Genomic DNA, 57,671 nt, shown 5'->3' on the forward strand with positions numbered 1-57,671 from the left:
ATGACCCGTACGGGATTCGAACCCGTGTTACCGCCGTGAAAGGGCGGTGTCTTAACCGCTTGACCAACGGGCCAATACATGGTGAGCCATGAAGGACTCGAACCTTCGACCCTCTGATTAAAAGTCAGATGCTCTACCAACTGAGCTAATGGCTCTCGGTTTGTGAAAAGTAAATCTGAAGAAGTTGTATTGCGTCAAACCAATCGCTTTAAAAAAGCTGGAACATCGCATCCTAACAAGTTTCAGAGACCTTTGCAACAACGAGATTTATAATATCATAGAATAATTACATATGGCAATACGTTTTTCGACATTTTTTTAAAAAAAGTGTCGGATGTCAAATCTGCTTTCAAAGCCTCCACTTCTGCAACCGCCTTCATTTTACACGTCTTTTCGGATGATCTCTGCCTATTCAAGCACATAGACACGTTTCAGGCCGCTCAAAAATGGCTATACATGAAACAAGTGACATTGTCATTGAAAAAGGAGGAAGCAGTATGAGTTCATTCAAATTAGGAGATAAAATGCCCAACTTTTCACTTCCAACAATACAGGGCGATCACATTGATTTCGACAAACATTTAGAGGAGCATCAAAGCTGGCACCTGATCGTTTTCTTTAGAGGATCTTGGTGTCCGGTATGTGTAGAAGAATTAAAAGAGCTCGAACAGCAGCAGTCCTATTTTCAGGACAAGGATATTCACTTGATGGCGATTTCAACCGATAACCCTGATGACTTGAAGGCATTTGCGGATAAAGAGGGACTGTCCTTCCCGATCATGTATGACCATGACCTCACGTCATTAAAAGCATATGAAGTCCACTATCACGGGGAAGATGCCCCATATGAAGACCACGGGGTGCACGGTGAACCCGCCTATTTCTTATTAAATGAAAAAGGGCAAGTGCTCTATCAGCAAAGACAAACAAGTCCGTTTGGTAGACCGCATGCCAACGAATTACGCAAAATCATTCAGTACATCCGCAAAAACTTAAAAGGCCAATATAAAAGCCTGAAGTAAGGAAAAAGCCCTCGTGATGAGGGCTTTTTTATGAATGTTTTTTGTTAAATAGCCAGTCAGCGGAGAAAAAAACAAGGAGTCCCGCCATTAAAATGACAAAAGTAACCGGTGGCCTGTCACCTTGGAAATACGCGTACAACGCATGCCCTCCTAATGCCAGAAGATAAAAGACAAATGCCGGCACAGCCGCTTTATGTGCATTCGCTTGTTCTCTTTTCGTCATTTTTTTAAAAAACATTGTGTCTATCCCCTTTATGATGCTTTTTTCATCGTCACCCTGCGAAGTGCCCGTGAACGGATATATTCCAATGGTCCAATTCTCCTAACCTTTAGGCAAACTGCTGAAATCGCGATTTGCAGAAGTGAAATCAATAGCCATGCCAATACAATAAGGGGCGCATTGATTTGACCGCCAAGACCCAATCCCCAGCTATAAAAAAGAATGGAGCAGATGACATTTTGCAGGATGTAGCAGCTAAGCGCCATTTTCCCTACATATTCAAACCAATTCCACATGAACCATGACTCCGTGCGTGCGAGGAGCTTCGCAATGACAGCTATATAGAAAATAGAGAGGAATGGTGAAAAGATGTAGCGCACCACAAATTCCACTAGATCGTTCGGAACGAAGACTAGTGCATTCAGCGGCAGACCAACCCACAGTCCAATTCGGAACAATATTTTCCGGAGAGATTGTCCGCGTTCATTTGCATAAAATACACCGGCTCTCATCATCCGCACACCTAATAAAAATAGAAATGTGTTCATTGGAATGATAAAGATCGCTTCTTCTCGGTACATGAAAAAGTATTGTAACCGTTCTTGAACCTGCGAGATCCATGTCTCTGGCAGCTGCTCTTCTAATGCCGGTTCACCGCCTTGATCATCGGCCGCTGACTCCATTTCAGAGGGGGAGTACACCATCAAACATGACATAACGAGTAGATGAATCACACCTGAGAACATCATGCCCTTTTTGATACGCCTGCTGCCTCCCCGTACAATGTAAGCCACAAGCAGCCCAGTAACGGCATAACTCATGAGCACATCATATTCCATCACGAGCGCAAAATGGACAAAGCCTTCGATGAATAAAAATAAAAGAATCCATAAATAAGTGCCCGGCCAAGGCGTGTTTTTCCTTTTTGCCTGCTGGTATTTCAGCTCCAATCCAACACCAAACATGATCGTGAGCAGCGAGAGCATTTTTCCATAAACGAACATGGAGACAAGGCTTTCGAGAAAACTGCCATTTTCATATTCATCCGCAATCTGATCTGTCGCAAAGGTATCTCCTGCATACGCAAAAAACCAGACGTTCGTTCCCAATGTGCCAAGTATAGCAAAACCTCGTAAAATATCTAATAATCGTATTCTTTCTTTCACTAGAACGCTCCTTCCCTCTATACAGTTATCATATTTTGGTAATGATCGGAAGTCCGTTCTACTGAAATTAAGGAATATTTAAACAAAAAAACACCAGTAAAATGCGAGATTTTACTGGTGTCTCATCAATCTATTCTTATGGACGGTACACGCTGCGGACAACGTTCGTTTGTGAACGATCTGGTCCGACTGAGAAAATAGAAAGTGGAATACCTGTTAATTGTGAAATACGCTCTAAATAATGGCGAGCATTTGCAGGCAGTTCACTTAAGTTCTTCACACCTGTAATATCCTCTGTCCATCCAGGCATTTCTTCGTAGACAGGCTCACATTTCGCTAATTCGTTTAGGCTTGCTGGGAATTCCTCTGTGATTTCTCCGTTCAATTTATAAGCAACACAGATTTTCAACTGTTCAATCCCTGTTAGTACATCAATTGAGTTAAGAGATAAATCTGTAATTCCGCTCACACGGCGTGCATGACGGACAACAACGCTGTCAAACCAGCCGACACGGCGCGGGCGTCCAGTTGTCGTACCGTATTCACGGCCAACCTCACGAATTTGATCGCCAATTTCATCATGGAGTTCTGTCGGGAATGGGCCATCTCCAACACGTGTTGTGTACGCTTTTGACACGCCGACCACATGTTGAATTTTCGTTGGTCCTACACCAGAACCAATCGTCACTCCTCCAGCTACTGGGTTAGATGACGTCACAAATGGGTATGTCCCTTGATCGATATCAAGCATGACCCCTTGTGCTCCTTCAAATAGCACGCGGCGGCCTTCATCTAGTGCATCATTCAGAACAACAGATGTGTCTACGACATATTTTTTCACTTGCTGGCCATATTCATAATACTCGTCTAAAATATCTTCAATCTTGAAGCCTTCTGTGTCGTACATTTTCTCTAAAAGACGATTTTTCTCTTCTAGATTACGCGCAAGCTTCTCTTCAAACACTTCACGATCTAATAGATCTGCGACACGGATACCGACGCGAGCTGCTTTGTCCATATAAGCTGGTCCGATTCCTTTTTTCGTCGTGCCGATCTTGTTAGCCCCTTTCCGCTCCTCTTCTACCTCGTCCAATTTTAAATGGTAAGGCAGAATAACATGGGCTCTATTGCTGATTCTGAGGTTATCTGTACTCACATTCCGTTCGTGAAGATACGCAAGCTCAGTGACCAACGCTTTAGGATCAACCACCATTCCATTACCGATGACACAAGTTTTCTCTTTATAAAAAATACCGGATGGAATGAGGTGTAGCTTATAAGTCACTCCATCAAATTTGATCGTGTGACCTGCATTGTTTCCCCCTTGATAACGGGCAATCACCTCTGCATTTTCTGAAAGGAAATCGGTAATTTTCCCTTTCCCTTCGTCACCCCACTGCGTACCTACTACGACTACTGAAGACATATCGTGCACCTCCGTTAACCTTTCAAAACGTTATCTCTTTCAAACACATTTATTTTATCAATGCACAACGAAAAAGTCAACGCGAAATCCGAACATTAATATCTCGAAATCAAATTTTGTTCGCTTTAAATATAAAGAAAAGCGCTTTAATCACTTCTTTAGTGCTTGGAAATGGAGATTTTGAGAAAAAACAACGAATTCCCTATTCTTAATGATATTCAAGCAATTGAATCATCGAACTTGCCATGAAGTCAGGTGAGTACGGTCTTCCTGTCCTCAGCCACCACTCAGCAGTTCCTACATATGCAGAAATGACAAATTGCTTCTGCATATCGAGAGGAACATGCGCCGTATCAGACTTTGAACCAGCAACTCCTTCTAGGCCCAAAGTAAAGCTTTCATCAAAAAAGGCATTGGCGGTCTGATGAATATTAAGCGCTCGTCCTCTTTTTAAGAGAATTTGATACTCCTCTTCATATTCCTGTAAATGTTGATAGAAACGGTAAATATACACATAAGCTTCGTGACCGACTTGCCCATCTTCCTTCTGTACAGGAGCAAAAATAGCGGCTTTCATGATATCGAACATCTCATCCATGACCTGCTGGGCTAAGTCGAACTTATCTTCATAATGCTGATAAAAAGTCGTACGATGAATGCCTGCCGTTTTCGTCAAATCCTGTACAGAAATCTTTGCCCATTCCCTCTCTCTTAGTAACTGAAAGAATGCTTTCCTTAATTGCTGCTTTGATTCAGTTGCCCGCTTATCCCCTCTATAGCAGTCTGCCACGAGCCACTCTCCCCTTCCCATTTTCTTCAACAGATTTCGCTTTTCTGTTGGTTGAATCCTTTCCGTGGATGAATTAACTTTAATCTAACACAATGAAAAAAAGGAATCATCTGACAACCCATAAGGAGTGATGATCGTGGAAACAACAACACCAAATGCTGTGCAAAAAGCGTTAATAAGAGGGAAAAATAAGCAGGATCCGTATCACCCGTTCGATTGGTATGCCAACATGCGTCAAACATCACCTGTTCATTTTGATGAAGCCAGCCAAACATGGAGTGTTTTCACCTATGAAGAAGCAAAACGTGTGACAATCGATAATGATACTTTTTCTAGTCAGCCTCCTAAAGACCGGCGGAAGCATTCCCTGATGAAAACAATGGTGATGATGGACCCACCCAATCACACTCGCATCCGCTCCATTGTAAGCAAAGCCTTTACACCTCGAGTCATAAAATCGTGGGAACCGCGTATTCAACAATTGATGGAAGAACTCATGGCAGAATTAGAAGGAAAACAAGAGATTGACCTTGTTCAAGATATCTCGTATCCACTCCCAGTCATCGTGATCGCAGAGCTTTTAGGTGTGCCGTCAGAGCATAAACAATCCTTTAAAGAATGGTCAGATATTCTCGTCAGTATGCCTAAAAGTGAAAATGAGGAGGATGTCGCTGAATGGCAGAAAATTCGGGACAAAGGAGAAGCTGACATGATGGCGTTTTTTTGCAGACATTATTGAAAGAAAACGTCAAAACCTCGGTGATGATTTGATTTCTCTCCTCATTCAAGCGGAGGAGATTGGAGACAAGCTGTCAGCGGATGAATTAATTCCATTCTGTAATCTTCTTCTTTTAGCTGGGAATGAAACAACCACCAATTTGATCTCCAATTTGATCTTTAGCTTGTTAGAACAGCCAGGTACGTATGAAGCGCTCGCTCAATCTCCTGAACTTATTCCTCGTGCGGTGGAGGAAGCTGTCCGTTTTCGTGCACCAGCTCCTACGATCGTCCGCTATGTCACAGTAGACACAGAGCTCGGAGGAAAAATGTTGAAAAAGGGAGACAATGTCATTGTGTTTCTTGCGTCTGCCAACAGGGATGAACGTCAATTTTCAAACGCACATGAATTTGATATACACCGCCACCCTAACCCTCATATTGGTTTCGGACACGGCATCCATTTCTGTCTCGGCGCACCCCTTGCCCGTCTTGAAGCATGTACTGCCATAAAGACCTTAATGGAACGATATAAGGAGCTGGAGCTTCTCTCTTACGTTCCAATGACAAGCAGCAGTATGTATGGATTGAAAGAGCTGAAACTGCGTGTGACACCTCATTCATAACAGAAAAGACTCCCGCGCATGGGAGTCTTTTTTAAACGGGGGTGATTCCATCTGTATTCATCAGCACAACCCGGTACCCATCTGGGTCTTCAATGGTTGCTCCTCCCCGGTCCCAGTATGGATTCGTTGAGGTGACATGCCGTCCGCCAAATGAAATCAATCTCTCTTTCATTTGCTGAAATTCCTCTTCATCCGGAATATAGAAAACAAGCAGCTGTTCTGGATGCGGGACGGGCAGGCTTTCTTCTTCTTCATGTTTGGTGATTTCTAAATGAACATGCTGGTGAGGCAGCCCGAGCATCACACCATCGTACCCTTCATGCTGATCAAATGAGCCTATTCGTTTAAGCCCTAAGCCTTCTTCATAAAAGGAAACAACCTCTTTCATGTTGACGGTTGGGCGTGCGATACGTAATTGAGCGGCTTCAAACTGTTGAAATTTCATCAGTCTTCACTCCTTTTCTCCTTTTAGTATACGCTTTCTCTTTTTCTCTCTCCTCCTCATATTGACTGTTTTTTCAATCATTCTTTCGATGTAGATCAATCAAAAAAAGCCCAGCTTCTTGAGCTGGGCTTTAAGCACCGGGCGGAACACCCGCATCATCAAATCTTCTTTCCAGGTTGACGAATTTGTTATATTCTTTGACGAACGCCAGTGATACTGTACCAACTGGACCGTTACGCTGTTTGGCAATAATGATTTCGATAATGTTCTTATTCTCTGATTCTTTGTCATAGTAATCATCACGATAAAGGAATGCCACGATATCGGCATCCTGCTCAATACTTCCTGATTCACGAATATCAGACATCATCGGACGTTTGTCCTGACGCTGCTCAACCCCACGTGAAAGCTGAGACAAGGCAATAACCGGAACTTCAAGCTCCCTTGCCAGCGATTTTAATGCCCTAGAGATTTCAGAAACCTCCTGCTGACGGTTATCACTTGATCGTCCGCTCCCTTGAATGAGCTGCAAGTAGTCAATCAGAATCATGCCAAGACCATTTTCTTGCTTCAAGCGGCGGCATTTCGAGCGAATTTCACTTACTCTGATTCCAGGTGTATCATCAATGAAAATCCCGCTGTTTGACAGCGAGCCCATCGCCATTGTCAGCTTGCCCCAGTCCTCTTCTGTCAGATTACCGGTTCTTAGGTTCTGTGCATTGATATTCCCCTCTGCACACAGCATACGCATGACGAGCTGCTCCGCACCCATCTCTAAACTAAAGATGGCGACACTTTCGTCCGTTTTGGTCGCGACATTTTGGGCAATGTTCAATGCGAAGGCGGTTTTCCCTACTGATGGACGAGCCGCTACAATGATTAAATCATTTCGCTGGAATCCAGCTGTCATCCGGTCAAGCTCAGAGAAACCCGTTGGAATCCCTGTGATATCGCCTTTGCGGTTATGAAGCTGTTCAATATTATCGTATGTTTGAACAAGAACGTCCTTAATGTTTTGAAAGGCTCCTGAGTTTTTACGCTGCGCCACTTCCATAATGGTCTTTTCAGCATCACTCAACAGGTCTTCTACTTCATCCTCACGCGTGTACCCATCCTGTGCAATGGTTGTCGCCGTACGGATCAGACGTCTTAAAATGGATTTCTCTTCTACAATTTTTGCATAGTATTCAATGTTTGCGGCAGTTGGGACCGAGTTCGCAATATCGGTTAAATACGAAATCCCGCCTACCTCTTCTAGTAAATCTGTATTGGCAAGCTCAGATGTCACCGTGACAAGATCGACCGGTTCTCCTCTATCGCCAAGTATAAGCATCGCATTGTAAATCTTTTGATGCGACATTCTATAGAAATCCTCTGGAATTAATACCTCAGAAGCGAGCGTTAGCGCAGATGGTTCTAAAAAAACAGCACCTAATACGGCCTGCTCGGCTTCTATATTTTGCGGCGGCAGCCGGTCATCGAGAAGTTCCGTCATGCCAAGCACCGTCCTTTCATAAAAAAATACGCTACTCATCATTTTAACATTTTCATCAATAAAAAAGTGAAAAACATCGACTATAGTCAAAATTACCATGAGGATGTTTCGTTGAACAGCGAAACAGCGCACTTCAATAGAAAAGACTCTGTAACATAAATTGTTATAGAGTCCTTTATTAACGGTATCTGGCTTTGTACCTGTCGTCGTCCACGTTTTGTTAATCTATTGTTCTCTTAATCCCATAATTCTCTTTTTGTCCAATGTCTTGTAAAGAGCCATTTTGATAACCAATAGATAGCACCAAATCGGGAATAGAATCAAACCCGTTTTTCGCTAGGTCAAATAGTTGTGCACCATAATGTGAAGCAGCAATGCGTGCATTTTCAGCTGTGTATGGATTTTTCAGGAGTTCTTCTTTGTATAGATCAAAAATATTCGTTCCTTTATCCGTTACAAATTGACCGTTTACAATGCTTAAATCTTTTAAATTGTAGCCTGTCACCGTTTTGATTTGATTAACAAGGTGGAACTTTGCCAGAGAATCCGGTGTGAATTGAGTAGAATCATCATTTCTGCTTTTCATGATATGGAAAAATAGTTCTCTTGTATTGTTGGTTGTATTTAATAGGTCTTCTATCTGTTTCATCAAAGATTCGTCTTTTGAACCACTTACCACTAATTTAAAATTGTTCGGGTCAATGATAAAAGTGAGATTTGTGTTTTTAGGAATGGTTATACCGTTTTTAGAGAATAAATCTTGTAATTGTTCGTTCACTTTTTGACGATTGAGTATTTTCTTTTCTACACTTTCTTGCGTAGGATCGTACCGTTTTTCATTACGGAAGGCGGCATCATTAGAATTATAATGCCCTCCTGTTCCACTATTAGCCCATCCAATTTCAATAGAGTAAGCCGCCTCTCTTTCCGGTTTGGTTAAATCATTTCTATAATAAGGGGAATGTGGATTTCGATACTTATCAAATATATGACCATGAGGGTCTTGGAATCGTTTATTTTGTTCATTAATTTTTTCGTATTTTTCATCTAATATTTTCATTCGTCTATCAGCTTCTGTCATCACCTCATTTGTACTTTTAATAGCTGAATGGCTATTGAAGTCCGGAAGGTTCTGCTTATTTAGAATGGCTGTCGTGTTAGATGTATTTATCTTCACTTTGATACTCCGTAATTCACCTTTTGTCCAATGTCATATAAGGAGCCGTTTTGGTAACCAATAGATAACACCAAATCTGGAATAGAATCAAACCCGTTTTTCGCTAGATCAAATAGCTGTGCTCCGTAATGTGAAGCGGCAATGCGCGCATTTTCTGCTGTGTATGGATTTTTCAGGAGTTCTTCTTTGTATAGATCAAAAATATTCGCTCCGTTATCCGTTACAAATTGACCATTTACAATGCTTAAATCCTTTAAATTGTAGCCTGTCACCGTTTTGATTTGATTAACAAGGTGGAACTTTGCTAGTGAATCCGGTGTGAATTGAGTAGAATCATCATTTCTGCTTTTCATAATATGAAAAAATAGTTCTCTTGTATTGTTGGTTGTATTTAATAGATCTTCTATTTGTTTCATCAGCGATTCGTCTTTTGAACCACTTACCACTAATTTAAAATTGTTCGGGTCAATGGTAAAGGTTAAATTCGTGTTTTTAGGAATGGTTATACCGTTTTTAGAGAATAAATCTTGTAATTGTTCGTTCACTTTTTGACGATTGAGTATTTTCTTTTCTACACTTTCTTGTGTAGGATCGTACCGTTTTTCATTACGGAAGATGGCGTCATTAAAGTCATATTGACCTCCTTTTCCAGAATTAGCCCAGCCAATCTCCATAGTATAAGCAGCTTCTCTCTCTACTTTAGTTAGATCACTCCTGAAATAAGGAGAGCGTGGATTTCGATACTTATCGTGTATATGACTATGAGGATTTTTGAAACGTTTATTTTGTTCATTTATTTTTTGGTATTTTTCATCTAGTATTTTCATCCGTCTATCAGCTTCGGTCATCACCTCATTTGTACTTTTAATAGCTGATTGACCTTTATCGTCTATTCGGTTCTGATTGTTTGAAGGTATCGTATATGACGTATTAATATTCATTTTGATTCTCCTTTTTTAAAAAAATTAGTGATTATTAAATATATCGGCAATTAAGTTAAAATTTGTTAGTTTTGATCCGATATAGTAATTATTACAAGGAGGGTTAAAATATGACAAATACTATCTTCAAACGTTTTTTATTACCTGCATTATTATTAGTGCTTGTTACTAGTTTTTTTGCACCTCATTCAGCAGAAGCGGCTATTACAGGGAATAACAGTCCTAACACAGCAAGTTTAATGGGATATTGGAAAAACAGTCGTCCAGATACAACAATCTTACCTGAAGGGGAAAATGAAGCGTATTATCAGTTCACGATCAATAAGGGTGAAAGGGTTTATGTGAGAAGTTCATATGATAAGCAATATACGGGGATGAAAATCGAAGTGTATAATTCAAAGAGTTCTAAGCCAGGATCAAGAGTCATTAATCCTGATTCAATAACGCCCTTTATTTTTGCAAATACTGGTGACGTTACTTCAACTTCAGAAACTTATTTTGTGAAAGTGACCCGTGGTACATATACAGGGAATATGTACTTTACTGTTTCCATTCAAGATCGTATCAAATCTGGGAATGGGACATTCAATTTTATCGGGACTGCTACCAACTTGGGGAATTCCTCTTTGAATCTAGCAGGAGTTGATTCTTCTGTCATTACAATGGATTTAACGACCAATTCTTCTATTCCTAATAATGCTATCGTAAAATCAATTACGACAACTAGTACCCAAACACCAAACCAAGGAAATGTCACACACAAACTGATGGCTGATGAAAACAAGATTTGGAACCAATCACTTTTTTCATCTGCAACAAGTGGTTCTTACCGTATTTCTCTGGATGATCAATTAAAAGTCGCGCAAAAATGGAGCTTTAAGTACAACGCAAAGGCTACAGCGAGATCTACTATGAGCAATGTCAAAGCCGATATTCGTTACGAATATGATGTCACAGATGGCTTCTAATTGAATGGTGTTTGCAGAAAAAAAGTAAGGGGACATCCCTTACTTTTTTAATTGCCGCATTTTTGATGCTATATGATCTTTTGCCACTCTTAAAACAGCACCGTCCTTCCATAAGAAATTATTGGGGTTTTTGCTTGAGGGCGTGTTGAAAGAGGAGTACGGTGATCATATCGGTGGCCCGCTGGTATAAATCCCATTGTTCATAGGCCGCAAATGACATCCGTATTTCATGTAATGACTGTTTCATTTCATGATATTCTTCCACTGTAAACGTTTTTGTCAGTTTGAGCTGATTTTCATGCAGTTTTAGCCTCAGCTTTCCTAATGAAGTTTTCATTCTGCCTACATTCCCTTCGATCTTGTCTTCCTTAGAAAATTGTATATGAATTTACGTATAATATTGAATAAGTTGTGAGATATGATCACCAGCTTTTCGAAAAATTCTCCTCTTTTTTCCTAAAAATACAAGAAGGTCTATAGACTTATTTTTCCTCAAAATGATTTCAAGAAGAAAAACCTATATATATTCCTGAATCAAACAGAAGAAAATGGTAAATATCCCGAGACGGTCAAGGTCTTTTGGCATTTCTCCTCTTTTTAAATGACTCAGTCCGGCATTCCCTATTTCCATTCATTTGGTAGTTATTTAGTCCTTTATTTTCATAATATTTAGATTAAATGATCAACTACACGACTTAATGAACATTTGACTTCATAATTGATAACCATTATCATTTGATTTGCTTGCGTGATAATTGAGAATCATTTTCATTTCAATTCTATTACTACACTCATCCTATATCCGCAAGCCTGCTTTTATCATCGTATGAGAGTCATTTTGAGGAAGGGGATTTTTACACATGTCCAAACGCCCTGAAGGAATGGGTACTGAGGATTCACTTTTCGGAGAAAGCCGGCCTTTTTTTATACCGGGGACGGAGCAACTGGATATCACAGCACACCCATACAGACTTTTTATATTTAAACCGAATACTACTCCTCCAGCGGCTGGTTTTCCAGTCATGTACGTGCTTGATGGGAATTCACTTTTTGGCACAATGGTCGAAGCACTTCGTTTACAGTCGAGAAGACCGGAAAAAACAGGTGTCGTACCTGCCATCATTGTCGGAATTGGCTATCAGACAGAAGCGCCCTATCATCCGCTCAGGCATTATGATCTCACTTTAACCGGCCCTGACGCTTCCATTGGTGGCAAAAGACAGGACTTCTCCAACCATACATATGGCGGCGCCTCTGCGTTCTTTTCTTTTTTAGAAAAGATTGTAAAGCCTTATATCGAGCAGCGCTTTCCGATCAACCAGAGTCGTCAAACACTGTTTGGGCATTCTCTTGGTGGTCTTTTTGTATTAAACACACTATTTGAGCACCCTGATGCTTATCAGACATATATTGCAGGCAGTCCTTCTATCCACTGGAACAAAAAATTATTTCTAGAAAAAGAATACCAATTCACTAGCCATATACGTCAGCTGTCTATGGATGCCAGGCTGCTTGTAGGTGTAGGTGAATTAGAAAAACATCATCCATGTCAAATGAATGATCATGCACATGCACTAGCAAATCGGATGCTGTCTTTATCTTCATATGGCTTGCATACGGCCTATCACGAGTTCCCTGAAGAAGGACATACGTCCGTTTTACCAGTGCTGATGAATTACGCTTTTCGTTTTGCACTCTATCATGATGATCCTTTCACAACCACAGACATGAAGGAAAGGCAGTGAACACATGAAACACAGTAGTCTATCTCAAAAAATTGCCCTGATCACAGGCGCAGGACAAGGTATTGGACAAGCAGTCGCAAAAAGACTAGCCGAGGAAGGTGCGATTATTGCAGCAGTTGACGCAAATGAAGATCAGCTGCAAAGCACCGTCAGGCAAATGAATGATGAAGGCATACGTGCCTTTGCCTATCCAGGGGACATCACCGATCAAGCTTCTGTTCAGCACATTGTTGATCAAATTGAAAAGCAGCTTGGACCCATTTATTTACTGGTCAATGTAGCAGGCATTCTTCGAATCAGTTCTATTGACCAGCTTAGTGCAGATGACTGGCAACAAACTTTCGCAGTCAACACACACGGTGTCTTTTACGTATCTCAAGCTGTCTCCAAATACATGGTGAAAAGATCAGAAGGGGTCATTGTGACCGTCAGCTCTAACGCAGGTGCCATCCCTAGAGTGAATATGGCTGCCTATGCCGCCTCGAAAGCAGCAGCTACTTCCTTTACAAAAACACTTGGATTAGAGCTGGCAGCCTACGGAATCAGATGCAACATCGTCTCTCCTGGCTCTACCGCAACACCTATGCAATGGGCTTTATGGGCTGATGAACAAGGAGAAGATCAGGTGATTAAAGGCTCATTAGAGACGTATAAAACCGGTATTCCTTTACAAAAAATCGCTGATCCTCAAAACATCGCTGATGCAGTCATTTTCTTTGCATCTGAGCAATCCAGTCATATTACGATGCAGACTCTCACGATTGATGGTGGCGCAACACTCGGAATCTAGCATTTCATTCAAAAGGAGGCCTTTTCATGAAACATTCATTATTGTCGTCAAAAGAAAAAGTACAGTTGCTTAAAGACTATCAGCCAGGCGCTTTTTTCCTTGCTTCCCCTAAACGCACGATACTTGCCGAAGGGATATTCAAGCATATTGAAACCAATCAACTAAATGAACTATCCACAAAGGTAGCGCACGTATTTGACGCTGCCAAACAAGCTGGTATTCAAGCACCGATTGTTGCTGGTGCTGTCCCGTTTGATCCAGTGCAGCCCGTTCGTTTAAATGTGCCAGTCCATGTACAGTTTAGTGATCCACTCGAATTTCAACAAGCTGATGAGGAACCAGAAGCTGCATCTCCATCTTATGAGGTGACACCTGTCCCTGCTCCAGATGTCTACATGGAAGGTGTGAACGAAGGGTTAGCTAAAATTGAGAGCGGAGAGCTTAGCAAAATCGTACTCTCTCGATCCCTCCATCTCAAATCAAATCAAGAAATTCATACGAAAGCAATACTCGAACGACTGGCTCGCCATAATACGACTGGCTATACGTTTGCTACAAATGTAGCTGACCCGGCATCTTCCGAAAAGCGAACACTTCTTGGGGCAAGTCCTGAGCTGCTTCTTTCAAAAACTGGTTCATCTGTGATTTCCAATCCACTCGCTGGTTCTCGGCCCCGCAGTTCAGATCCAGTAGAAGACAAGCGCCGTCACGATGAACTCCTTACTTCAGCGAAGGATTTACACGAGCATGCAGTGGTTGTCGAAGCTGTCACTAAAGCGCTTGCTCCTTACTGTCATACACTAGATGTGCCTGCATCACCCTCCGTCATACAAACAGAAACGATGTGGCATTTATCTACTGTCGTAAAAGGTGAATTAGCAGATCCAAATGTGTCCTCAATTGATATAGCGCTGAGCCTTCATCCAACACCTGCAGTATGCGGAACACCTACAGCAGATGCACGTGAAGCCATCCAAGCAATCGAACCCTTCGATCGAGGATTTTTCACAGGAATGATCGGCTGGGCAGATGAAAATGGTGATGGTGATTGGATTGTCACCATTCGTTGTGCAGAAGCTGAGGGTCACTCCCTTCGCCTTTTTGCTGGTGCAGGAGTGGTCAAAGGGTCAAAGGCAGAAGAAGAGCTAGCTGAAACATCTGCAAAATTCAACACAATGCTTCATGCGATGGGCATCCATCAGCTATAAAAATTCTTAGGAGATGACAAAAACATGTTTGTTCAACCACCTACATGGCCAGAAGAATTTGCAAAACGCTACCGTGAAAACGGCTGTTGGCGTGGGGAAACCTTTGGCGGTATGCTTCGTGCACGTGCCGCATCGTTAGGAAATAAAACAGCGATTACATACGCTGATACGCACATGAGCTACCAAGAACTCGATGAGCGCGTCAGCAGTCTTGCTGCCGGTTTTCATCAGCTTGGCATTCAAAAAGGAAGTCGAGTTGTCGTGCAGCTTCCGAACATTCCTGCTTTTTTTGAGGTCATTTTCGCTTTATTTCGAATCGGTGCTTTACCCGTCTTCTCTCTGCCGTCTCATAGAAGCAGTGAAATCACTTATTTTATTGAGTTTGCCGAAGCAGACGCATATGTCATACCGGATATCGATGGCGGCTTTGATTATCGAACACTCGCACGTCAAGTGAAAGAAAAGCTTCCCTCATTACCTCATGTCATTGTTGCAGGGGAAGCTGAGGAATTCCTTGGCTTAGATGATCTGCGCAAGGACCCAGCACTTGATCCGCACATTCATGTAGAGGCAAGCGATATTGCATTTCTTCAGTTATCTGGAGGCAGCACAGGCCTTTCTAAGCTGATCCCTCGCACGCATGATGACTATATTTATAGTCTTTGGAAAAGCAATGAGGTGTGCGAGCTCACGCAAGAAAGTGTGTATCTAGCTGCACTTCCAGTTGCACACAACTATCCATTAAGCTCGCCTGGAGTCCTTGGGACGTTATACGCAGGCGGAAGAGTCGTTCTTGCACCTGGATCAAGCCCTGATGTAATCTTTCCACTCATTGAAAAAGAACGGGCGACCATTACCGCTGTCGTTCCACCTATCGCATTGATTTGGCTAGAGGCCGCTCCTCATCGATCAGATGACTTATCGAGTCTTGAAGTCTTACAAGTCGGCGGTGCTAAATTCAGTGCTGAGGCAGCAAAACGAGTGATGCCTGCCCTTGGATGTAAGTTACAGCAAGTTTTTGGCATGGCAGAAGGTCTGGTCAACTATACCAGATTAGATGATCCTGAACATGTCATTATTCATACACAAGGACGCCCGATGTCTGAATATGATGAGGTACTAGTGGTTGATGATGAGGACAAGCCCGTCTCGCATGAAGTGGCTGGACATCTTTTAACAAGAGGACCTTATACGATTCGCGGCTACTATAAAGCCGATGAACAAAACAAAAAAGCATTTACACCCGATGGCTTTTACAGAACAGGTGACATCGTGCGATTAACCAAAGAAGGAAATGTTGTTGTAGAAGGCAGAGACAAGGATCAAATCAATCGTGGCGGTGAAAAGGTTGCCGCTGAAGAAGTTGAAAACCATTTACTTGCGCATGCTGACATTCATGATGCCGCCATGGTATCCATGCCGGATCCATTTCTTGGCGAACGCTCATGTGCCTTTGTTATCGCGAAAGGAAACAACAAACCAGCACCGCACGTCTTAAAATCATTTCTAAGAGAACGCGGGCTCGCAGCCTATAAAATTCCTGACCGCATTGAATGGATCGATGCGTTCCCACAAACAGGTGTAGGCAAAGTCAGTAAAAAAGCATTAAGAGAATTAGCTGCAACCCATACTGCCAACGTATAAAAATGAGGAGTGAAAACCATGGCAATCCCTACTATTCCTGCGTATCCAATGCCAGGCACACAAGATTTACCAGAAAATAAAGTGAACTGGATACCAGATCCGAAACGTGCTGTTCTGCTGATACATGACATGCAGCAATATTTTTTAAATGCATTTCAACAAGATACATCACCGATTACAGAATTAGTTCAGCATATTGAACAATTACGTGATACATGCAATGAACTTGGCATTCCAGTCGTCTATACAGCACAGCCTGGTGACCAAGACCCGAAAGATCGTGCCCTATTAACAGATTTTTGGGGACCTGGACTTGGTGATGATGAAGCATTGACAAAAATCATTGATCAGCTTGCTCCATCTGAGGAAGATACAATGCTGACAAAATGGCGATATAGTGCATTCAAGAAATCTAATTTTTTGGAAATTCTTCAAGAAGGCGGACGTGATCAACTGATCATTACTGGCGTATATGCACATATTGGCTGTATGCTGACAGCCGCAGAAGCATTTATGCTCGATATTGAAACCTTTTTTGTCGCCGATGCCGTCGCTGACTTTTCACTTAAGCATCACAAAATGGCGATGACCTATGCAGCTGAACGCTGTGCAGTCACCACAACCACAAATCAAATCATTCGTCGTTTAACAGGACAGGAAGCAGAAAGTGATGAGCTATCCTTTGAGGCCATTCTTCAGCAAGTAGCTGAGTATCTCCAAATGGAGCCGAATGAAATACCGCTTGACGAGAATCTCGTCTACCTTGGACTTGATTCTATTAGAATGATGAGCCTAGCAGAAAAGTGGAGACAACAAGGAGCGACAGTCAATTTCGTTGAGCTTGCAGCAAATCCAACACTCGCTCATTGGCGGACTCTTCTTTTCCCAGACAAACAGCCATCTATTCCAAATATCGATTACTTGTAAAGGAGGTATAGACCCTTGTCGATCCAGCCAGTCGATTTATTCCCACTAACCGGTGCCCAATCAGGCATTTGGTATGCGCAGCAGCTTGATCCATCTAATCCTATTTTCAATACAGCTGAGTATATAGATATTAAAGGTCCTATTGACCCCATACACTTTGAAGCATCCATTAGAAAAACTGTCTTAGAAGCAGATTCTTTGTATATGCGCTTCGTTGAGGATACTGACGGTCCAAAGCAATGGTTCTCATCTAAGAAAGAGATTCCATTCCAATTAATCAATTTACAAAATGAAAAACAGCCGCTTGATGCGGCTAAAGCATGGATGAAGGCAGATCTTTCAACGCCAGTCTCTTTAGAGAAAGATGTATTATTCCGTGAAGTACTTTTTCAACTTGCTGACGATCGATTTATCTGGTATCAGCGCATTCATCACATTGCCATTGATGGATTCGCCTTTTCGCTCATTGCGCGTCGTGTTGCTGAGGTCTATTCAGCCCTATCGAAAGGGACACCTGTGCCTCCTCAAACATTTGGAGTCTTACATGACGTAGTTCAAGAGGAGATCACTTATCAACAGTCCAATCGATATGAAGATGATCGAGCGTTTTGGAAAAATCGCTTTGCTGATCAACCTGAAATTGTCAGCCTTGCTGAGCTTGCCCCAAGAACGTCGGATCATTTTATCCGAAAAACAGCTAGCTACGATGCTGCAAAGGTAAGCAAAATGAAAAAAAATGCTCTAGCCTTCGGTGGTACGTGGCATGAAATGATTCTTGCGGCATCCGCACTCTATATGCACCGTATGACTGGTGCACATGATATTGTTTTAGGATTACCTGTGATGATGCGCCTTGGATCGTGCGCCTTACAAACTCCCGGAATGGTCATGAACCTAGTACCGCTTCGTTTAACATGTAAACCAGAAATGACGCTCTCAGCACTTGTTCGCCAAGTATCTGATGAGCTAAAAGCCATTCGTCCTCATCAACGATATCGTCACGAGGACATGCGGAGAGACTTTAAACTTATCGGAAGAAATCAGCGATTATTCGGCCCACAGATCAATATCATGCCATTTGATTATGATCTCCAGTTCGATCAGAGCATTGGTCAAGCACATAATCTTTCAGCAGGACCCGTGGATGATATATCGATCAACATATACGATCGCGCGGATGGGAACGGATTTCAAATCGACTTTGATGCAAACCCTGCCGTTTACAAAGAGCAAGCAGTTGACGCTCATCAGCAGCGTTTTCTTCAATTGCTGGAGGAAATAACTGGACTAGAGCAAGATCAGACGATCAGTCAATTCAACCTTCTTTTGTCTGAAGAAAAAGAGACCATTCTCAAGCACTGGAATGATACAAAACGAGAATTACCAAAGGAATCTTTACGGGAACTGTTTGAAAAACAGGTGAGCAAAACGCCACAAGCAAAAGCACTACAGTTTGAAGGAATCACTTTGACTTACGAAGAGCTAAATCAGCGGGCAAATCAATTAGCTCATTATTTGAAAAAACACGGCATTGGGCCAGAACAATTTGTCGCCATTGCTCTGCCTCGATCCATCGATATGGTCGTAAGTCTATTAGCCGTCGTCAAAACGGGAGCTGCATATCTGCCATTAGACCCTGATTACCCTAACGATCGAGTCGCCTATATGCTAGAAGATGCCAAACCGGCATGCTTGCTCACAGTCAAAGAGACAGCAGACGGTTTGGACCATCCGCACATCGTTCAACTGGATGATGTAGCTGTTCATCAGGAGATAGCAGGCAGTCCAAATCTCAATCCGACATGGAGCGAGGGCTCTCCACATCACCCGGCTTATATCCTCTACACGTCAGGATCGACAGGCAAACCAAAGGGTGTTGTTGTAACAAAGCGAAATGTGATCAACTTTATATTGTCCATGCAAGATTCATTTTTATTAGATCAAGAAGACCAGCTTTTAGCGGTAACGACCATTGCCTTTGATATTTCCGGGCTAGAAATGTTCCTCCCGCTTTTACATGGGGCTGCTATTTTATTGGCAAAAAAAGAAACCATACAAGAACCAGCAAAGCTTTCAGACATGATTCGTTCTCATCATGTCACCATCATGCAGGCAACACCAACGTTGTGGCATGCATTGGCAGATGAATATCCTGACGTGATTACAGGTATGCGAGTTCTTGTTGGAGGAGAAGCACTCCCTGCCTCCCTTTTGCATACCTTGCAATCTCTTCAATGCGACATTACCAATTTGTACGGACCTACAGAAACGACGATCTGGTCTACGATGGAAAATGTCACAGCACATCGAGAGAATAGCGGGCCGGCAATTGGTAAACCCATTTGGAATACGAGCGTTTATATTTTAGATGAAGGACTAAACCCAGTCCCAGCAGGGTCAATCGGTGAACTTTATATTGCTGGTGAAGGAGTATCCAGAGGATATCTTGGACGATATGATTTAACGGCTGAACGTTTTGTCGCTGATCCATTCGGCACAAGCGGCACGAGAATGTATCGTACTGGTGATTTAGCCAGATGGCGTGAAGATGGTTCGATTGATTATATCAGCCGTGCCGATCATCAAATTAAAATCCGCGGCTTCCGTATTGAACTAGGTGAAATCGAAACCGTGATGATGCAGCACCAAGCCATTAAGCATACATCTGTTATCGTTCGTGAGGATCAACCTGGACAGCAGCTGCTTTGCGCATATGTTGTGCTGACAGACGGCTCGTCTCTGCACCCTTCAGAACTCAGGCAGTTTGTGGCTTCATTACTTCCTGATTACATGGTACCTTCTGCTGTTGTCGTTTTGCCAGAACTTCCACTTACGCCAAACGGCAAAATCGATCGCAAAGCATTACCAATACCAAATATGTCTTTAGTTAGTTCTGAGCGGACACCTAGAACACCACAAGAAGACATGTTATGTAGTTTATTTGCAGAAACCCTTGGCCTATCTCAAATTGGCATAGATGATAGTTTCTTTGACTTAGGAGGACATTCCTTACTCGCCGCTCGCCTGCTTAGACGTATACGCGATACACTTGGCGCAGACCTAAGCATGAGTACCATTTTTGAATCGCCTCGGGTTGCTGAGCTTGCGCAGCACATTGACAAAGCGAAGGACATTCGGCCGCCGCTTCAGGTTGAAGACAAGCCAGATGAAATTCCATTATCCTTTGCCCAAAAACGGCTCTGGTTCCTTCATTGCCTTGAAGGGCCAAGTCCAACTTACAATATTCCACTTGTCATTCAACTGACAGGAACACTAGATCAAACAGCTCTAATTGGTGCACTGGCAGATATCACTGAAAAACATGAAACCCTTAGAACCATTTTTCCAGATAAGAACGGCATGCCAAGACAGGTCATTTTACATCCGAAAAGTGTCCAGCCTGAACTCCATGTCACAGCTTCAACCGATCAACAAATTGAGAGTCAGTTAAACGAAGCCATTCGCTATAGCTTTAGAATTGAAGAAGAACCTGCACTGCGAGCAGAGTTATTCACGCTTGATGCAAACCGATCCGTGCTGCTTCTATTGCTACATCATATCGCTGGTGATGGCTGGTCACTTGCACCATTGACGCGAGACTTAGCTGCTGCTTATGAAGCCCGTATACAAGGAAAATCCATCTCCTTGCCAGCAGAACCTGTTCAATATGCTGACTATGCTATTTGGCAGCAGAAGCTGTTGGGCAGTGAAGAAGAGACGGATAGTCTATTTGCCAAGCAGCTCAGCTATTGGAAAGGTGCCTTACATGACTTGCCTGAAGAACTTGAGCTGCCTTATGACTTCCCGCGTCCACAGGAAGGAAGCTTCAACGGTGCGACGATAGACTTTACGATTGAACCCGCTTTACATCAGAATCTCCTTGAGCTTGCCAAGCAGCATCAAGTGAGTTTGTTCATGGTGCTTCAAGCATCACTTGCAGCATTAATGACACGCCTTGGAGCGGGGACAGATATCCCAATCGGCAGTCCGATTGCTGGACGGAATGACGATGCACTTGACGACATTGTGGGCTTGTTTGTGAACACATTAGTATTACGTACAAATACAGATGGTAATCCAACCTTTAGTGAGCTATTGAAGCGAGTGCGAGACGTTGACTTAGCAGCCTATGAGCATCAGGATCTGCCATTTGAACGGCTAGTCGAAATCCTAAATCCAACCCGAACCAGATCACGAAATCCATTGTTCCAAGTCATGCTTGCCTTCCAAAATACACCGAAGGCAGAAATGAAGCTGACACAGCTTGACTCAGATCTTTACGTGAAACCAGTAGGGTCAGCTAAATTTGATCTGACCATCGAATTGACAGAACAAAGAACTGAAACTGGATCAGCAGCAGGATTAACAGGTTTGTTTGAATTCAGTACAGATGTATTTAAAGAAAGCACCATTCGAGCAATCGCCGACAGAATGAAGCGCTTTTTAACTGAAGTGACTGTGCGCCCACACGTGCCAATTGGCCAAGTGAACATTTTATCAGATAAAGAACGGCAAACATTTCTCCCTGATAAAAAGACATTCGCTCAGTTAGATCAAGCACATAGTCTCCCAGCCTTATTTGAAAAAACGGCGCAGCAATATCCTGATCGAGTGGCTGTAACGTATGGCAATAAGCAGCTTACCTATGGTGAGTTAAACAACAAAGCCAATCGTCTTGCTCATTTATTAATACAAAGAGGCGTTGGACCAGAACAGTTCGTTGCACTTGCCCTGCCTAGATCAATCGACATGCTCGTAAGCTTGTTAGCCGTTCATAAAGCAGGCGCAGCCTATGTTCCGCTTGATCCTGACTATCCAGCAGACAGGCTGGCATACATGATACAAGATGCCAAACCAGTTTGCAGCATCACAACAAAAGCAGATGCAGTGCATCTCCCTGCTGATTGCGATTTGATTTTGTTAGACGAAAAAGAAACGAGCGATCATTTGCTGACTATGCCAAATCATAATCCGGCTGATATAGACAGAATTGAACCGCTATCTTCTCTGCATCCGGCCTATATTATTTATACATCCGGTTCTACAGGGAAACCAAAAGGAGTGGTCATCCCACATCAAAATGTCATCCGTCTTCTGACATCTACTGAACATTGGTTCCATTTTGATGAAGAGGATGTTTGGACAATGTTCCATTCATATGCCTTTGATTTTTCAGTATGGGAAATATGGGGACCACTTTTATATGGCGGCCGTCTTGTCATTGTACCTCATACCATCTCTCGCTCCCCTGAAGAGATGCTGCAGCTTCTAGTCGAGGAAGGGGTAACTGTGCTTAATCAAACACCTTCTGCCTTCTATCAGCTCATGCAGATAGACAAGGAACAACAAACACTAGGCCAAGCATTATCACTCCGCTATGTCATCTTTGGCGGTGAAGCATTAGAGCTTAGCAGATTAGAAGATTGGTACAGCCGTCACTCAGACTGTAAGCCAAAGCTAATTAACATGTACGGCATTACAGAAACCACCGTACACGTTACGTACAATGAACTCAATCGAGACATAATCACAAAGAACTCCAGCAGTTTAATCGGCGAACCGATTCCTGATTTACACGTTTACGTACTTGATGAATACCTGCAGCCTGTTCCCCCTGGGACAACAGGTGAAATGTATGTAGCTGGAGCTGGCCTTGCAAGAGGTTATCTAGGCAGGCCTGACCTGACATCAGATCGATTCCCCGCCGATCCTTATGGAGCACCTGGCACAAGGATGTATCGTACAGGCGACCTTGCGCGCTGGACAGAAGAAGGGGCTCTTGATTACATTGGCAGAGCTGATCATCAAATTAAAATACGCGGATTCCGTATTGAACTTGGAGAAATCGAAGCCGTTCTGGCACGCCATGATGCAGTTGCACAAGTGGCCGTCATAATGCGAGAGGATCAGCCTGGCGACAAGCGCTTAGTCGCATATATCGTCACAACGGAAGAAGACCATTTCGATACTGAAGCCCTTCGTCATTTTGCAGCAGCCAGTCTTCCTGATTACATGGTGCCCGCAGCATATGTACAGATTGACGCCATGCCGCTTACAGCAAACGGGAAGCTTGATCAAAAATCACTGCCGGCCCCTCAATTGCATATACAGCAAGCGGATGGCCGCGGCCCAAGAAATCCGAAAGAGGAAATCCTATGTCATCTCTTTGAAGAGGTGCTTGATTTGCCTAAAATCAGCATAGACGATCGCTTTTTTGACATTGGCGGGCATTCACTGCTTGCAGTTCGTTTAATCAGCCGCATTCGTGATGCACTTGGTGTCAAACTAAGTATCGGAACATTGTTTGAAGCACCAAATGTGGCAAGTTTGGCAGAGAAACTAGAAACAGGAAGCGATGAAAACGCACTAGAAATCTTGTTGCCGCTGCGAACAAATGGAGAAAGGTATCCTCTCTTCTGTGTTCACCCAGCAGGTGGTCTTAGCTGGTGCTATGCCGGTCTCTTGAATACATTAGAGAAAGACATCCCTATTTATGGATTACAGGCACGAGGAATCGCAAGAAAAGATGACTACCCGTACACACTAGATGATATGGCTGCGGATTACATCAAGCACATCCAAACAATTCAGCCAAAAGGTCCTTATCATCTTCTTGGCTGGTCATTAGGTGGAAATGTTGTACAAGCAATGGCTACACAGCTCCAGCAGCAAGGTGAAGAAATCGCACTCGTTGCGATGCTGGATGCCTATCCAAACCATTTCTTACCGATTAAAGAAGCACCTGATGAAGAAGAAGCACTAATCGCTCTTCTTGCGCTCGGCGGTTATGATCCAGATACCTTAACAGGTGAACCGCTCACGATGAAAAGTGCCGTCGACATTTTGAAAAAAGATGGCAGTGCACTAGCAAGCTTAAGTGAAGATGCCATTAGAAATCTAAAAGAAACCTATGTGAATTCAGTTCGATTGCTCGGAGAATATCAGCCAAAAACTTATCAGGGAGACATATTATTCTTTAGATCTACCATTATCCCAGATTGGTTTACACCAATTGATCCCGAAGCATGGGCACCTTATATCAACGGAACAATCGAACAACACGACATTCATTGCCGGCACAAAGACATGTGCCAGCCTAAACCCCTAGCAGAAATTGGTGTCATCTTAGACAACGCACTGCATCGGGTCAAACAAAAGCACTAAGAATAAAGGAGAGATGACAAATGACAAATCCCTTTGATCGTGAAGACGGTGTATTTCTTGTGCTTGTCAATGAACAAGGACAGCATTCACTTTGGCCATCATTTGCACCAGTACCAGATGGATGGGAAAAAGTCTTTGGTGAAGACACTAGAAATGCCTGCATCGATTATATCCAGACACACTGGCAGGACTTGCGGCCATTAAGCTTAACAAAAGAACCTGCACTAGCACATGGAAAAACGGAATAAATCATCGCACCCTGATCTCACTCAGGGTGCTTTTTTGACAGATAAACATCACCATCTTTCAGCTCTTTCTGCTACAATTTAATTGAGAATGTTTATCAATCAATAAGAGATCAGGTGGTTTTATGGGAAACAACAATCAATTACGTACATTGGCAAATGCCGAACAATTCATCTATCGATTAACATATACTGAAAAAATAAATAATGCAGAGCTTCCACATACAGAGCAGCAGCTATCAGATACATTCTGCCTCCTCTTCAGCATAAGCGGCAGCGGTTTACTCACATTGAACGATCAAAAATGGCGATTGAAACATCTGACACTCTATACGATCATGCCTGGGGAAACATTTATGTTGAAAACAGAGCCTTATCAAAAACACGAGCTCTATCTGTTTCGCTTTCAGCTCTACACGCTGCAAGATCAAAACATAGGAGAAGTATCAACGGAACATGCCCGTTCTTTACTGAATAAATGGCAATTTATCGATATTAGTTCGATTGAACAAATTCATTCTTTACTGTCCGATATGACAGAGGAATGGCAAAGACCTGAATCCATTAGCTTTTTTAGAAGCCAAACTCTTTTTCAGCAGCTCATTATGCAGCTTTTCACACTGCATAAAGAAGATATTTGTGACACGGCACATGCCCTTTTCAAAACAAAACAATATATCGATCAACATTCCGAAGAACCCCTCAGCCTGACAAGTCTATCTCATATGGCTGGCATCAGCTCTAATCATTACAGTGAGCTATTTAAAAAGCATTTTGATGTGAGTGTCACTGATTATATCACCAAGAAAAGGATGGCTAGAGCCAAACAATTAATGGCAAAAGGCAGCGCAAAGCTCAAAGACATTGCACTTGAAATCGGCTATCAAGATCCGTATTACTTCAGCCGCATCTTTAAGAAAAAAACGGGCATGACCCCTTCTACTTATATGAAAAGCCGGCAGCGGAAAATTGCAGCCTATGGCCATTCCATACTCGGCCAGCTCACACCCATTCATATCATCCCATATGCTGCCCCTCTTCACCCTAAATGGACAGCACATGATTTTGAGCATTATGCAGAAGAAATTCCGATTCACTTGAGTGCACATCGGATCAACGAGCATGCTGAAGCCAATTTACAGCTATTAAAGGAAACAAAACCTGAGCTGATCATTGCCAATGATCATGTGACAGAGGAAGAAAAACAAGTGTTAAAAACCATCTGTCCTGTTCACTTTGTTCCATTCACACAATTGGATTGGCGCACTCAATTCAGACAGACAGCTATGTTCTTAAACGAAGCGAAGGAAGCAGAAGAATGGCTGATTCATTACGAGGAACTCGTCATTCAAGCGAAAAAGGCATGCCTTTTTGATCATCCACCAAAAACCGTCCTGCCTCTTCGTATCTTTCAAGATCAGCTCTATTTGTCTGTGAATCGCACCATGTCAGAAGTGATTTTTCAAGACATTGGTCTTCAGCCAGCTTTTCAGAATGACGGCCAGCTAATAGAAAAAGAAATCAGCATTCGATCTATACAACAGCTAGATCCAGATACCATCTTCCTTTTCCTGCATAAGGAACCAAAAACCATTGCTTTTTATCAAAAATTAAAGCAGCAGGAGGCTTGGCAAAATCTCAAAGCTGTTACGCAGCAAGCAGTCTATCCACTTACGTCTGACCCTTGGCGTGAATACACAGCAGCCAGTCATCAACGAGTCATTCAGGACCTTTTATCTTTTTTTCCGTAAAAAGTCCATCATTTGACAGATCATTGTCTATGGATAAAAGGACGAAAGACTACTACAATCTTTAATTGAGAACAATTATCAGTTAAAGGAGAAAACAAATGAAAAAATGGTTCGCATTGCTTATCCTTTGTATCATGACGATCATCGCAGCAGCCTGTGGTGCTTCAGAAAATAAACCTGCTTCAAACACAACCAAAGGCAAGTCAGCTGAAGCAGCTGAAACAAACATCAAATACTTAGAACAAACGTACAAACTCAAAACACCAGTGAAACGAATCGTCATTGCTGGAAGCCTAGAATCAATGGAAGATGCAAAATTACTTGGTATCGAGCCTATTGGTGCTTCTACTGTAGGCGGCACTTTCCCTGAATTATTTAAAGACATCACAGCAAAAACTGAAGGCATCGGGGAAAAAACAGAACCGAACCTAGAAAAAATCCTAAAACTAAAACCAGATGTGATACTTGGATCAACCAAGTTCCCGCCTGCAACAATTAAAAAACTAGATAAAGTCCAAACGACGATCCCAGTATCACATGTCTCTTCCGACTGGGAAAGCAATCTTTTATTACTCGGTGAACTGACTGGAAAAAGTGAAGAAGCCAAAAACATCATCTCTGATTATCAGAAAGATCTTAAACAAGCAAAAGAAACTTTGAAAGACAAAAGCAGCAACAAAACAGCTGTCATTTTACGCATTAGACAAGGCGACCTATACGTGTACCCTGAAGACGTATACTTCAACTCTACTTTATATGGCGACTTAGGATTTACAGCACCAAGTGATATCAAAAAAGCCAAAGCACAAGCATTGATTTCATTGGAGCGCCTAGGAGAACTCAATCCTGACTATATTTTTGTTCAGTTCTCTAAAGAGGAAAACTCATCGAATCCGAACGCATTGAAGGACTTAGAGAAAAATAAAATTTGGACAAGCCTAAAAGCTGTGAAAAATGGGCACATCAATGAAAATGCCGTTGATCCTATGCTTCAAGGAGGAACAGCACTAAGCAAAACAACCTTCCTTGATAAGGCCGTCAAATGGTTAGATCAAAACAACTAAAAAAGATGTGACGAATGACAAAGGGCTAAAATGATCTTTATTTTTAGCCCTTTGTCTTCTTTTCAGCGGAGCTTGAAAACTTGGAGGAGAGATGACACATGAACGGAACGTTTCTATATGACGAGTTTAACGGGCGTCAGCTTGATATTTACCTACCACCGGACACCTCTATTCATGTTCCAGCTGTCTTTGTACAAGATGGCTCTTCTTTGTTTAGAACACACCTGCTAGAGATCGAAAGAATGATCGAAACCAAAACCATCTCACCAATCATCATTGTCGGCATACACCCCTTCAATCGACTCGATGAATATACCCCATGGAAGGCATCATCACTGCGTTCTGGGTTCCCTGACTTTAAAGGCGAGGCACAGACGTATGTGTCATTTTTAGCGAATGACTTGCTCCTATATATCAAAAGTGAATATCCAGTTCAAGAGACCTGTCATGAGCATAGCCACGTAGGTGCTTCATTAGGCGGGCTATTTGCTATTTATACTTTATTCATGCACCCTGCACTTTTTAAAAACATCGCATCTCTCTCCGGGTCGTTTTGGTATCAAGATTTTCTACCATTTGCTAAACAACAAAACATTCAGTGTCTGGATCACCTTGTCTATTTGTCGGTAGGCAGTGAAGAAGGGAAAGGCAAAACATCTGTTCAACAGCATATGCCGTTATTCACCAAACAACTGCATGATCTTTTATTACAGAAAGGGATGCAGGAATGGCAGCTGCACTATCACATCGAACAAGGAGAGGGCCATCATCTGAAACAATTTCAAAAAAATTTCTTATCGGCTCTAATGTGGTTTTATAAAAAAGATCGCTAATTTTTTATCAGCATGACACAAAGCCGATATGATATATTGGAACGTATAGATTGAAAGAGGAGGGATTTGCGCATGAGACCTTTACAAATCTCAGCCGATACCGCACAAAAGCTTGCTGCATCACTCAATGTACCGTTAGAACAAATTATGCATATGCCGCAGCATATCTTATTAGCTAAATTAGCGGAGCTTGAACAGAAGAAAGATCGTTCTTCTTAAAGAAATAAAGGAGTTTGCAATCATGGAACAACAACTAGAAAAATCAACATTACATCCTCGCAGTACAGGACAAACCATCCTGCTGATTGCTGGGATTTTGCTCATTGCATTTAATCTGCGGCCTGCCATTACGTCCGTTGGCCCTGTTATCGGCGCGATTCGTTCCGATTTACAGCTTTCAAATGGACTGGCGGGTTTTCTTACGACATTACCACTGCTCTCATTCGCATTGCTTTCTCCAATTGCACCTAAAATCGGAAAACGCCTTGGCAATGAACGAACCCTCTGGCTTGGACTTGCTGTCCTTCTGTTTGGGATTGTGATTCGCTCGTTTGGCACCATCACCTTCTTAATGATTGGAACGGCGCTAGTCGGCGTTGGAATTGCGATTTGTAATGTGCTCTTACCGGGGCTTGTGAAGCAGAAATTTCCTGCACATGCAGGTTTGATGACAAGTGTATATACGACTTCAATGTCCGTCTTCGCTGCACTTGCATCAGGTGTCAGTGTTCCGCTCAGTCATACGATGCCTGGCGGCTGGAATACATCATTCCTTGTATGGGCTGGACTTGCCCTTCTCGCCATGATGGTTTGGGCGCCGCAGCTTCTTCATCAGAATACAGCGGCCGTCAAAAGCATTTCTCTTACAGAGCAGCCAATATGGCGCTCACGTGTCGCATGGCAAGTGACCTTTTTTATGGGCTTGCAATCATTCCTTTTCTATAGCAGCATCGCTTGGTTTCCTGATATCTTAACATCACATGGAATGAACCTGTCGACAGCTGGCTGGATGCTGTCCATTATGCAGTTCGCTGGTTTGCCATCCACCTTCTTAACGCCCGTTCTTGCAGAAAAATTAAAAACACAAAGACCGCTTGTCGCCGGCCTTGTCCTTGTGTATTTACTAGGCATGATTGGACTTCTTCTCGGAGGATCGACATCTATTCTTGTCATCTCTGTCCTATTGATCGGCATTGGACAAGGTGCTAGTATCAGTCTAGCGCTCACCTTCATTGGATTGCGGACAAGACATATGGAACAAGCAGCTGCCCTCTCTGGAATGGCGCAGTCACTCGGTTATTTATTAGCCGCTGTTGGTCCATTCATGATCGGTATCCTTTTTGATTTCACACATACATGGACACCAGCAATTATCATCTTTATCATCATCCTATTTTTCATGTTTTTATCCGGGATGCGTGCCGGACGCAGCGTCTATATTTCAGATCCTTCATAAAAAAGAACCCGCCTCCTCGTGAGACGGGTTCTTTTCTGCTTATGCCTGCTCTGTCACATGTACCTTTAACGTTGCTTGTACCTCTGGATGAAGCTTTACCGGTACATTTGTGTAACCTAATGCACGGATGGCATCATTCAGCTCGATTTTGCGCTTATCGAGTTTAATTTGATGATCTTTTTGCAATTTATCAGCGATTTGTTTGCTTGTAATGGAGCCAAACAAACGGCCGCCTTCACCTGATTTTGCAGTGAGTTCCACTGTTAACGCCTCAAGTGTTTCTTTTAATTGTTTTGCTTGTTCAAGCTCTTGGATGGCATTCTTTTTCTCTTTGTTTTTCTGCCCTTCCAATGCACTTAGGTTCGTTGGAGTTGCTTCAACAGCTAACCCTTGTTTGATGAGAAAGTTGTGAGCGTATCCGTCAGCTACATTCTTGACTTCGCCTTTTTTCCCTTTGCCTTTTACGTCTTTTAGAAAGATGACTTTCATCTTTGAACCCCTCCTTCGAAATATTCGTCTATGGCAGCCTTTAACTTCCCTACCGCTTCTTCAATGGTTATACCATAAATCTGGGTAGCAGCGTTAGTCAAATGACCGCCGCCGTCTAGTGCTTCCATAATAATTTGAACGTTGATATCCCCTAATGATCTGGCACTAATGCATACCGTATCGTCATCTCGTCTAGCGACAGCAAATGACGCTTCTACCTCACTCATTGACAACAAGGAATCAGCCGTCTGGGCAATCGTAATTTGATCATAATACTCCGACCTGTCAGACGGTAATGAAGCAATAGCCACCTGATTTTGATACAGTTCTGTATGCTGAATGAGTTTTGCCCGTTTGATGTAATGATCGACAGTTTCTTTTAAAAACTTTTGCACAAGGACAGGATCTGCTCCCTTTGCACGAAGGTAAGATGCTGCATCGAACGTTCTTGACCCCGTTCTCAGAGAGAAACTCTTCGTATCCACGATGATCCCAGCAAGAAGCGCAGTCGCCTCAATCATGTTAATCCGCAATTTCTTCGGCTGATACTCTAAGAGCTCTGTCACAAGCTCTGCTGTAGATGAAGCATACGGCTCCATATAAACAAGTAAAGGATCACGGATAAATTCCTCGCCTCGTCTATGATGGTCAATGACCACGACGTTTTCAATCTTATTCAGCAGTCGTTCCTCCATGACGAGAGACGGTTTATGTGTATCCACGACGACAAGCAATGTGTCATCCTTTGCAAGCTCCATTGCTTCCTCTGGCGTGATAAAACGTGACCAAAGCTCTTCATAATTTTTAATTTCACTAATTAAGCGTTGAACACTGTCGCCAATCTGGTTGGCATCAATGACAATATAGCCTTCTTTTCCATTGGCCTGGGCGACCTTTAAAATCCCGATGGAAGCACCGATTGAGTCCATGTCTGGGAACTTATGCCCCATGATCATGACATTACCGCTTTCAGATACAATTTCTTTTAAAGCATGAGAAATGACCCGTGCGCGTACGCGTGTCCGTTTCTCCATTGGGTTCGTTTTTCCCCCGTAGAACTTCACTTTTCCATTCGGCTGTTTAATGGCGACCTGATCCCCGCCTCGTCCGAGGGCAAGGTCAAGACTCGACTGCGCTAGTGCCCCAAGCTCTTTCAAAGAAGGAACGGACGCACCAATCCCGATACTCAAAGTAAGCGTCGCACTATGTGCCCCTGTTTTCTCACGGACCTCGTCTAAAATGGAGAATTTCGACGCTTCAAGCTCAGCTAAAATGCTCTCATTTAGGACCGCCATAAATCGTTCAGACGAAATTCTCTTCAGGAAAATTCCGTATTCTTGTGCCCAATTGTTGAGCAGAGACGTCACTTCACTATTAATCGCGCTGCGCACTTGATCATCAAGGCCCTGCGTGACATCGTCGTAGTTGTCTAAAAAGATATAAGATAAAACCGTTCGTTCATTTTCGTACTGTCGTTCAATCTGCACCTGTTCCGTGACATCAAAGAAATATAAAAGGCGCTCTGATCGTTTAATAATGACTTTGAATTTCCGGTCATTCAGCGTTACATTTTCGGTCTCGACCTCTTGTTTAATAAGAGGCACAATGGACTCGAATGTATCGTACAAGGATCTGCCGACAAGTGTGCTTTCATGAAAGCATGAAGCGAGAAATGGATTCGTCCATTCGATATAATACTGGTCATTAAACAGCATAATACCAATTGGCATCTCCATTAATGCTTCTTCTCCAACCTTTTTGACTCGATAGGATAATGTTGAAATATATGAATCAATCTCTTTCTGCACTTGCGTATCTGCCCACTTTAAGAAGTAGAGCACACCTGCAAGGACGAAAAGACCAACCGCTCCTATGATCCAATTAAAATAAAGGTTGAGGAGGACTGTGACCACCGCAAGAACAATTAACGCGAAGATCGGATACTTGATGACAGGTTTTCTATAGAAGCTTGGCACTGATATCAACTCCTCAACATTCAGAGTGAATTATTTGTTTTTTACTTTTTCTCTTAAATCAAAGCCTATGTCAGCAATCCCTATAATTCGCACAATCACACCGATCGGCGGAAAGAAAACCGTTAACACGATAGCGAAAATGGGTACCGCTTTTGAGATGTTTTTTTCGTGGCAATAATAGAAGAGAAAAGAAAATCCCTGAATAAGCACCAGTATAAATAAAATTTGAAACGCACTCGTTTGAACGAGCCATAAAAAGCTGCCTTTTTCCGTCTGAATCAGCATCAAAAGCAATGTGAGTAAATAATACCATACCATGCTTTTTGGCAGCCGCATATCCTTAAATTTCTTCAAAACCGGCATGTCTGAAACAAACCGTTTGAGCAAAGGTCGAACGAACCAATGATTCACAAAAGCCATCAAAGTAACAGCGATCAAAAGCGCTACAGGTAAAGCACTTAATGCCATATCCTGCATCTCTTTAAACTGTTTGAGCTGTTTGGCTATGTCCTTTTCAGAAGCCCCGGATTGCTTTAAAACACTCTCTACTATCGGCATCATTTGCTCAATTGATTCCTTGGCAATACTCATGATATCGATCTGAAAAAGCTGAACACTGACAACAAAAGAGATGAGAAAACTGAATAAATAAATCAGCGCACCTGTAATGATGGCATTCCCAGGCTGCCTTCTGCTGTAGAAAGCACCCATGCCTAATCCGACAGCAATCAGAATAGGTGCACTCATGAGTCCAGCCATAGACCCAATTAAAAAGCTGATCACTATGCCAATAGCGCCAGCAGCAATTCCTTTTTTCAAGCCGTGTCTGATTGTATAGAGGATGATCGGAATCGGAGCAGCTAGAAAGAAAATAATGGATAATAGCGGCACATACAAATAAAACAGCATCATGACCGAGAAAATACTCATCATGATTGCGCCCTCTACTAACGCTTTTGTTTGTTTCACACCTTCACCTCTATCCAATACTTTTGTCTATATCTTGCTCAATGTGTACTTCTATGTATACGTATGATGTCAGCTCCATCATGTCTTGCCCCAACCTTTATTTTACCATAGCGGCAAATCTCAAGTAAAATGCAGGCTATTCTGGGAGCGTTTCACGTGGAACACCCATATTGAATCGTACATGCAAGTTTTTCAACAGCATGTTACAATTTTTAAGATAATTCTTAGCTATAAACCCTGAATTCAAGGTCAAAAGCTGTTAGAATAGAAACATCATCAATAAAAGTAAGAAGGAGAATTCACATGGGAAAAACACTCGTATTCGGACACAAAAATCCTGACACAGACACGATTTGCTCTGCTATTGCTTACGCTGATCTGAAAAACAAAATCGGCGCTCAGGCAGAAGCCGTCAGACTTGGAGAAATTAATGGAGAAACACAATACGCATTAGATTTCTTTAAACAAGAAGCACCTCGTTTCATTGAAACGGCTGCAAATGAAACAAAGCAAGTCATTCTTGTGGATCATAACGAATTCCAGCAAAGTGTAAGCGACATTGATCAAGTACAAGTAACTGAAGTCATTGACCATCACCGTATTGCCAACTTTGAAACAAGTGAACCTCTTTACTATCGTGCTGAGCCTGTAGGCTGTACCGCAACGATCTTAAACAAAATGTATAAAGAAAACCAAGTGACGATTGAAAAAGAAATCGCTGGTTTGCTTTTATCTGCGATCATTTCTGATTCCTTACTATTCAAATCCCCAACATGCACACAGCAAGATATTGATGCTGCGCATGAGCTTGCAAAAATCGCAGGGGTAGATCCAGAAGTTTATGGCCTAGACATGCTGAAAGCCGGCGCTGATCTAAGCCAAAAAACAGTTCAAGAATTAATTACACTTGATGCAAAAGAATTCGCACTAGGCAAAAGCAAAGTGGAAATTGCGCAAGTCAATACAGTAGATATCGCTGAAGTGACAGCAAGACAGGCTGACATTGAAGCGAAAATCAATGAAGTCATTGCAGCAAAAGGTCTTGATCTATTTGTTTTAGTCATCACTGATATTTTAGAAAATGACTCCCTTGCTCTTGCACTCGGTGCAGAAGCAGCAAAAGTAGAAAAAGCATTTAACGTCAAGCTTGAAAACAACACAGCTTTACTAAAAGGTGTTGTATCAAGAAAGAAACAAGTCGTACCTGCATTAACAGACGCACTTTCTTAATAAAACAAGACAAGACTGCTGAATCATTCAGCAGTCTTTTTTGTCTGTCTTCCTTTTTAATGAATGTACGTATCACTCACGAGAATATCCTTTAACACACTTGTTGGAATCGTGAATTCAACTACGCCCATGTAACCAGGTGCCACATCATATTCATTAAAGGAAATCACCAGTTTGCCTTTTGAATTGATATAGAAATTTTGATCCGGCTTAATTTTCTTAAATGGATCCGCCATATCTTGCTTGCCAATCCAATACATTTTGTTTGAATCCTCTTTCATCTGATTCTTCATTTGTTCTTTAATATTTTCACTAATCACATCAATATAACGTTCATCTTTAAACAAGCTTGGTAATGTAATGAGGACATGATTTTTCTTATCCACCGTATCATATGTCATTTCCTCTGCCGCAGAAGCCTGAGTCGTCACCTTGTATCGACCTAGTGAAAGAACTTGGTCATTGTTTGTTTTTACTTCATATCCGCTCTCTACACTCAAATGACCATTTTTATAACCCTTTGTTTCCTTTTCAAAATCTTGATACAGCTTTTTGTTTTCAGCTAAATATTTTTGATTCAGGCTGTCTTGTAATGTTCCGTCCCCAAGTCCTGAAACGTGTGGTGTTTTAAGATCAATATTCGTTCCTTGATCGCTCTTTTTAAATTCTGTAAACGTCACGACTTTCACCAGCTCGCCAATGATAGGTACTTCTGAAATCGCTCTTGCTGCCTGTGGACTGACATTAACAGTTGTGACAAAAAGAGCAGCCGCTGCAACAAGTCCGATAGTCCATTGCTGAAAATAAGGTTTTTTGTTTTTTCTTTTTAACGTTCGTTCAATCATCGCATCATATTCCGGTGGTATAGGGATTTCTAAATATTCATCTTTTAAATGTTCCAAATACTTATCCATTTATATTTCCTCCTGTGATAATTCTACTTTTAAAAGCCGCAGCGCCTTATATAATCTTGTTTTAATGGTGTTTTCATTTTCATCGAGAATCTGGGCGATGTCCTCTAATTTTAGATCTTCAAAGAATCTCAAAATAATGATGACTCGATACATCTCAGGCAAATCTTCTATAGCCCGTTTGACGTCTTGATCCTCGTATACATCTGATTCGCCCTGTGATAAGAATTCAAGCGTATCATCATCTGTCACCTGCACCCGCTTCTTCTTTCGTAAAAAGTCTAGGGCAGCGTTCACCACGATTTTATAAAACCAGCTATGCATCTTGCTCGTATCCTCTAATCGATGAACAGATTTGAGTGCTTTATGAATAGCCTCCTGAACAACATCCATAGCATCTTCCGGGTTTTTGACATAACTATAGGACAACCGATAAAAACTGTGTTTATGCTCCATGACGTAATCCGCAAATTGATCGTCTATTTTTCGTTTCTTCATTTTACAAAGAGCTCCTTTATCTTAAATGCGCATCTGTTATTTCTTACATTGGATAGACGCGCGCCTTTTAAAAATAGTTTGCGCTCGGTTATTTTTTTAACATGTCATCGCATTTGCATTCCTATACAAAAAGAGCGAACCTGATGGGTTCACTCTTTCCAGACGGATAGTGTTTGATGGACAAACTGTTTTAGTGGAGAAAGCGGATGAATGATAGGAACGCCTGTCTCCCGCTCCATCTGCTGTGCCGCATGAACCATCGAAAGCTGCATCACACAAATATCTCTGCCTTTTTGCTTCATACATTTTCTCAGCTGCTCCATGATTTGTTCATTATAGGCTTGCATATCACCGTTTAGGCAAAGATGAAAGACATCCTCCACCACAACCATTTCTACTTCAATCTGTTTGCCCCGCTCTGTTGCATATGATTCAAGCCGCTGCATCGTTCCCTCCACTGTATCTGGGTTGGAAAACACCAGCTGAAGAGGCCCTTTTTTCTCACAAATCAGCTCAAATAGCGGTTCATCAATCGGAACAATCGGTTGTTTAAAGAGGTGCTGCTGATCACCCAGAGCAGCAATGTATTGTGTACACGTGAGCAGAATAAGATCGGCTTCACTTTCTTGCTTTAATCTGTTGATAGCATACGTTTGCTGCTTGTGTTGATCAAACGAGGGATCTTGAGTGGCGCGTTCTATAAATGATGAATCGACTGTGTGATGCAAATCAACATCTGTATCACCAAAAACATCTTCTATATATGACTGATTGGACGGATGGGCGTGAAGGCAGTGTAATCGAATCATCAGGCTCTCTCCTCGTGAAAGTTTTCAATCATTATATCAATCCTTGTATGAAATAGGGAGCAGCATGACCATATTGTTAATGAGATATTGAAGGAGGGATTTGAATTGAAAGAAGATCAACAGCCTAAACCATCTTCAGAGTCAGAAGAAACCTTAACGAATCGGCAAGGTCATCCCGTCACAGACAATCAAAATATGAGAACTGTTGGGAATAGAGGACCCACTACGCTTGAAAACTACGATTTCCTAGAGAAAATCAGTCATTTTGATCGTGAACGCATCCCTGAACGTGTTGTGCATGCACGCGGTGCCGGAGCTCACGGTTATTTTGAAGCCTATGGCACATTCGGCGATGAACCGATCTCCACCTATACGAGAGCGAAATTGTTTCAGGAGAAAGGGAAAAAGACGCCTGTTTTCGTTCGTTTTTCTTCTGTGATTCACGGCGGTCATTCGCCTGAAACATTACGCGATCCAAGAGGGTTTGCGATTAAATTTTATACAGAGGAAGGCAACTGGGATCTCGTGGGGAACAACCTGAAAATTTTCTTTATCCGAGATGCTTTAAAATTCCCTGATTTGGTTCATGCCTTTAAGCCTGATCCTGTCACCAATCGTCAGGACGGCGAGCGTATCTTTGATTTTGTCTCACAATCACCTGAAGCGACGCATATGGTGACATTTCTCTTTTCACCGTGGGGCATCCCAGCAACATACCGGCATATGCAAGGCTCAGGTGTCCATGCGTACAAATGGGTGAATCATGAAGGAAAAGCGGTACTTGTTAAATATCATTTTGAACCGAAACAAGGCATTCGCAATCTGACCCAAGAACAGGCGCAAGCGATTCAGGGAGAAAATTTTAACCATGCCACACAGGATTTATATGAAGCCATTGAGCAAGGAGATTATCCTGAATGGGAGGTATATGCACAGATCATGGAAGATGATGCCCACCCTCACCTCGACTTTGATCCGCTTGATCCGACAAAGCTTTGGTACAAGGATGACTATCCATGGAAACCAATCGGACGGATGGTATTAAACAAAAATCCTGAAAACTATTTCGCAGAAGTTGAGCAGGTTGCCTTTGGGACTGGTGTACTCGTAGATGGTTTGGATTTCTCAGATGATAAATTGCTTCAAGGCCGTACCTTCTCCTACTCTGACACACAGCGATATCGTGTAGGACCAAACTATTTACAACTGCCGATCAATGCACCGAAAAAGCATGTCGCCACCAATCAGAGAGACGGCCAAATGGAATACCATGTCGATCAAGGCAAAGGGCAAAATCCCCATGTGAATTATGAACCATCGATCCTCAGGGGATTAAAAGAAGCCAAACAGGATGGAAAGGATCATACGCCTTTTGTAGAGGGTGAAGTCAAACGAGAAGCCATTGACCGCCCAAACAACTTCGGACAAGCGGGAGAAACGTATCGCCGTTTTAATGATTGGGAGCGAGAGGAACTGATTAAGAACTTAGTCAACACCCTTGCGACATGTCAAAAGGACATTCAAGACCAAATGATCGAAAACTTTACAAAAGCAGACCCTGATTACGGAAAGCGTGTCGCTGACGGTTTAAAAGCCTTTAAACAAGAGCAGCCAAGCGGACCTATCGGCTCTACAGGCGCTGCTCAAGCCGTGGACGAAGCCATCAACAACAGCACACCATCAGATCCTTATTAATGAAAAAAAGAATGCAGCGGCGAGGCTGCATTCTTTTTGTATACATCTATTAAGCGTTTTGACCTTTTTTGATCCATTCTGCCACATTCACTGTACGTTTTGCCTGATGTTTCACAGCTGCTTCTGCATCCTCTTGGATTTTTCCATTTTGGTCAACAGTCACACTCACACCGTAAGGGTTGCCCCCTGCACCGTATAAGGAATCATCTGTGTATCCAGGAGCGGCAATAATTGCTCCCCAGTGGAACATTGTCGTATAAAGGCTGAGAACCGTCTGCTCCTGTCCGCCATTTGCATTTTGAGCTGAAGTCATCGCACTGACTGCTTTGTTTGCCAATTTACCTTGGAACCACAAGCCGCCTGTCGTATCTAAGAACTGCTTCATTTGAGCTGGCAGGTTACCGAAACGTGTCGGCATGCTAAAGATGATGGCATCTGCCCACTCTAAATCACTTAATTGAACCTCTGGCACATCCTTTGTTTCGTCTAGATGTGCTTTCCATGCTGGATTTGATGCTACAACTGCTTCTGGTGCCAATTCAGCAACCTTTAATACTTTAACTTCTGCGCCAGCTTCTTTTGCTCCAGCTTCAGCCCATTTCGCCATCTGATAGTTTGTACCTGTTGAACTATAATAAATAATCGCTAATTTTACGTTTTCCATTTGATCCATCTCCTTTTGTTTGTTTTGCCCAAAAAGCTTCTGTAAAAATCCCACCTGTATACCCCACCTTATTTAAAATTGACGACGATACCATAAAGCTGCAGCATCGACTTCTTCTCTCGTTAGCTGATGTCCACGATTTTCCCAATGAAGTGTAACCGATGCGCCTGCATCCTGCAGCAATTGCTCCAACTCCTGCGATTCCTCTGGACGGCACATTGGGTCATTTTCACCAGCTGCTATAAAGACTTGTTTCCCCGCTAATGAAGGTAATGAAACCCCGCGTCTTGGAACCATTGGATGATGCAGGATAGCTCCTTTTAAAGCATCCCCATAATGGAATAACAAGCTTCCAGCAATGTTTGCCCCATTGGAATATCCGATAGCCACCACATTGTGACGATCAAACCCATATTCATCGGCTGCTTCTCCGATAAATGTATATAGTTCCTCTGTACGCGCAATCAAATCCTGCTCATCAAATACGCCCTCTGCCAAACGTCTGAAAAACCGTGGCATGCCGTTTTCTAATACATTCCCTCTCACACTAAGAACAGATGCGTCAGGATCTACTATCTGTGCAAGCGGCAATAAATCTTCTTCCGTCCCACCAGTTCCATGCAGTAATAATAGGACAGGTCTTTGTTCATTCTTTCCTTTTCGAAAAAGATGCTTCATCATGAATCTCCTTTCCCTTTAACTTCTCTCACTTCAATTGGCAGTACAATTTGTTCAATCTGACTGCGCTGCGCCTCATATTGCGGTGGCAGTTTCAATGCTTCACCCATTGTTTCCACTGATTCGTCATGTGCAAACCCTGGAGGATCAGTGGCAATCTCAAATAATATGCCCCCAAGTTCTCTAAAATAAATGGCATTGAAGTAATTTCGGTCTTGCACAGGTGTCACTTGATACCCGCTTTGTGCAATATGTCTTTGCCAATCTAATTGGTCCTGATCATCTGTTGCTCTCCATGCAATATGGTGTACAACTCCAACACCCATACGTCCTCGTGGAACAGGTGTGATGTTCACATCAATGACATTGCCTATTTCGCCAAACGAACGGAATCTCACATAGTCTCCTTCTGCTCCGACTCTTTCAAGTCCCATCGTTTGCTCTAGCAGCTGCATTGTTTGTTCCGGCTGCGAAGTTAATAAAACAGCTCCGCCAAATCCTTTAATCGCTACATCTGGTGTGACACCGTTAAATGTCCACTCGTTTTGCTTTCCTTCCGCACGCTCTACTAGCTCAATCAATAAGCCATGTGGATCTTCAAATGAGAGAAAAGCTTCACCAAAACGTTCAACCATTTCATAAGAAACATTAAACTGCTCAAGACGATCCTTCCAGAAAGAGAAAGCGCCTGTCGGTACGACATATGTCGTCACGCCCACTTGCCCTGCACCAATTTGACCTTTTTGTGCTCCCGGCCAAGGGAAAAATGTAATAATGGTCCCTGGAGATCCGCCTTCATTTCCGAAATATAAATGGTATGTGCCTGGATCATCAAAATTCACGGTCTTCTTCACGAGACGAAGCCCTAAAACACCTGCATAAAAATCAACGTTCTCCTGAGGGTGACCTACAATAGCTGTAATATGATGAATTCCTTCTGTTTTTTTCACTTCTAATGACCTCCTAATCATGAAGTAATAAACCTCTATTCATTATGTCTTTACTGACGTCTTTATATTATCTCGAATTCGAGATATTAGATCAAAAAAATATATTTATCTCGAATTAAGGATATTATGTTTTTAAGTAGATGTCAATGATTTTTGTTTTTTCTTTTAAAAAAGCAGAGCTGCTTTGCCATAAACAGCCCTGCTTTTCCTTGATTATTGCAGCAATTTTTTCTTTTTTAAATAGGCTTTCGCTACCTGAAATGCATCCTTCCCCTTCACATTGACTTCATAATTCATTTCTCTCATCTCATCGTCTGTGATTTGACCCGCAAGCTTATTGAGAGAGGTCTCAATCTCAGGGAATTCAGTTAATGTCTCCTGCCTGAGCAGCGGTGCTCCTTGATATGGCGGGAAAACATGCTGATCATCATCAAGCACCTTTAATTTGTATTGTCTCAATTCACTATCTGTCGAATACGCATCGACTAAATTGATATCCCCTTTTTGAATCGCTCGATACCGAAGCTTTGGCTCCATCGTCACGACATCATCAAAAGAAAATTGATAGGCTTTTTGAATGCCTCGATACCCATCCTGACGATCAGAAAACTCTAAGGTGAATCCAGCTTTTATACGGTTTTTGATCTTACCTAGATCTGAAATGTTAGACACCTCATATTGATCAGCCAGTGACTGCGGCACGGCTAAAGCATACGTATTGTTGTATGCCATGGGCTCAAGAAGGCGGAGCTGAAAGGATGATTCCAATCCGCGCCGAGCTTGCTCATACACTTTTCTTTTATCTGTGCTTTTTGCTGTTTCCTTGAGGAATTCAGAAATCGCTGTACCCGTAAACTCAGGATAAATGTCAATATCACCAGAGCGTAAAGCCTGGAAAACAAAGGACGTCTTACCAAGACCGGGCTTCAGGTTCACTTGAATATCTGTATCCTGTTCAATTAAAAGCTTATACATCGAGATCAAAATCTCAGGCTCTGAACCTAACTTCCCGCCAATGGTGATTTCTTTCTTTTCTTGCTGAAACAGCAATGGGACAGCGACAACTGCTCCTGCAATCAGAGCAAAAACAGTCACAGAGATCACCGTCTTTTTAAAGGAAATTTTCTCAAAGGTTCGCAGCACCACATCAAATAAGAGTGCGAGTAAGGCAGCTGGTATCGCGCCAATGACAATGAGCGACATATCATTTCGATCAATTCCCAGCAGGATTAAGCTTCCTAATCCCCCAGCCCCGATCAGTGCGGCCAGAGTGGCCGTTCCCACAATGAGAACCATCCCGGTTCGGATACCCGCCATGATCACTGGCATCGCAAGAGGTAGCTCCACCTTTAATAACCGTTTGCGATGATTCATCCCCATAGCAAGCGCCGCTTCTCTCAGGGAAGGATCAACCTCCTGAATGCCTGTATATGTATTTCTTAAAATAGGGAGTAAGGCATAGACCACAAGCGCAATAATGGCAGGCACTTGCCCAATCCCCACGAGAGGAATCAGCAAGCCAAGCAGTGCAAGCGACGGAATTGTTTGCAAGACAGCCGTCACCCCGATGACCCACTCCGCTAGCTTTGGAACCCTTGTTAAATAAATACCTAATGGAATGGCAATCAAAATCGCTAAAAATAAAGCAATAAAAGAAATTTGAATATGCTCAAGTAAGGCGTGTCCCAATTGTTCTTTTCGTTCCCATAACACACGGGTCCAATCATTCATGTGTATCGCCCCTCTCTCTAGGAGAATCAGCTAAAAACTGAATCACTGCTTGACGGTTCACTAGTCCTATCCGATCTCCATTCTTTTCAACAGCCAATTCCTCGTGCCTTGCCAATTGAGATAAGACTTCATCCAGTGTGGCATGTGCTGAGACCGCCTCATAGGATAAAAGAGCTTCGTGAGCCATCAGTTGCGCCAAGGTTTCCAGCTCAAATGCTTGATGTCCTACATGATGGGCAGCCCCTGAGACAAACTCTTGTACAAAGGCATTGGCTGGTTGCTGAACCAATTCCTCAGGACGTCCGATCTGCACTACTTTTCCTTCATTCATCACACAAATTCGATCACCCATCTTCATAGCTTCCTGCATATCATGCGTCACAAAAACAATGGTTTTTTGAATACGGCGTTGCAAATCAAGCAGATCATCTTGCAATTTCTCCCTCGTTAGTGGATCTAACGCACTAAAAGGTTCATCCATCAGGACAATCTCAGGATCAGCTGCAAGTGCACGTGCCACACCGACACGCTGCTGCTGCCCACCAGAAAGCTCTGCTGGCTTTCGATGTCGATACATAGCTGGCTCAAGCCCAACCATCAACATGAGTTCATCGACACGCTGATTGGTCTCATTCCGGCTCCATTGCTTAAGCTCTGGCACCACAGCAATATTTTCTTCTATGGTCATATGAGGAAAAAGCGCAATTTGCTGCAGAACATAACCGATTTCCCAGCGCAGCTCATACATATCATAATCACTTATTTTTTGACCTTTTATGTAAATCTCACCTTCTGTTGAAGAAATGAGACGATTGATCATTTTCAATGTCGTCGTTTTCCCGCTGCCACTAGGTCCAATCAATACAAAAAACTCACCTTGCTGAATCTTCAAATCAACAGATTGAACGGCATAGCGCTCATCAGAAAATTGCATCGATACCTTTTTAAATTCAATCATCTTCCCACGCCCTGACTGCAATTATTTTCTAGACTACCAATATGACAGATCAACCTCATATTTGTATAGAATAAACTGTCACTTTTACATACTTCCCCTCGGTTGACTGCCAAAAACAGTTCTAGCAAAAATAGATGAGATTCTTAGTGAGACAAATAAAAAAAGCGAAGAGCTCGGGGCTCTCCGCTTTTTAAGTCAACGACTTACTCACCAGTAACGTATGGAAGTAATGCCATTTGACGTGATCTTTTGATCGCTAATGTCAATTTACGTTGATACTTAGCGCTAGTTCCTGTTACACGACGAGGTAAAATTTTACCACGCTCAGAAACAAACTTTCTAAGAAGATCAACATCTTTGTAATCGATGTGCGTGATACCGTTAGAAGTAAAGAAACATACTTTACGACGTTTCGCACGACCGCCTCTGCGTCCACCTGCCATTTGTTTTCACACCTTTCCTTTAGTCATTTTTTCAGATCAATTAGAATGGCAAATCATCATCGGAGATGTCAATCGGTTTACCATCGTTCGCAAATGGGTCATCATTGAAGCTATTTCCCTGATTACGATTTTGGTTGTTTTGATTGCCATATGGATTTTGACTTGGTTCATTTCCAAATGGATTCTGATCGTTTTGGCTGCCGCCATAATACTGGCCTCCGCTATTGCCACCGCCGCTGTATCCACCTGAACCAGCACCGCCGCTCTTAGGCTCAAGAAATTGAACACTTTCAGCTTGAACTTCTGTCACGAAGACACGCTGTCCTTGCTGATTTTCATAGTTTCTTGTCTGCAAACGACCGTCTACACCGGCAAGACTTCCTTTTTTCAAGAAATTAGCCACGTTCTCGGCTTGTCTTCTCCAAGTAACACAGTTAATGAAATCGGCTTCACGCTCTCCAGATTGATTCGTAAACGTACGATTCACAGCTAGAGTAAACGTGGCTACAGCCGCACCATTAGGCGTGTAGCGAAGCTCAGGGTCTTTTGTTAGTCTTCCGACCAATACAACACGGTTTAGCATATTGAAAGACCACCTTTAAATATATATTTCAATGATTTATACTTCTTCTTTAACAACAATGTGGCGAATGATATCGTCACTGATCTTAGCTAAGCGGTCAAATTCTTGAACTGCTGCAGCGTCAGATTGAACGTTTACGATTTGGTAGAAACCGTCACGGAAATCGTTGATTTCGTATGCAAGACGACGTTTACCCCAATCCTTTGTTCCAGTGATCTCCGCACCGTTAGAAGTTAACACGTTATTGAAACGCTCGATAACTGCTTTTTTAGCCTCATCGTCAACTGTTGGGCGGATGATGTACATAACTTCGTACTTTCTCATCTGATTGCACCTCCTTTTGGTCTAAGCGGCCCTAAACGGGCAAGGAGCAATAAATTATATTACTCACAATTGTATATTATAACAAATCACTTGGCCTATGACAAGAACCTATACGTTAAAACGGAAATGAATGACGTCTCCATCTTTCACTACATATTCTTTACCTTCTAGACGAACTTTCCCTGCTTCTTTAGCAGCAGACATGCTTCCGCCAGCTAGTAAATCCTCATACGCAACCGTTTCAGCACGAATAAATCCACGCTCGAAGTCTGTGTGGATGATTCCAGCACATTCTGGCGCTTTCATTCCTTTTTTAAATGTCCAAGCACGTACCTCTTGCTCACCTGCTGTGAAATACGTAGCTAATCCTAGAAGAGAATAAGATGCTCTAATTAACTGATCAAGCCCTGACTCATTAATACCAAGCTCTTCAAGGAACATTTGCTTCTCTTCTCCTTCAAGCTCTGCAATTTCAGACTCGATCTTCGCACAAACAACGATGACTTCAGCGTTTTCACCAGCAGCAAACTCACGGATTTGCTGCACATATTCGTTGCCGTCATGATCCGCTACTTCATCCTCACTCACATTTGCTACATAAAGAACTGGTTTAGATGTGAGTAAATGAAGCTGTTTCACAAGCTTTTGCTGCTCATCTGTAAATTCTACAGATCTTGCCGATTTCCCAGCTTCAAATGCGGTCATTAGCTTCGACAAAATCTCAAATTCAGCTACTGCTTCCTTGTCCTTTTGTTTTGCAAGCTTACTCACACGAGCTAAACGCTTTTCAACTGTTTCTAAATCAGCCAAAATCAATTCGAGATTAATCGTTTCAATATCTGCAACAGGATCAACCTTACCAGCTACGTGTGTAATGTTATCGTCTGCAAAAGCTCTGACCACGTGACAAATCGCATCTACTTGACGAATATGAGAAAGGAATTTATTCCCTAAACCTTCACCTTTAGATGCACCTTTGACAATACCCGCAATATCAGTGAATTCGAAAGCAGTGGGTACTGTCTTTTTCGGCTGCACCAATTCTGTTAGCTTTTGTAAACGCTCGTCTGGAACTTCTACAATTCCGACGTTTGGATCAATGGTACAAAACGGATAGTTAGCAGACTCCGCTCCAGCCTGTGTAATTGCATTAAATAGCGTTGACTTCCCGACGTTAGGTAAGCCAACAATACCAGCTGTTAAAGCCATTCTTTCATCTCCTCTATATCAAACGTGCTCGTTATACTGCGTAATATGAACCTAGAGCAATTATAAGTAGGTTTACATGAAAAGACAAGCTAACCATCATGCATTTTCAATAGAAGAAACATCGTCAAAAAGAATAAATCAATGCTTCAAAACGGGAAATTGCACCTGGCTTTGCTGTAGAAAAGACAAATTTAATAAAAAAAGCATGAGGCCTACTTAAGCAGTTGGCTCCTCATGCTTGACGAGAATTTTCTTCATTTTTCGTTCAAAATCTCTTCTTGGGATCATCACGCTGTGTCCGCAGCCTTCACATTTAATACGGATATCCATGCCCAAACGAATGACCTTCCACCGATTGGCACCACATGGATGGGGCTTTTTCATTTCAACAACATCATGTAATCCAAATGCTTTGTCTGCCATCAGCCTTCACCTCTCTTGCTCACTTCATTGCATCTATTGTACAAAAAAACGGCGATGGAGGGCAATGCACAAAACAAAGAGTCTCTTTCAATCGTTCATCCTATTCTTTTTTAAAGAAAAAACCCTTCTTTTAGATCATTTTATTTGTGACCAATAGTTACTTAAACTCCGCTTTTTTTCAATATTGTCACAAACACTGTAGGTCAAAAGGTTTTTATTGGTAGAACGCGGTGGTTTTTCCATATTTTTTGATTTATGATATCTGCATAAATGTTATGTGAGGGAGCAGGTACGATGGTCAATCGAAAGGATAGATTAACTGATAAAGAATATAAAATCATATCCGATCATGCTGGAAATATCGACAATTACCAGCAGCACCATACGATAGAAATAGGTCAGCAAACACTCACTGTCCACGATTTTCTAAAAATCGATCAAAAATTATATGGTTTAACGATGCAGCCGGAACAATCAGACGAATTCATCGTCGCTTTTCACTGTCCGCTGCCACATCAAATGACGGTGACATCTAAGCAAGATGTACACAACGCTGCACAGTCATTGCTCAAAACAGATTATGCCTATCCAATTGAAAGAAAGTCCCTTGACAGCAATCAAGAACATGTCTTTTTTAAAGGGAAGGAATACATAGAGAAAGTCTGTCAGACGCATCCGAATGCAGGTATCCATCTCACTGGACAAGCACTTGCCGGTGCTGTTTGTGCTTATGTTGCAACAGAACAGCCAGCTGTCAAAAAAGCCGTCACTTTTGACAGCCCAAATATATGGAGCAGTCTATCGCCTTCGATTAAGCAAAAGGCGCAGCAAGGTCAATATACACGCATGTTGACTGAATATATTCAGCCTAATCATTACGTCGGTTTACTCAATCGCCATGATCAAGGGGTTGGACAAGTCAAGTACACCGTCCCGCCACGGCAGCAAGACTCAGTCCAAGAATCCGTTAAATACAAAAAAAGAGAAATAGACACCTTTTTAAAATCAGCTTTTGCATCTATGAATATAGAATGGAACGAATCCTTTGATACAAATGCTTTTTTAGCTCTCGTTTCAGGAGAATTTAAAGCAAATGGATATTCATTCCACCCGAATGGATCTGCCCGTATTTTAGATGAACAGCTTGATCACAATACAAGTTTTACAGCCATGTTGCTGCAAGAAATTCATTCTGGACGTGCATATGCACAAAGCGGACTTGAAATTATCATAAAATCCCATTTACTGAAAAATTCATCCTATGATCTGAAAAGTATTATTGAACATGAAGTGCATACTGTATTTGAGAAAATCGATGGAATTGATGAAAGCGTAAAAGACGCCGTTCATCATGTAAAACAAGAGCTCAAAGGACTCGTCGGCTTTGGCCACTATGATTTATTAAGTCATAGTGATGTGGAAGCACTCGTAGAGGAAGTGAGAATGGAACAGACCCATTCCTCCTTTTATTCACACGAAAAACAACTGAATGCCTTGTACACCCTGAGAGATTACGAACAAGAGCTTTCTGCCCTTTCAAGACATATGTACACAATGGGTGATGACTACGCCAAGGCAGATAGACGCCTTGCAGTGCAAATGGGTATTCATTAAGAAAGGAGTCATCGCATGATCAATCAAAATAAACCTCCTAGTGACGCCCAGCGTTTCTTGCAAAATGTGAGTGCTCGTCGCTCCATGTCTGTATTTGAAAATCAATCGGCACCAAACACACAAACACAGTCTCCTGAAGAAATTGCCGCCATTCAGGCCATACGCAGAGAAGGACAGCGTAAGGATTTAAAACGGCTGCTCAAAATGCGGCTGCACGACGAATTAGCAAATACACGCGTGCACTTGGAGTATCAGTTGGCTAAAACAGAAGACATGATAAACCAGACGACCATTGTCAAACAACACATTTCCCAGCATTTAAAGGGACAGGCCATATCAGAATTAGAGGATCGCCTCCAGCGTCTTAAACAAATGCCTGTCTACGATGACATCAAAGAAGCTATTGATTCAATTCAGATCAAATAAGCACAGCTCTTAAAATGAGAGGTGCTTATTTTATTTTATCAATATAATTTTTAGGACGAGAAAATATCTTTTTACTTAAAATCGGATACAGCATTAAACAGACGAGCAAATAAAGATTCAACAAACTATAAATCGGATACAAGAAAGCAATCAAATCAGCAAAGCCAAGAGATGTTAAAGGGGCCATCAAAAGAAGCATCACCAATACAACCAGCCAGCGGGGCATTCGTACAAAAGAAAGCATCCGGCTGGATAATCCAAATAAACCTGCTGCCGTCGTCGTATAAATGGCTAGACAAAGGACAACCGTCATAAACACAAACAAAGACGCCGGCGCCCCTTCTAATACTGTAAACAAAGGAATTCCCTCTGCTGAAAGGCTTCCAGAAATATCAACTAGTATTTCGTTATACACATACGAGATGACACCAAAAATGAGCCCGCTTAATATACTCGCCACTTTGGCTTCCCCAAGCCCCTTCATTTCTTTCCCAACCGAAGACAGCACTGCCACAACGGATAATATATTCAAAGAAGCAAAGACAATGCTGGCAGGCCAATTGTACTGCTGTCCAAAATCAATCCGCCACATATGATCATGGTTCATATAATAAAAAACAAACGCATAGATGAGCCCTGCCACCAAAATTGGTATAATGAAAGCATTCACAGATAAAAGCCCTTTCACATCCCAGAAAAAAATCATAAATGAAAACAAACAGAACGCGCCGATGCCAATCCAAAAAGGCACATGATACATCTCAAGAGTCACCCCGCCGCCGGCAATCATGACCGTCGTTGTCGTGAATAAATAAAGGACAATTAACACGTCATACACCTTAGCCAGCCATGGACCGACAAGCCGCTCCAGCACTGGCACAAAGTGATCGGCACGCACCTCATAACTGATTTTTAACACCACATAGGTAGACAGCATAAACATCAATGTAAACAGTAGAATGGCTAGTCCGCTATCAATGCCAAAAAACTGCCAAATTTCCTGGCCGGAAGCATATCCCGCTCCTATTAAGCTTCCTAAAATTAAAAGCGTCCACCTTGAACCATCCTTCCACACAATCATCACCTCATAGGTATAGAATTAAGCTTGTTTCCGTATACTGTTACTAACTACTATGACAAGGAAGTGAGACCTATGAATAGCAAGAACGGTCTTTTTTTTAGAAATAGGGTGAAAGAATACGTGTCCCATACGGATACAAATGCCATTCAACAGCTTAAAAGTATTTTATTCTCGCATCTTCAGAAAGCAGGAAAAAGACCCGTTGCCATCGTTTGTATTGGTACAGATCGATCAACCGGCGACTCTCTAGGTCCACTTGTTGGTACAAAGCTTTCAGGTCTGAATTTGAAAAAGCTTCATGTATATGGAACACTCTCTGATCCAGTGCATGCAGTCAATTTAAAAGAAAAACTCGCTGACATTGAACAAGCTCATAAACACCCGTTTATTGTAGCGGTTGATGCCTGTTTAGGAAGAGTGAAAAGTGTCGGTTCCTTCCAAATTGGAGATGGACCGTTAAAGCCCGGGGCTGGTGTGCAAAAAGAACTGCCAGAGGTAGGAGATATTCATATTAATGGAATCGTCAATGTGAGTGGTTTCATGGAATACTTCGTTCTCCAAAACACACGTCTTCATCTTGTCATGTCTATGGCCAATACACTTTCTGAAAGTCTATCTCACATTGACCAAATGGATTGGACGAGAGAAAAAAGCAGGTCTCTCTTCACACCTATTCAAAATATCACTGGGCGAATATAAAAAAGACCATCTTGTATCAAGATGGTCACTCTGATGATTCCCTCGTAGAAAGCAATTCAAGGATTCTTTCTAAATCTTCATTGGAGAGAAATTCAATCTCAATTTTCCCTTTTTTCTTTTGTTTCTTGATCGTCACGGAAGTACCAAAGTAGTTTTGTAAGAAAGACTCTCTTTCTTTCAACACTCGATCCTTTGGTGCTTCTTTTTTCTTTGTTTCACGTGGAACATTTTCGTTTAACTGCTGCACAAGTTTCTCAACCTGGCGTACGTTTAATCCCTCATCCACGATTTTCTTTACTAAAGGTGCCAGCTTCTTTTTGTTTTTTAAGCTAAGCAATGTCCGGCCATGTCCCATTGATAACGTTCCATTTGCAATCAGCTTTTGTATGTCATCCGGTAAAGTCAACAGACGGAGATGGTTCGCAATATGCGGTCTGCTTTTCCCTAATCGCTTCGCTAATTCCTCTTGTGTCACACTTAGATGATCCAGCAAGGAAGCATACGCTTCGGCTTCCTCTAGTGGAGATAGATCCTCGCGCTGCAGGTTTTCTAAAAGGGCAATTTCTCTCATCAGCGTTTCTGAAAACTCTCGAACGATCGCAGGAATTGTTGTCAGACCAGCTTGTTGTGCCGCTCGAAAACGGCGCTCTCCTGCTACAATGTCATATCCTTTAATCGATTTACGAACAATGATTGGCTGTAAAACACCGTGCTGCTGAATCGATTCTTTCAGATCAGCCAACGCATCATCATCAAACGTTTTCCTTGGCTGATACGGATTCGGACGCAATTCCTTTAGTTTGATTTCTTCAACCGTTTCTTCATTTGAGTCTACGTTGTTAAATAGTGCATTAATACCCTTTCCAAGACCTTTAGCCATTCGCATCCACTTCCTTTGCTAAGTCTAAATAGACATCTGCACCTCTTGAACGTGGATCATACAAGATAATCGGCTTTCCATGACTTGGCGCTTCACTCAGCCTCACATTTCTAGGAATCACGGTTTGATAGACTTTATCTCTAAAGTACTTCTTCACTTCTTCGATAACCTGAATCCCAAGATTTGTTCTGGCATCAAGCATTGTCAGTAAGACACCTTCAATGGCTAGATCGGTATTTAAATGTTTCTGCACGAGACGAACTGTGTTTAACAATTGGCTCAATCCTTCAAGCGCATAATATTCGCACTGAACTGGTATTAAAACGGAATCAGAGGCAGTTAACGCATTAATCGTCAGTAGTCCAAGTGATGGCGGGCAGTCAATAATCATATAATCATAATTCTGCTTAACAGATTCAAGTGCTCTCTTCAGCCTCACTTCACGTGAGATTGTAGGCACAAGCTCTATTTCAGCCCCTGCAAGCTGTATCGTCGCAGGAATGACATCAAGATTTTCGACCTCTGTCGTCTTAATCACATCAAGAACATCTGCATCATCAACTAAAATATCATACACACACTTCTCTACGTCGGCCTTCTCAATCCCAATACCACTCGTGGCATTGCCCTGCGGATCAATATCAACTAACAACACTCGTTTGCCTATGTATGCTAAACACGCACCCAAATTAACAGAAGTTGTCGTCTTCCCGACGCCGCCCTTCTGGTTGGTAATCGCTATGATTTTCCCCACGATGTCACCCACTTTCAACTTAACAAGTTTCTCATTCATTCATACTTCCTATTCTATCAAAAAAAGTATGAAACGTTTGCTTTTTTTGTTTCCCTATTATAAATTCGTCGGTGAATGTGCCTTTTCGTACATAAAAGGATGAATGAAAACACACCCAAAAATTATATTGATATATCTTTTTCGAGAAATAGACATGCTCAAAACCCTCACTTTCATCAAAAGTGAGGGTCACATGTCAAAAGTTTAATTCACCTATTTTACGGCCTTCACTCACAATGACCTTAGGAGTTACTGTTTTATAGCTTTTCTTTTTTAAAAATCCATAAGGTGTCTTAATAGTAAAGGCCGCATTTCCCAAAGCGTCCCCTGTTTTGCCATAGGCCTGCCACACAATCTTTGAACAATAAGTCGGATCCAGTGATTGAATGGACATGGTGATGGAGTAGCGAGCCTTCGGATGACCTTTCACATAATCGTGTGCCCATTCCCCTGCTAAATCTGCCTTCTCCTCTTGATTAATTCGAATTACCTTTGTATTGGCACTATAGCGAAACCAGTTATGAATGGAATCAAGTTGAGGATGCTGCCGTAACCCTGGAATAGAAGCATAGCTTTTCTCATTAATGACGATACCTGCATGTCCAACCAAACCCTTTACAGCATCAGTGGTTGTCACCAAAATATCTCCTTTTTTAGGGATAATATCAGTACCAGGATACGGCTTTCCTAAAAGGAGCTTGAGGGTGTGTGGCTTCTCATCCGTCACCAGCTCATCCTGTTTATTTTGTCGTAATCCATAGTTCTTCAATTCATCGTCAGCTGTAATCAAGTCGATTGAATCGTCGGAAGACGCATACTCTCGATTGAATTGCTGTACAGTCACATCTTTAGAAACAGCACCTTGCTCCTTCAGAACGTTCAATTCTTCGTTGGTCATCAAACTTTCATCCGCATGATGAGCCGTTGGCGATTTCACAGCGTATATTGTCGCTTCATTTGAAAAAAGAGAAAAAGAAAATAGCAAATAACAAATAATGGCGAAAGTAGTCTTCTTCATTTTCATCAAGTAGTTGTCACCTCCTTTACACTTCTAAAATCATATTTTACCAATTTATAAATATAATGTATATTGAATGTGTGCTAGAAAAAAGACAAAAAAAAGCTGACGAGTGGCGCTCATCAGCTTTTTTCTATTTAGGGATTCGAATTGTTAGTTGGATATATTCCTCAAACTCTTCTTCCTCGGTATTTATCTTAAGTCCGCTGTCTTCTACCATGTGGAGAGACTGACGAATGGTATTCATCGCAATTCGTGTATCACGACTAAACGCCTTACGTTTTGGCTTCGGTTTGCGATCTGTTTTTTGTTCAAGCATCTTCACTACACGCTCTTCAGTCTGTTTCACATTCAACTGCTTTTCGATGATTTCCTGTAATAGCGCGATTTGTAATTCTGGAAGCTTTAGGGGCACAAGTGAACGTGCATGCCTTTCAGAGATTTTTTTCTCTAAAATGGCTTGTTGTACCTCTTCAGGCAACTTTAAAAGTCTTAATTTGTTTGCAACAGTTGATTGTCCCTTGCCTAAACGCTGAGCAAGCGCCTCTTGTGTTAAATCATGGAGCTCTAAAAGACGTGCATAAGCATGAGCCTCCTCAATAGCAGACAGCTCTTCTCTTTGCAAATTTTCAATCAATGCCACAGATGCCGTTTCCGTATCAGTAAAATCTTTTATAATAGCGGGGATTTTCTCCCATTGAAGAGTCTGTACCGCTCTCCAACGTCTTTCGCCGGCGATCAGTTCATATTTTCCTTCTTCTTCTGTTGGTCTAACAACAATCGGTTGGATAATGCCATGGGTATGAATCGTCGTGGCCAGCTCTTGTATCTTTTCTTCTGAAAAAATGGTGCGTGGCTGAAAACGGTTTGGCATAATTGTGTCGACCGGGAGCTCCTGTATCTCTTCCTTTAATGTATCATGCTCAGCAATCTCTGCCTCTATTTCGGTTTCACGCTCAGGATGTTCTTTGTCACCAAGCCCGAAGAAGCGTGAGAGTGAATGCTTCATGAACCTACACCACCTTTAAAAACTACCTTTTTATAATTCTATTTTCTCATGTTTTTTCCTTCTGTAAAATCATAAATATTGAAGAAAAACCGACCTTTTACATGATCAACCTTCTATTGGTGATTTATTAGGTGTTCCTGGTTTTCTAGGATATTTTTTTGGTGTTTGCTTTTTCTTTTCAATGACAATGATGTTCCGTTCGCTTTCTTCTAAAGGCAGAACAAAGGAATGCTTTTCAACAACCTCTCCTCCGAGGACTGTGACGGCTTTTTTCCCTGCTTGCATTTCTTCATCAGCGGCAGATGCTTTTAAGGCAACAAACAATCCTTCCTTTTTCACTAGAGGCAGACAAAGTTCGCTTAAGACGGATAAACGTGCAACTGCTCTAGCAGTGACAAGATCATAGCTTTCACGCTTTTCCTTACGTTGTCCAAACGTTTCCGCACGATCATGATAAAAAGTAGTATCTTGTAAGTTTAATCCTTTTGCTAACTCATTGAGAAACGTAATTCGTTTCTGAAGAGAATCAACAATGGTCACATGTAGATGAGGGAAACAAATTTTAAGAGGAATGCTTGGAAAACCAGCACCAGCTCCAATATCACAAATCGTCGTCACTTTGTGAAAATCAATAAAAAATGCTGCTGATATTGAATCATAAAAATGCTTTAAATACACTTCTTCCTTTTCAGTAATGGACGTTAAATTCATTTTCTCGTTCCATTCTACAAGCATGCGGAAGTAGGTTTCAAATTGTTCAAGCTGCACAGGAGAAAGAGTGATCCCTTTCTCCTCTAGTGCTGCTGTAAATTGTTCAATGTTCATGCCGACATCCTTTCTATTCTGCTATCTTCGCAATACGCCCCTGCTCTAAATATACTAAAAGGATAGAAATATCAGCAGGGTTAACGCCTGAAATACGAGAAGCCTGTGCAACAGAAAGCGGTCGGACTTCTTTCAGCTTTTGTTTCGCTTCAGTTGCAATTCCTTTGATGGCGTCATAATCAATTCGATCAGGAATCTTTTTGTTCTCCATCTTTTTCAGTTTTTCAACTTGCTGGAGTGACTTTTCAATATAACCTTCGTATTTAATTTGAATCTCTACCTGCTCACACACATCAGAAGGAAGCGGTGTTTCAGCAGGAGCTAATTTCACAACAGATTCATAGTTCATTTCTGGACGCTTCATCAAATCGCTTGCACGAATACCGTCCTTCAGCTCACTTCCACCGAGTGAACGAATAAATTCTTGAGTCTCTGCTGTTGGTTTAATGATGACAGAATATAAACGTTTTTTCTCTGCTTCAATGGCTTCTTTTTTCTGCTGGAATGACTGGAATCTTTCTTCAGAGATTAATCCAATTTGATAGCCAAGTTCAGTTAATCTTAAATCAGCATTGTCATGACGTAGAAGTAGACGATACTCAGCACGTGATGTCAAAAGACGGTATGGTTCATTTGTTCCTTTTGTAACAAGGTCATCGATGAGAACACCGATATATGCATCAGATCGGCTTAAAATGACTTCTTCTTTACCTAATGCTTTTCTTCCTGCATTAATACCTGCCATAATCCCTTGACCTGCTGCTTCCTCATAACCAGACGTACCATTAATTTGGCCAGCTGTATATAATCCAGAAATTTTCTTCGTCTCAAGTGTAGGCCACAATTGAGTAGGTACAATCGCATCATACTCGATGGCATAACCCGCTCTCATCATTTGTACATTCTCGAGTCCTGGGATGGTTGAAAGCATGCGCTGCTGTACATCCTCAGGAAGACTTGTAGACAATCCTTGAACATAAACTTCCTGTGTATTACGACCTTCTGGCTCTAAGAAAATTTGATGTCTCGGTTTATCATTGAAACGCACCACTTTATCTTCGATGGACGGGCAGTATCTAGGGCCAGTTCCTTTAATCATACCTGAATACATTGGAGAACGGTGTAGATTCTCATCAATTATTTGATGAGTCTCTAAACTCGTGTATGTTAGCCAGCATGGCAGCTGGTCAGTAATATATTCAACCGTTTCATAGGAGAATGCCCGCGGGACATCATCACCTGGTTGAATTTCTGTTTTACTATAGTCAATCGAGTGACTATTCACTCGAGGAGGTGTTCCTGTTTTAAAACGAACCAAATCAAATCCTAGTTCTGCTAAATGATCCGATAATTTAATAGAAGGCTGCTGGTTATTTGGACCGCTTGAATACGAAAGGTCTCCTAAAATAATGCGGCCTTTTAAGAAAGTCCCTGTTGTTAATACAACAGACTTCGCACGATAGTTCGCCCCTGTTTGAGTAACAACACCTTTACATTCATCATCTTCTACAATTAAATGATCTACCATACCTTGCAGCATTGTCAGGTTTGGTTCATTTTCCATTGTTTTTTTCATTTCATGCTGATATTGGAACTTATCTGCTTGCGCTCTTAACGCACGGACAGCAGGTCCTTTCCCCGTATTCAGCATGCGCATTTGAATATGCGTCTTATCTATATTTCGTGCCATTTCTCCGCCTAGAGCATCAATTTCTCTGACGACAATCCCTTTTGCGGGGCCGCCTACGGACGGATTACATGGCATAAAAGCAACCATATCGAGGTTGATAGTCAATACAAGTGTTTTGGCGCCCTGTCTTGCAGATGCAAGAGCAGCCTCAACTCCAGCATGACCGGCACCCACGACGATTACGTCATAATTGCCAGCTTCATAACCCATTTCTTATGTTCCTCCCTTTACTTTCCTAAACAGAATTGAGAGAATAACTGATCAATCAAGCTTTCATGAACAGCATCCCCAATAATTTCACCCAGCTGTTCCCAGCAGCGTGTTAAATCTATTTGAACTATGTCGATCGGTACGTCCATTTCAATTCCTTCAAGAGCATCCTCAATGGATTGTTTTGCTGCCTGAAGGAGCGCAATATGCCTTGTGTTACTTACATACGTTAAATCTCCACTTTCAATTGAACCCGTGAAGAATAGTGATTGAATCGCAATTTCAAGCTCATCAATCCCCTTTTCTTGTAATAATGATGTAGTAACCACCGGACGATCCTTCGCTAACTGCTTGACCTTTTCAATATCAAGCTTAGGCTCAAGATCTGTCTTATTCACGATCACAATGATATCCATACCTGAGACAGCCTCAAATAATTTGATATCCTCTTCTGATAATTCCTCGCTATAATTGAGCACAAGTAAAATCAGGTCAGCTTCTTTTAAGACCTGTCTAGATCGTTCAACCCCTATACGCTCAACAATGTCCTCCGTCTCACGTATACCCGCAGTATCGACTAAACGAAGCGGTACACCTCTAACATTTACATATTCCTCAATGACATCTCTCGTTGTTCCAGGAATATCTGTTACAATCGCTTTTGTTTCCTGTACAAGACTATTCAACAAGGAAGACTTCCCAACATTCGGTCTTCCAATAATGACAGTGGATAAGCCCTCGCGAAGTATTTTCCCCTGCTGAGACGTCGTTAGCAGTGACTCAATTTCCTTTTTCACTGATGTTGCCTTTTCAACTAAGACACGATGCGTCATTTCTTCAACATCGTCATACTCAGGATAGTCAATATTGACTTCAACATGGGCCAAAGTTTCCAATATCTCGCCGCGAAGTCGTTTAATCAAACCGGAGAGGCGTCCCTCCATTTGAGTAATCGCTACATTCATCGCACGATCTGTCTTTGCGCGAATCAAATCCATTACCGCTTCAGCCTGTGAAAGATCAATTCTTCCATTTAAGAAAGCTCGTTTTGTAAACTCACCTGGCT

Annotated in this window: 52 protein-coding genes, 2 tRNA genes and 1 pseudogene (1 of these 55 running past the window's edge); 20 read left to right on the plus strand and 35 right to left on the minus strand. The window is 42.1% G+C overall.

From position 1 onward, the window contains the following. Position 1 precedes the first annotated feature (1 nt). Both C9414_RS17770 and C9414_RS17775 read right to left on the minus strand, forming a co-directional pair. Positions 2–73, minus strand: a tRNA-Glu gene (locus tag C9414_RS17770). Between the two features lie 6 nt (positions 74–79). Next, positions 80–155: transfer RNA gene (locus C9414_RS17775), tRNA-Lys, on the minus strand. 342 nt (positions 156–497) lie between these two features. Here C9414_RS17775 and C9414_RS17780 point away from each other — a divergent pair. Beyond that, a complete protein-coding gene (locus C9414_RS17780; RefSeq protein WP_024424031.1) occupies positions 498–1,022 on the plus strand; it encodes a peroxiredoxin family protein in 525 nt (174 codons plus the stop codon). Positions 1,023–1,050: 28 nt separating this feature from the next. Here C9414_RS17780 and C9414_RS17785 read toward each other — a convergent pair whose 3' ends face one another. The 4 genes from C9414_RS17785 to C9414_RS17800 form a co-directional block, all read right to left on the minus strand. Beyond that, positions 1,051–1,260, minus strand: a complete 210-nt coding sequence (locus C9414_RS17785; RefSeq protein WP_047203206.1) for a hypothetical protein — start codon at positions 1,258–1,260, stop codon at positions 1,051–1,053. Positions 1,261–1,274: 14 nt separating this feature from the next. Then, positions 1,275–2,408, minus strand: coding sequence for a DUF418 domain-containing protein (locus tag C9414_RS17790; protein ID WP_107164207.1), 1,134 nt, complete (start codon positions 2,406–2,408; stop codon positions 1,275–1,277). 136 nt (positions 2,409–2,544) lie between these two features. Next, entirely contained in the window at positions 2,545–3,834 is a 1,290-nt protein-coding gene (locus tag C9414_RS17795; RefSeq protein WP_107164208.1) for an adenylosuccinate synthase, read from the minus strand. 208 nt (positions 3,835–4,042) lie between these two features. Continuing rightward, complete coding sequence (locus C9414_RS17800) at positions 4,043–4,624, minus strand: TetR/AcrR family transcriptional regulator (protein WP_107164209.1); 582 nt, start codon at positions 4,622–4,624, stop codon at positions 4,043–4,045. Positions 4,625–4,754: 130 nt separating this feature from the next. Between C9414_RS17800 and C9414_RS17805 the strand changes: the two are divergent. Then, positions 4,755–5,967 (plus strand): annotated as a pseudogene (locus C9414_RS17805) (cytochrome P450). 31 nt (positions 5,968–5,998) lie between these two features. Here C9414_RS17805 and C9414_RS17810 read toward each other — a convergent pair. From C9414_RS17810 to C9414_RS17825, 4 genes are all read right to left on the minus strand, one after another. Then, positions 5,999–6,412 carry a VOC family protein gene (locus C9414_RS17810; protein ID WP_047203210.1) on the minus strand — a complete coding sequence of 138 codons (414 nt, stop codon included), beginning with the start codon at positions 6,410–6,412 and terminating at the stop codon, positions 5,999–6,001. 130 nt (positions 6,413–6,542) lie between these two features. Next, positions 6,543–7,907, minus strand: coding sequence for a replicative DNA helicase (dnaB, locus tag C9414_RS17815; RefSeq protein ID WP_024424034.1), 1,365 nt, complete (start codon positions 7,905–7,907; stop codon positions 6,543–6,545). Between the two features lie 220 nt (positions 7,908–8,127). Then, entirely contained in the window at positions 8,128–9,084 is a 957-nt protein-coding gene (locus C9414_RS17820) for a DUF4885 family protein (RefSeq protein ID WP_107164210.1), read from the minus strand. Then, the gene (locus C9414_RS17825; RefSeq protein ID WP_107164211.1) at positions 9,081–10,025 is read right to left on the minus strand and encodes a DUF4885 family protein; all 945 of its coding nucleotides are present in this window, start codon (positions 10,023–10,025) and stop codon (positions 9,081–9,083) included. Before C9414_RS17825 ends, C9414_RS17820 begins: the two co-directional genes overlap by 4 nt. A gap of 110 nt (positions 10,026–10,135) precedes the next feature. Between C9414_RS17825 and C9414_RS17830 the strand changes: the two genes are divergently transcribed. Beyond that, positions 10,136–10,993 carry a hypothetical protein gene (locus C9414_RS17830; protein WP_107164212.1) on the plus strand — a complete coding sequence of 286 codons (858 nt, stop codon included), beginning with the start codon at positions 10,136–10,138 and terminating at the stop codon, positions 10,991–10,993. 118 nt (positions 10,994–11,111) lie between these two features. Here the strand turns inward: C9414_RS17830 and C9414_RS17835 are convergent, their stop codons facing one another. Next, the gene (locus tag C9414_RS17835; protein WP_047203203.1) at positions 11,112–11,330 is read right to left on the minus strand and encodes a hypothetical protein; all 219 of its coding nucleotides are present in this window, start codon (positions 11,328–11,330) and stop codon (positions 11,112–11,114) included. A 523-nt stretch (positions 11,331–11,853) separates the two neighbouring features. On the opposite strand from C9414_RS17835, the gene C9414_RS17840 reads away from it, so the two are divergent. The 12 genes from C9414_RS17840 (at position 11,854) to C9414_RS17895 (ending at position 29,820) form a co-directional block, all read left to right on the plus strand. Continuing rightward, the gene (locus tag C9414_RS17840) at positions 11,854–12,738 is read left to right on the plus strand and encodes an alpha/beta hydrolase (protein ID WP_107164213.1); all 885 of its coding nucleotides are present in this window, start codon (positions 11,854–11,856) and stop codon (positions 12,736–12,738) included. A 4-nt stretch (positions 12,739–12,742) separates the two neighbouring features. Then, on the plus strand, positions 12,743–13,528 hold the full coding sequence (locus C9414_RS17845) for a 2,3-dihydro-2,3-dihydroxybenzoate dehydrogenase (protein WP_107164214.1): 786 nt from the start codon (positions 12,743–12,745) through the stop codon (positions 13,526–13,528). Positions 13,529–13,554: 26 nt separating this feature from the next. Further along, positions 13,555–14,736: an isochorismate synthase DhbC gene (gene dhbC / locus C9414_RS17850; RefSeq protein WP_107164215.1), complete on the plus strand. Its 1,182-nt coding sequence runs from the start codon at positions 13,555–13,557 to the stop codon at positions 14,734–14,736. Positions 14,737–14,760: 24 nt separating this feature from the next. Next, a complete protein-coding gene (locus C9414_RS17855) occupies positions 14,761–16,380 on the plus strand; it encodes a (2,3-dihydroxybenzoyl)adenylate synthase (RefSeq protein ID WP_047203199.1) in 1,620 nt (539 codons plus the stop codon). An 18-nt stretch (positions 16,381–16,398) separates the two neighbouring features. Then, positions 16,399–17,307, plus strand: a complete 909-nt coding sequence (locus C9414_RS17860; protein WP_107164216.1) for an isochorismatase family protein — start codon at positions 16,399–16,401, stop codon at positions 17,305–17,307. 15 nt (positions 17,308–17,322) lie between these two features. Further along, entirely contained in the window at positions 17,323–24,471 is a 7,149-nt protein-coding gene (locus C9414_RS17865) for an amino acid adenylation domain-containing protein (protein WP_107164217.1), read from the plus strand. Between the two features lie 20 nt (positions 24,472–24,491). Then, a complete protein-coding gene (locus tag C9414_RS17870) occupies positions 24,492–24,719 on the plus strand; it encodes an MbtH family protein (RefSeq protein WP_025093680.1) in 228 nt (75 codons plus the stop codon). A 122-nt stretch (positions 24,720–24,841) separates the two neighbouring features. Further along, positions 24,842–26,467, plus strand: a complete 1,626-nt coding sequence (locus C9414_RS17875; RefSeq protein WP_059376707.1) for an AraC family transcriptional regulator — start codon at positions 24,842–24,844, stop codon at positions 26,465–26,467. A gap of 98 nt (positions 26,468–26,565) precedes the next feature. Then, a complete protein-coding gene (locus C9414_RS17880) occupies positions 26,566–27,531 on the plus strand; it encodes an iron-hydroxamate ABC transporter substrate-binding protein (protein WP_039182881.1) in 966 nt (321 codons plus the stop codon). Between the two features lie 98 nt (positions 27,532–27,629). Beyond that, positions 27,630–28,364 (plus strand): alpha/beta hydrolase, encoded by a 735-nt coding sequence (locus C9414_RS17885; RefSeq protein WP_107164218.1) that lies wholly within the window; start codon positions 27,630–27,632, stop codon positions 28,362–28,364. A 72-nt stretch (positions 28,365–28,436) separates the two neighbouring features. Continuing rightward, a complete protein-coding gene (locus C9414_RS17890; protein ID WP_064498621.1) occupies positions 28,437–28,583 on the plus strand; it encodes a YycC family protein in 147 nt (48 codons plus the stop codon). Positions 28,584–28,605: 22 nt separating this feature from the next. Then, positions 28,606–29,820, plus strand: coding sequence for a CynX/NimT family MFS transporter (locus C9414_RS17895; protein ID WP_107164219.1), 1,215 nt, complete (start codon positions 28,606–28,608; stop codon positions 29,818–29,820). A 39-nt stretch (positions 29,821–29,859) separates the two neighbouring features. Here the strand turns inward: C9414_RS17895 and rplI are convergent, their stop codons facing one another. The 3 genes from rplI to C9414_RS17910 are packed head-to-tail and all read right to left on the minus strand — an operon-like array spanning position 29,860 to position 33,254. After that, positions 29,860–30,309: a 50S ribosomal protein L9 gene (rplI, locus tag C9414_RS17900; protein ID WP_008359128.1), complete on the minus strand. Its 450-nt coding sequence runs from the start codon at positions 30,307–30,309 to the stop codon at positions 29,860–29,862. After that, entirely contained in the window at positions 30,306–32,285 is a 1,980-nt protein-coding gene (locus C9414_RS17905) for a DHH family phosphoesterase (RefSeq protein ID WP_024427639.1), read from the minus strand. The genes rplI and C9414_RS17905 overlap by 4 nt, the downstream gene beginning before the upstream one ends. 30 nt (positions 32,286–32,315) lie before the next feature. After that, positions 32,316–33,254, minus strand: a complete 939-nt coding sequence (locus C9414_RS17910) for a YybS family protein (RefSeq protein WP_142398061.1) — start codon at positions 33,252–33,254, stop codon at positions 32,316–32,318. 303 nt (positions 33,255–33,557) lie between these two features. Here C9414_RS17910 and C9414_RS17915 point away from each other — a divergent pair, with 303 nt between their 5' ends. Next, entirely contained in the window at positions 33,558–34,484 is a 927-nt protein-coding gene (locus C9414_RS17915) for a manganese-dependent inorganic pyrophosphatase (RefSeq protein ID WP_107164221.1), read from the plus strand. A 56-nt stretch (positions 34,485–34,540) separates the two neighbouring features. Here C9414_RS17915 and rsiV read toward each other — a convergent pair whose 3' ends face one another. The 3 genes from rsiV to C9414_RS17930 all read right to left on the minus strand — a co-directional run bounded on the left by rsiV (position 34,541) and on the right by C9414_RS17930 (position 36,702). Then, on the minus strand, positions 34,541–35,398 hold the full coding sequence (rsiV, locus tag C9414_RS17920; protein WP_107164222.1) for an anti-sigma-V factor RsiV: 858 nt from the start codon (positions 35,396–35,398) through the stop codon (positions 34,541–34,543). Then, a complete protein-coding gene (locus C9414_RS17925; protein ID WP_039182900.1) occupies positions 35,399–35,893 on the minus strand; it encodes an RNA polymerase sigma factor SigV in 495 nt (164 codons plus the stop codon). A gap of 149 nt (positions 35,894–36,042) precedes the next feature. Further along, positions 36,043–36,702 (minus strand): aspartate/glutamate racemase family protein, encoded by a 660-nt coding sequence (locus C9414_RS17930; protein WP_107164223.1) that lies wholly within the window; start codon positions 36,700–36,702, stop codon positions 36,043–36,045. An 84-nt stretch (positions 36,703–36,786) separates the two neighbouring features. On the opposite strand from C9414_RS17930, the gene katX reads away from it, so the two are divergent. After that, positions 36,787–38,397 carry a catalase KatX gene (gene katX / locus C9414_RS17935; RefSeq protein WP_371412198.1) on the plus strand — a complete coding sequence of 537 codons (1,611 nt, stop codon included), beginning with the start codon at positions 36,787–36,789 and terminating at the stop codon, positions 38,395–38,397. A 49-nt stretch (positions 38,398–38,446) separates the two neighbouring features. Here katX and wrbA read toward each other — a convergent pair whose 3' ends face one another. From wrbA to C9414_RS17985, 10 genes are all read right to left on the minus strand, one after another. Further along, positions 38,447–39,061 (minus strand): NAD(P)H:quinone oxidoreductase, encoded by a 615-nt coding sequence (gene wrbA / locus C9414_RS17940; RefSeq protein WP_034283654.1) that lies wholly within the window; start codon positions 39,059–39,061, stop codon positions 38,447–38,449. Between the two features lie 72 nt (positions 39,062–39,133). Then, the gene (locus C9414_RS17945; RefSeq protein WP_107164224.1) at positions 39,134–39,742 is read right to left on the minus strand and encodes an alpha/beta hydrolase; all 609 of its coding nucleotides are present in this window, start codon (positions 39,740–39,742) and stop codon (positions 39,134–39,136) included. Then, positions 39,739–40,710 carry a ring-cleaving dioxygenase gene (locus C9414_RS17950; protein WP_039182911.1) on the minus strand — a complete coding sequence of 324 codons (972 nt, stop codon included), beginning with the start codon at positions 40,708–40,710 and terminating at the stop codon, positions 39,739–39,741. The genes C9414_RS17945 and C9414_RS17950 overlap by 4 nt, the downstream gene beginning before the upstream one ends. 192 nt (positions 40,711–40,902) lie before the next feature. Further along, positions 40,903–42,420, minus strand: a complete 1,518-nt coding sequence (opuFB, locus tag C9414_RS17955; protein ID WP_107164225.1) for an osmoprotectant update ABC transporter permease/substrate-binding subunit OpuFB — start codon at positions 42,418–42,420, stop codon at positions 40,903–40,905. After that, positions 42,413–43,378, minus strand: a complete 966-nt coding sequence (locus tag C9414_RS17960; RefSeq protein ID WP_107164226.1) for an ABC transporter ATP-binding protein — start codon at positions 43,376–43,378, stop codon at positions 42,413–42,415. Before C9414_RS17960 ends, opuFB begins: the two co-directional genes overlap by 8 nt. Before the next feature lie 203 nt (positions 43,379–43,581). Then, positions 43,582–43,821, minus strand: a complete 240-nt coding sequence (rpsR, locus tag C9414_RS17965) for a 30S ribosomal protein S18 (RefSeq protein ID WP_008359105.1) — start codon at positions 43,819–43,821, stop codon at positions 43,582–43,584. Between the two features lie 40 nt (positions 43,822–43,861). After that, complete coding sequence (gene ssbA, locus C9414_RS17970) at positions 43,862–44,404, minus strand: single-stranded DNA-binding protein SsbA (protein WP_007497456.1); 543 nt, start codon at positions 44,402–44,404, stop codon at positions 43,862–43,864. A gap of 36 nt (positions 44,405–44,440) precedes the next feature. Then, positions 44,441–44,728 carry a 30S ribosomal protein S6 gene (gene rpsF, locus C9414_RS17975; protein ID WP_024424058.1) on the minus strand — a complete coding sequence of 96 codons (288 nt, stop codon included), beginning with the start codon at positions 44,726–44,728 and terminating at the stop codon, positions 44,441–44,443. Positions 44,729–44,836: 108 nt separating this feature from the next. Continuing rightward, entirely contained in the window at positions 44,837–45,937 is a 1,101-nt protein-coding gene (gene ychF / locus C9414_RS17980) for a redox-regulated ATPase YchF (RefSeq protein WP_039182923.1), read from the minus strand. Between the two features lie 216 nt (positions 45,938–46,153). Beyond that, positions 46,154–46,360: a DUF951 domain-containing protein gene (locus tag C9414_RS17985; RefSeq protein WP_008347561.1), complete on the minus strand. Its 207-nt coding sequence runs from the start codon at positions 46,358–46,360 to the stop codon at positions 46,154–46,156. A gap of 294 nt (positions 46,361–46,654) precedes the next feature. Between C9414_RS17985 and C9414_RS17990 the strand changes: the two genes are divergently transcribed. After that, a complete protein-coding gene (locus tag C9414_RS17990; protein ID WP_107164227.1) occupies positions 46,655–47,974 on the plus strand; it encodes a hydrolase in 1,320 nt (439 codons plus the stop codon). Between the two features lie 15 nt (positions 47,975–47,989). Beyond that, a complete protein-coding gene (locus tag C9414_RS17995) occupies positions 47,990–48,400 on the plus strand; it encodes a hypothetical protein (protein WP_107164228.1) in 411 nt (136 codons plus the stop codon). A gap of 25 nt (positions 48,401–48,425) precedes the next feature. On the opposite strand, the gene C9414_RS18000 is transcribed toward C9414_RS17995, so the two are convergent. Continuing rightward, positions 48,426–49,481 carry a YkvI family membrane protein gene (locus tag C9414_RS18000; protein WP_107164229.1) on the minus strand — a complete coding sequence of 352 codons (1,056 nt, stop codon included), beginning with the start codon at positions 49,479–49,481 and terminating at the stop codon, positions 48,426–48,428. 72 nt (positions 49,482–49,553) lie between these two features. Between C9414_RS18000 and yyaC the strand changes: the two genes are divergently transcribed. Continuing rightward, positions 49,554–50,180 (plus strand): spore protease YyaC, encoded by a 627-nt coding sequence (gene yyaC, locus C9414_RS18005; RefSeq protein ID WP_107164230.1) that lies wholly within the window; start codon positions 49,554–49,556, stop codon positions 50,178–50,180. Between the two features lie 25 nt (positions 50,181–50,205). Here the strand turns inward: yyaC and C9414_RS18010 are convergent, their stop codons facing one another. The 7 genes from C9414_RS18010 to mnmE all read right to left on the minus strand — a co-directional run. Continuing rightward, positions 50,206–51,060, minus strand: a complete 855-nt coding sequence (locus tag C9414_RS18010; RefSeq protein ID WP_107164231.1) for a ParB/RepB/Spo0J family partition protein — start codon at positions 51,058–51,060, stop codon at positions 50,206–50,208. Then, positions 51,053–51,814, minus strand: coding sequence for a sporulation initiation inhibitor protein Soj (gene soj / locus C9414_RS18015; protein ID WP_008360890.1), 762 nt, complete (start codon positions 51,812–51,814; stop codon positions 51,053–51,055). The genes C9414_RS18010 and soj overlap by 8 nt, the downstream gene beginning before the upstream one ends. A 235-nt stretch (positions 51,815–52,049) precedes the next feature. After that, the gene (locus C9414_RS18020) at positions 52,050–52,877 is read right to left on the minus strand and encodes an orthopoxovirus pf05708 family protein (protein ID WP_107164232.1); all 828 of its coding nucleotides are present in this window, start codon (positions 52,875–52,877) and stop codon (positions 52,050–52,052) included. Between the two features lie 127 nt (positions 52,878–53,004). After that, positions 53,005–53,880, minus strand: a complete 876-nt coding sequence (gene noc / locus C9414_RS18025; protein WP_039182930.1) for a nucleoid occlusion protein — start codon at positions 53,878–53,880, stop codon at positions 53,005–53,007. Between the two features lie 105 nt (positions 53,881–53,985). Then, positions 53,986–54,705, minus strand: a complete 720-nt coding sequence (gene rsmG, locus C9414_RS18030; RefSeq protein ID WP_024424068.1) for a 16S rRNA (guanine(527)-N(7))-methyltransferase RsmG — start codon at positions 54,703–54,705, stop codon at positions 53,986–53,988. Between the two features lie 13 nt (positions 54,706–54,718). Beyond that, the gene (gene mnmG / locus C9414_RS18035; RefSeq protein ID WP_039182934.1) at positions 54,719–56,605 is read right to left on the minus strand and encodes a tRNA uridine-5-carboxymethylaminomethyl(34) synthesis enzyme MnmG; all 1,887 of its coding nucleotides are present in this window, start codon (positions 56,603–56,605) and stop codon (positions 54,719–54,721) included. A 17-nt stretch (positions 56,606–56,622) separates the two neighbouring features. After that, positions 56,623–57,671, minus strand: partial view of a tRNA uridine-5-carboxymethylaminomethyl(34) synthesis GTPase MnmE gene (mnmE, locus tag C9414_RS18040; protein WP_024424070.1) — the 3' portion only. 331 nt of this gene lie beyond the right edge of the window; 1,049 of the gene's 1,380 nt are visible here — the last part of the coding sequence; its start codon lies off the right edge, out of view; it ends in the stop codon at positions 56,623–56,625.

The sequence above is a fragment of the Bacillus sp. Nf3 genome, assembly GCF_003028545.1.
Lineage (GTDB): Bacteria > Bacillota > Bacilli > Bacillales > Bacillaceae > Bacillus > Bacillus safensis.

What these genes read in the sequence shown, in the direction of transcription:
- C9414_RS17780 (WP_024424031.1), top strand. Translation starts at nt 498, where the DNA reads ATGAGTTCATTCAAATTAGGAGATAAAATGCCCAACTTTTCACTTCCA.
- C9414_RS17785 (WP_047203206.1), bottom strand. Translation starts at nt 1,260, where the DNA reads ATGTTTTTTAAAAAAATGACGAAAAGAGAACAAGCGAATGCACATAAA.
- C9414_RS17795 (WP_107164208.1), bottom strand. Translation starts at nt 3,834, where the DNA reads ATGTCTTCAGTAGTCGTAGTAGGTACGCAGTGGGGTGACGAAGGGAAA.
- C9414_RS17810 (WP_047203210.1), bottom strand. Translation starts at nt 6,412, where the DNA reads ATGAAATTTCAACAGTTTGAAGCCGCTCAATTACGTATCGCACGCCCA.
- dnaB (WP_024424034.1), bottom strand. Translation starts at nt 7,907, where the DNA reads ATGACGGAACTTCTCGATGACCGGCTGCCGCCGCAAAATATAGAAGCC.
- C9414_RS17825 (WP_107164211.1), bottom strand. Translation starts at nt 10,025, where the DNA reads ATGAATATTAATACGTCATATACGATACCTTCAAACAATCAGAACCGA.
- C9414_RS17830 (WP_107164212.1), top strand. Translation starts at nt 10,136, where the DNA reads ATGACAAATACTATCTTCAAACGTTTTTTATTACCTGCATTATTATTA.
- C9414_RS17835 (WP_047203203.1), bottom strand. Translation starts at nt 11,330, where the DNA reads ATGAAAACTTCATTAGGAAAGCTGAGGCTAAAACTGCATGAAAATCAG.
- C9414_RS17840 (WP_107164213.1), top strand. Translation starts at nt 11,854, where the DNA reads ATGTCCAAACGCCCTGAAGGAATGGGTACTGAGGATTCACTTTTCGGA.
- C9414_RS17845 (WP_107164214.1), top strand. Translation starts at nt 12,743, where the DNA reads ATGAAACACAGTAGTCTATCTCAAAAAATTGCCCTGATCACAGGCGCA.
- dhbC (WP_107164215.1), top strand. Translation starts at nt 13,555, where the DNA reads ATGAAACATTCATTATTGTCGTCAAAAGAAAAAGTACAGTTGCTTAAA.
- C9414_RS17855 (WP_047203199.1), top strand. Translation starts at nt 14,761, where the DNA reads ATGTTTGTTCAACCACCTACATGGCCAGAAGAATTTGCAAAACGCTAC.
- C9414_RS17860 (WP_107164216.1), top strand. Translation starts at nt 16,399, where the DNA reads ATGGCAATCCCTACTATTCCTGCGTATCCAATGCCAGGCACACAAGAT.
- C9414_RS17870 (WP_025093680.1), top strand. Translation starts at nt 24,492, where the DNA reads ATGACAAATCCCTTTGATCGTGAAGACGGTGTATTTCTTGTGCTTGTC.
- C9414_RS17875 (WP_059376707.1), top strand. Translation starts at nt 24,842, where the DNA reads ATGGGAAACAACAATCAATTACGTACATTGGCAAATGCCGAACAATTC.
- C9414_RS17880 (WP_039182881.1), top strand. Translation starts at nt 26,566, where the DNA reads ATGAAAAAATGGTTCGCATTGCTTATCCTTTGTATCATGACGATCATC.
- C9414_RS17885 (WP_107164218.1), top strand. Translation starts at nt 27,630, where the DNA reads ATGAACGGAACGTTTCTATATGACGAGTTTAACGGGCGTCAGCTTGAT.
- C9414_RS17890 (WP_064498621.1), top strand. Translation starts at nt 28,437, where the DNA reads ATGAGACCTTTACAAATCTCAGCCGATACCGCACAAAAGCTTGCTGCA.
- C9414_RS17895 (WP_107164219.1), top strand. Translation starts at nt 28,606, where the DNA reads ATGGAACAACAACTAGAAAAATCAACATTACATCCTCGCAGTACAGGA.
- rplI (WP_008359128.1), bottom strand. Translation starts at nt 30,309, where the DNA reads ATGAAAGTCATCTTTCTAAAAGACGTAAAAGGCAAAGGGAAAAAAGGC.
- C9414_RS17915 (WP_107164221.1), top strand. Translation starts at nt 33,558, where the DNA reads ATGGGAAAAACACTCGTATTCGGACACAAAAATCCTGACACAGACACG.
- rsiV (WP_107164222.1), bottom strand. Translation starts at nt 35,398, where the DNA reads ATGGATAAGTATTTGGAACATTTAAAAGATGAATATTTAGAAATCCCT.
- C9414_RS17925 (WP_039182900.1), bottom strand. Translation starts at nt 35,893, where the DNA reads ATGAAGAAACGAAAAATAGACGATCAATTTGCGGATTACGTCATGGAG.
- C9414_RS17930 (WP_107164223.1), bottom strand. Translation starts at nt 36,702, where the DNA reads ATGATTCGATTACACTGCCTTCACGCCCATCCGTCCAATCAGTCATAT.
- wrbA (WP_034283654.1), bottom strand. Translation starts at nt 39,061, where the DNA reads ATGGAAAACGTAAAATTAGCGATTATTTATTATAGTTCAACAGGTACA.
- C9414_RS17945 (WP_107164224.1), bottom strand. Translation starts at nt 39,742, where the DNA reads ATGATGAAGCATCTTTTTCGAAAAGGAAAGAATGAACAAAGACCTGTC.
- C9414_RS17950 (WP_039182911.1), bottom strand. Translation starts at nt 40,710, where the DNA reads ATGATTAGGAGGTCATTAGAAGTGAAAAAAACAGAAGGAATTCATCAT.
- opuFB (WP_107164225.1), bottom strand. Translation starts at nt 42,420, where the DNA reads ATGAATGATTGGACCCGTGTGTTATGGGAACGAAAAGAACAATTGGGA.
- C9414_RS17960 (WP_107164226.1), bottom strand. Translation starts at nt 43,378, where the DNA reads ATGATTGAATTTAAAAAGGTATCGATGCAATTTTCTGATGAGCGCTAT.
- rpsR (WP_008359105.1), bottom strand. Translation starts at nt 43,821, where the DNA reads ATGGCAGGTGGACGCAGAGGCGGTCGTGCGAAACGTCGTAAAGTATGT.
- ssbA (WP_007497456.1), bottom strand. Translation starts at nt 44,404, where the DNA reads ATGCTAAACCGTGTTGTATTGGTCGGAAGACTAACAAAAGACCCTGAG.
- rpsF (WP_024424058.1), bottom strand. Translation starts at nt 44,728, where the DNA reads ATGAGAAAGTACGAAGTTATGTACATCATCCGCCCAACAGTTGACGAT.
- ychF (WP_039182923.1), bottom strand. Translation starts at nt 45,937, where the DNA reads ATGGCTTTAACAGCTGGTATTGTTGGCTTACCTAACGTCGGGAAGTCA.
- C9414_RS17985 (WP_008347561.1), bottom strand. Translation starts at nt 46,360, where the DNA reads ATGGCAGACAAAGCATTTGGATTACATGATGTTGTTGAAATGAAAAAG.
- C9414_RS17990 (WP_107164227.1), top strand. Translation starts at nt 46,655, where the DNA reads ATGGTCAATCGAAAGGATAGATTAACTGATAAAGAATATAAAATCATA.
- C9414_RS17995 (WP_107164228.1), top strand. Translation starts at nt 47,990, where the DNA reads ATGATCAATCAAAATAAACCTCCTAGTGACGCCCAGCGTTTCTTGCAA.
- C9414_RS18000 (WP_107164229.1), bottom strand. Translation starts at nt 49,481, where the DNA reads ATGATTGTGTGGAAGGATGGTTCAAGGTGGACGCTTTTAATTTTAGGA.
- yyaC (WP_107164230.1), top strand. Translation starts at nt 49,554, where the DNA reads ATGAATAGCAAGAACGGTCTTTTTTTTAGAAATAGGGTGAAAGAATAC.
- C9414_RS18010 (WP_107164231.1), bottom strand. Translation starts at nt 51,060, where the DNA reads ATGGCTAAAGGTCTTGGAAAGGGTATTAATGCACTATTTAACAACGTA.
- C9414_RS18020 (WP_107164232.1), bottom strand. Translation starts at nt 52,877, where the DNA reads ATGAAAATGAAGAAGACTACTTTCGCCATTATTTGTTATTTGCTATTT.
- noc (WP_039182930.1), bottom strand. Translation starts at nt 53,880, where the DNA reads ATGAAGCATTCACTCTCACGCTTCTTCGGGCTTGGTGACAAAGAACAT.
- rsmG (WP_024424068.1), bottom strand. Translation starts at nt 54,705, where the DNA reads ATGAACATTGAACAATTTACAGCAGCACTAGAGGAGAAAGGGATCACT.
- mnmG (WP_039182934.1), bottom strand. Translation starts at nt 56,605, where the DNA reads ATGGGTTATGAAGCTGGCAATTATGACGTAATCGTCGTGGGTGCCGGT.